This is a genomic window from Litorimonas cladophorae, from assembly GCF_014652455.1.
GTDB classification, from domain to species: Bacteria; Pseudomonadota; Alphaproteobacteria; order Caulobacterales; family Maricaulaceae; genus Litorimonas; species Litorimonas cladophorae.
Genome location: NZ_BMYV01000001.1, coordinates 980417 through 1038087, shown reverse-complemented (window position 1 = coordinate 1038087; position 57671 = coordinate 980417). Strand labels below are relative to the sequence as shown.

At 51.7% G+C, this 57671-nt stretch carries 47 protein-coding genes (2 of these 47 running past the window's edge); 26 read left to right on the top strand and 21 right to left on the bottom strand.

From position 1 onward, the window contains the following. A protein-coding gene (locus tag IE073_RS04985) for a LacI family DNA-binding transcriptional regulator (protein WP_189582093.1) crosses the window boundary here: on the bottom strand, positions 1-779 show its 5' portion. It extends 271 nt beyond the left edge of the window; the window shows 779 of its 1050 coding nt (coding positions 1-779); it begins with the start codon at positions 777-779; the stop codon falls past the left edge of the window. 195 nt (positions 780-974) lie between these two features. Here IE073_RS04985 and IE073_RS04980 point away from each other — a divergent pair, with 195 nt between their 5' ends. The 8 genes from IE073_RS04980 (at position 975) to IE073_RS04945 (ending at position 14763) form a co-directional block, all read left to right on the top strand. After that, positions 975-1769 (top strand): 2-keto-4-pentenoate hydratase, encoded by a 795-nt coding sequence (locus IE073_RS04980; RefSeq protein ID WP_189582090.1) that lies wholly within the window; start codon positions 975-977, stop codon positions 1767-1769. A gap of 32 nt (positions 1770-1801) precedes the next feature. Continuing rightward, the gene (locus IE073_RS04975) at positions 1802-3484 is read left to right on the top strand and encodes a right-handed parallel beta-helix repeat-containing protein (protein WP_189582087.1); all 1683 of its coding nucleotides are present in this window, start codon (positions 1802-1804) and stop codon (positions 3482-3484) included. Positions 3485-3661: 177 nt separating this feature from the next. After that, the gene (locus IE073_RS04970; RefSeq protein WP_233349825.1) at positions 3662-6991 is read left to right on the top strand and encodes a TonB-dependent receptor domain-containing protein; all 3330 of its coding nucleotides are present in this window, start codon (positions 3662-3664) and stop codon (positions 6989-6991) included. Positions 6992-7175: 184 nt separating this feature from the next. Next, positions 7176-7922 (top strand): FadR/GntR family transcriptional regulator, encoded by a 747-nt coding sequence (locus IE073_RS04965; protein ID WP_189582084.1) that lies wholly within the window; start codon positions 7176-7178, stop codon positions 7920-7922. 149 nt (positions 7923-8071) lie between these two features. After that, entirely contained in the window at positions 8072-10399 is a 2328-nt protein-coding gene (locus IE073_RS04960) for a polysaccharide lyase 6 family protein (RefSeq protein WP_233349824.1), read from the top strand. A 2-nt stretch (positions 10400-10401) separates the two neighbouring features. Next, positions 10402-12573 carry a heparinase II/III domain-containing protein gene (locus IE073_RS04955; RefSeq protein WP_189582082.1) on the top strand — a complete coding sequence of 724 codons (2172 nt, stop codon included), beginning with the start codon at positions 10402-10404 and terminating at the stop codon, positions 12571-12573. A gap of 79 nt (positions 12574-12652) precedes the next feature. Continuing rightward, entirely contained in the window at positions 12653-13408 is a 756-nt protein-coding gene (locus IE073_RS04950; RefSeq protein WP_189582079.1) for an SDR family NAD(P)-dependent oxidoreductase, read from the top strand. A gap of 2 nt (positions 13409-13410) precedes the next feature. Next, positions 13411-14763, top strand: a complete 1353-nt coding sequence (locus tag IE073_RS04945) for a polysaccharide lyase family 7 protein (RefSeq protein WP_189582076.1) — start codon at positions 13411-13413, stop codon at positions 14761-14763. An 11-nt stretch (positions 14764-14774) separates the two neighbouring features. Here IE073_RS04945 and IE073_RS04940 read toward each other — a convergent pair whose 3' ends face one another. Then, positions 14775-15794, bottom strand: coding sequence for a sugar kinase (locus tag IE073_RS04940; RefSeq protein WP_189582073.1), 1020 nt, complete (start codon positions 15792-15794; stop codon positions 14775-14777). A 347-nt stretch (positions 15795-16141) separates the two neighbouring features. Here IE073_RS04940 and IE073_RS04935 point away from each other — a divergent pair, with 347 nt between their 5' ends. Further along, entirely contained in the window at positions 16142-19210 is a 3069-nt protein-coding gene (locus tag IE073_RS04935) for a TonB-dependent receptor (protein ID WP_189582070.1), read from the top strand. A gap of 326 nt (positions 19211-19536) precedes the next feature. Here IE073_RS04935 and IE073_RS04930 read toward each other — a convergent pair whose 3' ends face one another. Genes IE073_RS04930 through IE073_RS04915 form a run of 4 tightly spaced genes read right to left on the bottom strand, consistent with a single transcriptional unit; the run spans position 19537 to position 23301 of the window. Further along, positions 19537-20373, bottom strand: coding sequence for a tetratricopeptide repeat protein (locus IE073_RS04930; protein ID WP_189582067.1), 837 nt, complete (start codon positions 20371-20373; stop codon positions 19537-19539). Continuing rightward, on the bottom strand, positions 20370-20816 hold the full coding sequence (locus IE073_RS04925; protein WP_189582064.1) for a cytochrome c-type biogenesis protein: 447 nt from the start codon (positions 20814-20816) through the stop codon (positions 20370-20372). The genes IE073_RS04930 and IE073_RS04925 overlap by 4 nt, the downstream gene beginning before the upstream one ends. Beyond that, a complete protein-coding gene (locus IE073_RS04920; protein ID WP_189582061.1) occupies positions 20816-21346 on the bottom strand; it encodes a DsbE family thiol:disulfide interchange protein in 531 nt (176 codons plus the stop codon). Before IE073_RS04920 ends, IE073_RS04925 begins: the two co-directional genes overlap by 1 nt. Beyond that, positions 21343-23301: a heme lyase CcmF/NrfE family subunit gene (locus tag IE073_RS04915; RefSeq protein WP_189582058.1), complete on the bottom strand. Its 1959-nt coding sequence runs from the start codon at positions 23299-23301 to the stop codon at positions 21343-21345. Before IE073_RS04915 ends, IE073_RS04920 begins: the two co-directional genes overlap by 4 nt. 169 nt (positions 23302-23470) lie before the next feature. Here IE073_RS04915 and rimK point away from each other — a divergent pair, with 169 nt between their 5' ends. From rimK to IE073_RS04900, 3 genes are read left to right on the top strand one after another with little or no spacing between them, the layout of a single operon-like run. Continuing rightward, positions 23471-24376 carry a 30S ribosomal protein S6--L-glutamate ligase gene (gene rimK, locus IE073_RS04910; protein ID WP_189582055.1) on the top strand — a complete coding sequence of 302 codons (906 nt, stop codon included), beginning with the start codon at positions 23471-23473 and terminating at the stop codon, positions 24374-24376. Further along, positions 24377-25414 (top strand): succinylglutamate desuccinylase/aspartoacylase family protein, encoded by a 1038-nt coding sequence (locus IE073_RS04905; protein WP_189582052.1) that lies wholly within the window; start codon positions 24377-24379, stop codon positions 25412-25414. A gap of 57 nt (positions 25415-25471) precedes the next feature. After that, a complete protein-coding gene (locus IE073_RS04900; protein ID WP_189582049.1) occupies positions 25472-25894 on the top strand; it encodes a hypothetical protein in 423 nt (140 codons plus the stop codon). Between the two features lie 585 nt (positions 25895-26479). On the opposite strand, the gene rplI is transcribed toward IE073_RS04900, so the two are convergent. The 4 genes from rplI to IE073_RS04880 all read right to left on the bottom strand — a co-directional run bounded on the left by rplI (position 26480) and on the right by IE073_RS04880 (position 29646). After that, positions 26480-27130 (bottom strand): 50S ribosomal protein L9, encoded by a 651-nt coding sequence (gene rplI, locus IE073_RS04895; protein WP_189582046.1) that lies wholly within the window; start codon positions 27128-27130, stop codon positions 26480-26482. 11 nt (positions 27131-27141) lie between these two features. Then, positions 27142-27405 (bottom strand): 30S ribosomal protein S18, encoded by a 264-nt coding sequence (gene rpsR, locus IE073_RS04890; RefSeq protein ID WP_189582043.1) that lies wholly within the window; start codon positions 27403-27405, stop codon positions 27142-27144. Positions 27406-27408: 3 nt separating this feature from the next. After that, on the bottom strand, positions 27409-27759 hold the full coding sequence (gene rpsF, locus IE073_RS04885; RefSeq protein WP_189582040.1) for a 30S ribosomal protein S6: 351 nt from the start codon (positions 27757-27759) through the stop codon (positions 27409-27411). A 237-nt stretch (positions 27760-27996) separates the two neighbouring features. Next, positions 27997-29646: a coiled-coil domain-containing protein gene (locus IE073_RS04880; protein ID WP_189582037.1), complete on the bottom strand. Its 1650-nt coding sequence runs from the start codon at positions 29644-29646 to the stop codon at positions 27997-27999. A gap of 196 nt (positions 29647-29842) precedes the next feature. On the opposite strand from IE073_RS04880, the gene fabD reads away from it, so the two are divergent. The 7 genes from fabD to IE073_RS04845 all read left to right on the top strand — a co-directional run bounded on the left by fabD (position 29843) and on the right by IE073_RS04845 (position 35800). Then, the gene (gene fabD / locus IE073_RS04875) at positions 29843-30790 is read left to right on the top strand and encodes an ACP S-malonyltransferase (protein ID WP_189582034.1); all 948 of its coding nucleotides are present in this window, start codon (positions 29843-29845) and stop codon (positions 30788-30790) included. Positions 30791-30793: 3 nt separating this feature from the next. Continuing rightward, positions 30794-31534, top strand: coding sequence for a 3-oxoacyl-[acyl-carrier-protein] reductase (gene fabG, locus IE073_RS04870; RefSeq protein ID WP_189582031.1), 741 nt, complete (start codon positions 30794-30796; stop codon positions 31532-31534). Between the two features lie 180 nt (positions 31535-31714). Then, the gene (locus IE073_RS04865) at positions 31715-31951 is read left to right on the top strand and encodes an acyl carrier protein (RefSeq protein ID WP_189582027.1); all 237 of its coding nucleotides are present in this window, start codon (positions 31715-31717) and stop codon (positions 31949-31951) included. Positions 31952-31963: 12 nt separating this feature from the next. Beyond that, the gene (gene fabF, locus IE073_RS04860) at positions 31964-33247 is read left to right on the top strand and encodes a beta-ketoacyl-ACP synthase II (RefSeq protein WP_189582024.1); all 1284 of its coding nucleotides are present in this window, start codon (positions 31964-31966) and stop codon (positions 33245-33247) included. Positions 33248-33254: 7 nt separating this feature from the next. Then, positions 33255-34295, top strand: a complete 1041-nt coding sequence (mltG, locus tag IE073_RS04855; RefSeq protein WP_189582021.1) for an endolytic transglycosylase MltG — start codon at positions 33255-33257, stop codon at positions 34293-34295. Positions 34296-34320: 25 nt separating this feature from the next. Further along, positions 34321-34968: a guanylate kinase gene (gene gmk, locus IE073_RS04850; RefSeq protein ID WP_233349823.1), complete on the top strand. Its 648-nt coding sequence runs from the start codon at positions 34321-34323 to the stop codon at positions 34966-34968. Between the two features lie 46 nt (positions 34969-35014). Continuing rightward, on the top strand, positions 35015-35800 hold the full coding sequence (locus tag IE073_RS04845; RefSeq protein ID WP_189582018.1) for a hypothetical protein: 786 nt from the start codon (positions 35015-35017) through the stop codon (positions 35798-35800). Here the strand turns inward: IE073_RS04845 and rsmA are convergent. The 5 genes from rsmA to IE073_RS04820 all read right to left on the bottom strand — a co-directional run bounded on the left by rsmA (position 35797) and on the right by IE073_RS04820 (position 41259). Further along, entirely contained in the window at positions 35797-36654 is an 858-nt protein-coding gene (gene rsmA / locus IE073_RS04840) for a 16S rRNA (adenine(1518)-N(6)/adenine(1519)-N(6))-dimethyltransferase RsmA (protein WP_189582014.1), read from the bottom strand. The two genes, IE073_RS04845 and rsmA, sit on opposite strands and share 4 nt — an antisense overlap. Then, positions 36654-37649, bottom strand: coding sequence for a 4-hydroxythreonine-4-phosphate dehydrogenase PdxA (gene pdxA, locus IE073_RS04835; protein WP_189582011.1), 996 nt, complete (start codon positions 37647-37649; stop codon positions 36654-36656). The genes rsmA and pdxA overlap by 1 nt, the downstream gene beginning before the upstream one ends. Before the next feature lie 28 nt (positions 37650-37677). Beyond that, entirely contained in the window at positions 37678-38919 is a 1242-nt protein-coding gene (locus IE073_RS04830) for a peptidylprolyl isomerase (protein WP_189582008.1), read from the bottom strand. A 103-nt stretch (positions 38920-39022) separates the two neighbouring features. After that, complete coding sequence (locus IE073_RS04825; RefSeq protein WP_189582005.1) at positions 39023-40114, bottom strand: LptF/LptG family permease; 1092 nt, start codon at positions 40112-40114, stop codon at positions 39023-39025. Next, the gene (locus IE073_RS04820) at positions 40111-41259 is read right to left on the bottom strand and encodes an LptF/LptG family permease (RefSeq protein WP_189582002.1); all 1149 of its coding nucleotides are present in this window, start codon (positions 41257-41259) and stop codon (positions 40111-40113) included. Before IE073_RS04820 ends, IE073_RS04825 begins: the two co-directional genes overlap by 4 nt. Positions 41260-41377: 118 nt before the next feature. On the opposite strand from IE073_RS04820, the gene IE073_RS04815 reads away from it, so the two are divergent. The 3 genes from IE073_RS04815 to IE073_RS04805 are packed head-to-tail and all read left to right on the top strand — an operon-like array spanning position 41378 to position 45156. After that, on the top strand, positions 41378-42823 hold the full coding sequence (locus tag IE073_RS04815; RefSeq protein ID WP_189581999.1) for a leucyl aminopeptidase: 1446 nt from the start codon (positions 41378-41380) through the stop codon (positions 42821-42823). A 5-nt stretch (positions 42824-42828) separates the two neighbouring features. Further along, positions 42829-43278 (top strand): DNA polymerase III subunit chi, encoded by a 450-nt coding sequence (locus IE073_RS04810; RefSeq protein WP_189581995.1) that lies wholly within the window; start codon positions 42829-42831, stop codon positions 43276-43278. Positions 43279-43335: 57 nt separating this feature from the next. Further along, positions 43336-45156, top strand: coding sequence for a DUF885 domain-containing protein (locus tag IE073_RS04805; RefSeq protein ID WP_189581992.1), 1821 nt, complete (start codon positions 43336-43338; stop codon positions 45154-45156). Positions 45157-45213: 57 nt separating this feature from the next. Here the strand turns inward: IE073_RS04805 and IE073_RS04800 are convergent, their stop codons facing one another. The 3 genes from IE073_RS04800 to IE073_RS04790 form a co-directional block, all read right to left on the bottom strand. Next, the gene (locus IE073_RS04800; protein WP_189581989.1) at positions 45214-46539 is read right to left on the bottom strand and encodes an ABC1 kinase family protein; all 1326 of its coding nucleotides are present in this window, start codon (positions 46537-46539) and stop codon (positions 45214-45216) included. 160 nt (positions 46540-46699) lie between these two features. Continuing rightward, positions 46700-49075: a 3-hydroxyacyl-CoA dehydrogenase NAD-binding domain-containing protein gene (locus IE073_RS04795; protein WP_189581986.1), complete on the bottom strand. Its 2376-nt coding sequence runs from the start codon at positions 49073-49075 to the stop codon at positions 46700-46702. A 24-nt stretch (positions 49076-49099) separates the two neighbouring features. Then, complete coding sequence (locus IE073_RS04790) at positions 49100-50308, bottom strand: acetyl-CoA C-acetyltransferase (RefSeq protein WP_189581983.1); 1209 nt, start codon at positions 50306-50308, stop codon at positions 49100-49102. 315 nt (positions 50309-50623) lie between these two features. Here IE073_RS04790 and IE073_RS04785 point away from each other — a divergent pair, with 315 nt between their 5' ends. Both IE073_RS04785 and IE073_RS04780 read left to right on the top strand, forming a co-directional pair. Continuing rightward, positions 50624-51130 (top strand): hypothetical protein, encoded by a 507-nt coding sequence (locus tag IE073_RS04785; RefSeq protein WP_189581980.1) that lies wholly within the window; start codon positions 50624-50626, stop codon positions 51128-51130. Between the two features lie 66 nt (positions 51131-51196). After that, positions 51197-52000 carry a S1/P1 nuclease gene (locus IE073_RS04780; protein WP_189581977.1) on the top strand — a complete coding sequence of 268 codons (804 nt, stop codon included), beginning with the start codon at positions 51197-51199 and terminating at the stop codon, positions 51998-52000. A 7-nt stretch (positions 52001-52007) separates the two neighbouring features. On the opposite strand, the gene IE073_RS04775 is transcribed toward IE073_RS04780, so the two are convergent. Both IE073_RS04775 and IE073_RS04770 read right to left on the bottom strand, forming a co-directional pair. Next, positions 52008-52307: a putative quinol monooxygenase gene (locus IE073_RS04775; protein ID WP_189581974.1), complete on the bottom strand. Its 300-nt coding sequence runs from the start codon at positions 52305-52307 to the stop codon at positions 52008-52010. Between the two features lie 1122 nt (positions 52308-53429). Continuing rightward, positions 53430-54173 (bottom strand): LuxR C-terminal-related transcriptional regulator, encoded by a 744-nt coding sequence (locus IE073_RS04770; RefSeq protein ID WP_189581971.1) that lies wholly within the window; start codon positions 54171-54173, stop codon positions 53430-53432. Positions 54174-54449: 276 nt separating this feature from the next. On the opposite strand from IE073_RS04770, the gene aspS reads away from it, so the two are divergent. Further along, on the top strand, positions 54450-56285 hold the full coding sequence (gene aspS, locus IE073_RS04765) for an aspartate--tRNA ligase (protein ID WP_189581968.1): 1836 nt from the start codon (positions 54450-54452) through the stop codon (positions 56283-56285). A gap of 81 nt (positions 56286-56366) precedes the next feature. Here the strand turns inward: aspS and IE073_RS04760 are convergent, their stop codons facing one another. Next, positions 56367-57212 (bottom strand): pentapeptide repeat-containing protein, encoded by an 846-nt coding sequence (locus IE073_RS04760; RefSeq protein ID WP_189581965.1) that lies wholly within the window; start codon positions 57210-57212, stop codon positions 56367-56369. A gap of 181 nt (positions 57213-57393) precedes the next feature. On the opposite strand from IE073_RS04760, the gene IE073_RS04755 reads away from it, so the two are divergent. Then, positions 57394-57671: the 5' portion of an NADH:ubiquinone oxidoreductase subunit NDUFA12 gene (locus tag IE073_RS04755; protein ID WP_189581962.1), read on the top strand. It continues 148 nt past the right edge of the window; the window shows 278 of its 426 coding nt (coding positions 1-278); it begins with the start codon at positions 57394-57396; its stop codon lies off the right edge, out of view.

Genomic DNA, 57671 nt, shown 5'->3' with positions numbered 1-57671 from the left:
ACGGCCATTTCATCATTGCCAGTGAATATGGCGGTGGGGCGCTCTTTTCCATGCAATAGCGTTGTCGCGCATTTGACGCCTGAGTCAAATGTGTAGGCGCCTTCTATCGTGAGTTCGGGGGCTAAACTTAAGCCAAATTCAGCGAGGCCAGCTTTGAATCCATCCCGACGTTCATGCGTTGATTGGAATAGTTCGGGCCCGTGGATATGCGCAACTTTAGTATGCCCAAGTTGCGCCAAATGCCGCGCAGCCAGTTTTGCACCCTCGGCGTCGGCGGTCTTAATTTGATGGGCTGGGTCCGTTAAATCCACAGATGCGATACGAACGAAGTGACAATTTCTTTCTTTGAGCTTTCGCGACAGCTCAATGTCCTCTGACATAGATGGGACAAAAATTAGGCCGAACGGATTGTGTTGCTGGACGAAGGATAGGATTTTGTCGTGGTAGTTAAGCTCTGCTCGGTCGCATGGCCGTAGGACGAGTTGAAACCTCGTGCCTTCCAAAGCCTTGAGGACCCCGCGCTGAATATTCGCAATATATTGCGGGCTTGGGTTGTCGTAGACGAGGGCAATTAAGAAGGAGCGACGAAAGGCGAGGGCTTGAGCTTGCGGGTTGGGGATGAACCCGGTTTCCTCAATAATCTTTTCAATTTGTTTGCGCGTATTTGCGCCAACCGACGGGGACTTATTTATAACGCGTGAGACGGTTTTCTTCGACACGCCGGACATACGGGCGATATCGTTGATGGTAATTGTGCCCTTGTCCCGCTGCGTCGTCATAATCTTGCATTAGGGGTTCAGCGTTGTCCTTCAAGGCTTTATTTTTTTGATGCTCTGGGGTGATTCGCCAGCGCGACCAAAGTTACGCATTGAAATCTGCGGATTAGGCTGACCGAGTATTTGCTTTATGACACCGGTTACCTATAAATTGGATTGACGCTAAACTTCGATCTAAAAATGAATGAGACTTCTACAATGACCGCCACCCTTTCAGATCTTGAGGCCGTTGCTGACGCTTTCACATCGGCGCGTCGCAATTGCCGCGGACTGACCGAATATCCTGGAAAGTTCCCTGCATCACTTCCAGAGGCTTATAGGATCCAAGATATCGCGATATCGAAATGGCCTCACAAAATTGCGGGGTGGAAAGTTGGCGGCATCGGGCCTGAGCAGGCTGCTGAAGTTGGAGCGTCTAAGCTCGCAGGACCTGTTTTCGCGCATAATGTTCATCACAGTACAGGTGAACGGATTCCCATGCCGATTTACGCCGAAGGCTTCGGCGCAGTGGAGGCGGAAATCGTGTTTGAAGTGAGCAGAGATGCGCCTGTGGACAAGTTGGACTGGACGCTTGAGGCGGCCAAAAAGTATATTGGCGACGTCCGCCTTGGGGTCGAGGTCGCCAGTAGTCCATTCCCTCATATCAACGAGATGGGAGCCTTCGCACCGATTTCGGATTTCGGAAACAATCACGGTCTCATATTGGGGGAGATACTTCCAAATTGGAACGAGTCTTCATTGGACGATTGGATCATCGAGACCGTGATTGAGGGTAAAAGCATGGGGGCTAAAGCCCCGCCCGAGCCGTATGAAGCGTTCCGTTTTATTTTAGAAAACACAGCGCGGCGAGGCATTCCGCTTAAAAAGGGCATGTTGATCACGACCGGGGCCGTGACGGGTGTCCATCGAGCCTATTCCGGGCAATCCAGCACCGTAAGTTGCACCGGTGTTGCTGATATTGATCTTATACTGACATCCCAAAAGCCTGAGTGAGGCCTTTTAAAAACGAGAGCGCTGCGAATAGCATGAAAAATACCTTCAATAATCGCATATCGATTTTAGCTGCCTTGGGTATAATTTGTGCAAGCGCATCGACCTCAGTTCAGGCCCAAGGGCCTATCAAGATTCTCAACGACGCGCAGGTTATGGGGGAAAACTACCTACCAGATTTTTCTTTTGCGGGATATAATCACGGCGTAGGCGAAATCCCAGTTTTCGATGGCCAGGTCATTGATGTTACAAAATTCGGCGTGATCGCGGATGACGTTATCGATGACTCGGCGGGATTACTTAAGGCTCTGGATGCCGCGCATAAGGTAGCGGGTCCTGTGGTCGTCCAACTTCCAAAAGGACGAGTTATTTTATCTGAAGTCCTGAAAATCCAGCGTAGCAATATTGTTCTGCGAGGCTCCGGCGCTGGGCCAGCTGGGACGAATTTGTATATACCGCGCCCGCTTCAAATGGTCGAAACGGGTGATCATTTCGATGAAATTCGTCGATATTTAAAGAAATACGACAAACGTCAACGGGAGAAAGACAAGAACATAGATGTGCTATTTTCCGAGTATTCTTGGACGGGTGGTTTCATCTGGGTTCAGAAGGAAGGTACGCGTGCGGCGTCCTACCTCGAAAGCGAGGACCCAAAAATCATTGTGTTGGCGAACGTCACAAACGGGGATGTAGGTACCCAAATTGTTAGCGTTGATAAAGGCAGTGAGCTCTCCGTTGGGGATGTCGTGGAATTGCAATGGTCCAACCGACGCGGGGAGAAGGGGCCTCTGATCCGAGAGATGTATGGTGACACAGACGTCAAAATCGGCTCTCGACATTGGACAAATAAAGATCGTCCGCTCGTACGTCAGAAAACTGAGATCTTATCGGTTGAGGGGGATCAGGTCGTCATCAGCGACCCCTTGCTTCACAACATTTCTGCTGATCTTCCAGCGCAATTTGCGAAATGGGACCACATAACGGATGTCGGCATTGAAGATTTACACATCTCCTTTCCTGACTCACCTGCGTTTGGGCACCACATGGAACGCGGCTATAACGCCATTTACCTGACTAGCGTGTTCAACGGCTGGGTCCGAGACGTTAGTGTCCACAATGGCGACACCGGGATTCTGAGTTATAACAGCGCGAATGTGACGATCTCCAACATTGAAACAACCGGAAAGCGTCGTGCGCATTATTCGGTTCACGCGGGCAATGTTCACAATATGGTCGTGAAAAACCTGACCGTGAATAATCCAAGTGTGCATTCTCTCAGTCTCAACACCCAATCGACGAAATGCGTTTTCCAAAATGCAATCGTGAATGAAACGGCTGTACTGGATCAACACGCTGGTGCTAATCATCAGAACCTTTTTGACAACATCACAGTCAAAGTGGCGGCGGATCGAGATGAGAATGGGCCATTTTACCCGATTTGGGATGGCAGTGGCGCGGGATATTGGCAGCCGGGCCATGGTCGCTTCAACACGACCTGGAATTTGAGGGTAAATGTACAAAGCGGTGCGACGCGCTCGGAGAGAGTCATGTTGAGAGGAATCGCCGAAGGACCCGATGCGCGCCTGGTCGGCATTTCGGGGAATCGGGAATTTGACGTTGATTATCGGCCGTCCCCCTACATTGAGCGCCTCAACGTACCAATGACCGATGTGCCATCTTTATATGACTATCAATTGCGTAAAAGACTGACCCCTTAACCCGCAAATTTAGGGTAAAGGTCTAATTCAGCTGTAGTTTCCTATATTGGTAGGACCAATATAGGAAAAATGGTCCTGTTAAGGGGTTGACTGTGCGTGCGGCATTGGTCCACTGGTGTAGCAAATAAGACGACTAAATAACAAACAAGACGAGCAAACGAAAAAGGGGGAGACGAGATGTCTCATGATATCACAAGCACGACCGCTAACTCGCGTTTTTACGCTGGTTTGAAAAAAGGATTGGGCGCGTCGACGTCGATTCTGATTCTCAGCCTCATGGCACAGCCTGCTATGGCACAGTCTTCCGACACGGAAGACGAGGTTATCGCGGTTGGGACACGCCAAGTTATTCAAGACACGATTGCTTTGAAGCGCAACAGCACGCAAATCGTCGACGGACTTTCGGCCGACGAAATCGGTGACATTCCAGCCCTTTCAATTGGTGAGGCGCTCGAGAATATCACGGGTGTTGCCTCACATCGTGAAAACGGTGGGGCGACTGAAGTTTCAATTCGGGGCCTCGGTCCGTATTTGTCTTCAACAGTTGTCAACGGCCGAGCCGCAACAAATGGTTCGGGCGATCGTTCTGTCAACTTCTCTCAATTCCCATCAGAGTTGGTCAATAAGCTGGCCGTTTTCAAAACGCAGGACGCCAGCCAAATCGAAGGCGGCGTTGCGGGTCAAATTCAAATCGAAACACTCAAGCCACTTGATTTCGGTAAACGCCGCATTCAGTTCGACGCAAAAGCCAATGTAAACCCCGATCAGTTGAAGCAAGATGATACTGAAGCTGGCGATTTGGGTTATCGCCTAACAGGCAGCTATGTTGATCAGTTTGAGCTTGGCAATGGCGACATTGGATTTTCCTTAGGTGTCCAAACCAGTGACATTTCCCAGCCAGAAGCTGAGGCACGTCAAACCAGCCCGCTTGGGACTTCGCGACCTGCTTGCCTCATTTCAAACGGACGTGAGCAATATACGGATCAGACAAATGGCGGAACCTTCACAGGGTTCTCCAACAACCCAGAAACTAGAGATCGCGGTGACGATGATTGTGATGATTTCAATGATCGCCGTAACTCAGAAAACTTGGACACACGTGGATCAGACACAGAGGGCTTTGATACGTCGCTCACCGACAATGGAACCAGCATAGATGGAAACACGCCATTCGCATTTGCTCCATCTCAGCGTCACTTCCGTCAAAACGATACACGTGATCAGCGCGACTCCATTTTTGGCGCGGTGCAATGGGCGCCAAATGACCGTTTAGACATTAACCTCGATGCACAATGGTCCGAACGTATTCAAACCGAGCAGCGCAGCGACCTGACCTTCAATGGTGGTCGTCGCAATGATACCAGCTTGGGTGCAGACGGCTTGCCCTTCGACACAACTTTGGATGCCCTTCGCACCACGTCCAGCGGCGCGATCTTATTCGCGGCAACCGACGGCAACATTGAAGTTCAAGGCGGTGATTTCGAACGTGAAGAAACGTATCTAGGTGGCGGTATCAACGTCGCTTATGAGGTCACGGATCGTCTATCAATCGCAGCGGACTATGGATATTCAAAGACAGAGCGGAATGAGAAAAACCGTGAGTTCCGTATTCAATCTGACCGTTCTCCCGTTATCACATATGATAATGCAAGCGGCGGCGTTCCACTCTATGGCCTCTATGGAAGCGATGCATTTGATGTAAACGATGCATCAAACTATGTAGATCGTCTCCGGGTCCGTATTGATCGCGATGTCGAACGCGAAAACACAATTAATTCAGGCCGCTTCGACGCGACTTATGAGTTAGGCGACGGGTTCTTCCAAGATTTGGAAGCCGGTATTCGTTGGTCACAACAGGATTACGTCGATCTCGGTGGCGGAGGCGGCGTTGACTCTGGCAATCCTCTGAACGCGAACCGCGGACGTTTCTCGTTCGAGATTGAAAATGATGGTGAGCTAACAGTCAATAACCGCGAAGTCCTTGATGATTCTAACGACAGCGGCGCAGCAGGTGCGCAACAGCAGGCCTTAGAAGCCGCGCTTGTTGGTATTATCGGCTCTACACGTGACGCGTGTTATAATCCGTTCGTGGAAGGTAACTCTTTCCTGAGCAGTCAGCGTAGCGGTGATCTCGTCACGATATATGATGATGATGGCAATGTTGAATCTTCCACAAATGGCTGGGCGCAATTCGACGCGGGTTGTGTTGCCGATACGGCTGTCGAGTCACTCAATTCTATTTTGGGCGACATAAATGCTTATCTCAGCAACCCCGACGCGCGTGAAAATTCATTTGGAAGCGCTCTGGATGCATTCTCTAACATTGCTCCAAATCTTTCAAAGGAAAGCCTCGACGTCATCGATGTTGAAGAAACGACGAAATCTTTCTACCTGATGACCAATTACGCAGGCAAAATTGACGGAACGCTTCCAATCTCCGGTAACATTGGTGTTCGTGTCGTGGACACGGATGTTAAGGCAACTGGCTTCAGAAGTGCCTTGAATGTGAACACCGGTGATGACGGTGAATTGACGTTGTCCTTCGGAGATTTGGAGTCCGTTTCATCCAAGCATTCCTACACTCGAATTCTGCCAAGCGCGAATTTGATCATGGATATTTCGGACACGAAAATCGTACGTCTGGGTGTATTCCGCGCGATGTCGCGTGCAGACCCAGCAGATATGGGCTTCAGCCGGACCCTGTCTTCAAACCAAGGTGATGATGAAAATCCAATCACTACAGTTGAAGAGTTGATCGGTAGCGTGAGCGCGACAGGTAACCCAAAAATCGATCCGTTGATGTCATGGAATTATGACGCCAGCTTCGAATATTATCCGAACCCAGATACAATCCTGGCCCTCGGCGGTTATTATAAGTCCTTCCAGGGCGGTTTCGAAAACATTCGCCAGAATGAATCCTTCAGTGTGAACGGTGCCGATATTACGCGTGCTGTTTCAGTCTCGCAGACAAGCGACGATCAGAGCTCACTCTTCGGGATCGAAGTTACGGCCTCACATGGCTTTACCTATCTTCCCGGTCTCTTGAGCGGTCTGGGTGCGAAAGTTAGCTATAACTACGTCACATCAAACTTTGAGTTTGAAGATAGCCGTTACGGCGATGCTTTTGAGCGTCAGTTGGACGGATCCGTTGTTCAGACGAACGAAGGCATCATTGCGCCAGCTGGATTGCCAGGTCTGTCCGAGAATACGCTTTCCGCACAGGTTTATTACGGCGTTGGTGATCTCGATCTGTCGGTGAACTACAAGTACCGCGATAACTACTTCCAGCCGTTTACATCGGACGGCACCCGTTTGCGTTATGTTGGTGAAGTTGGTGTCTGGGAGGCGCGCGCGTCTTACAACATCAACAAAAACTTCCGTGTCACAGCCGAAGCGATCAATATTCTTAGCGAGCCTAAGAACCAGTACGCCTTCGTCCAAGATGATCGTTATGAGGTCAATGATTACGGCCCGCGCATCTTCTTTGGTGTACGGGGTCGCTTCTAAACGGGCGATTTAGACTAAAATATGTGGCGGCTAGCACGTCACTTCAGAACAAAAGGTCGCCTAAATGGCGGCCTTTTTTATGTACCGATTTTAAACAGACAGCGGTGTCATTTTCAAATTGGTATGGACATATTGCTCATTGACAGCATAGTGCAAACTTGGACGGGAATATCAGGGTTGAGTAATGACTGAAAAGAGACTGTATCATACGGTGGCCAATAAGCTTTTGGAGCTGATTGACTCTGGCGTGTTTCCGCCAGGTTCGCGTTTGCCGGGTGAGCGCGACCTTGCAAAGCGTTTCGGCGTGAGTCGGGTTTCTATTCGCGAAGCCGGCATTGCGCTTCAAGCGCAGGGTCGCGTGGAGATAAAAGTAGGCTCTGGGGTCTATGTTCTGGATCGCTCAAATTTGCCGGTTTACGGTCTGCCTAAGGTCGGCCCTTTTGAGCTGACAGAGGCGCGCGCCTTATTTGAAGGCGAAGCGGCCGCCTTAGCCGCACCCATGATTACAGACGAAGATCTGGCGCGCTTAGAGCACCTTATCGATATTATGACGGGTGCCGTGGAAGACGAAATGAATCCCGAAGAGGCCGATGCGGAATTTCATCTGACCATCGCGCGGGCCACGAATAACCACGCGATCCTGTTTGTTGTCGATAGTTTATGGAAAATGCGAGAGGAAGCGTCGCAGCTTCAAGCTGTCTATGAAACGGTCTGCCATAAAGACAAAGGTCATCGGGAAGACGAACATAAGCGTATTCTTGAGGCCCTAATGCGCCGGGACTCTTCCGCTGCGCGTGTGGCAATGCGTGCCCATTTCTCGCGCATGATTGAAGCGCTGCTGGTGGAGTCGGAGGCGCAAGCGTTACGTGAAGTACAGCGCAAATCATCCGAAAGCCGGTCTCGTTACACATTATCACAACAAATCGAGTAGGTGACCTATCAGAATATACCAATTGTTTGAATTGGTCGTATTAATTGGTTGACAGGCGTTGCTTTTATTGGGCTATGCTGTTTTACATATGATCAGAAAGCCGACTCCTATGAAGGAGGTTGGCTGTCTGTGTTCTTAAGAGGCTTGGCATGAATCAGCGCGGAAATATTCAGATGTCTCACGGGCGCCTTAAGCCCATTACCCTGACAGCGATCGCCACGGTCCTCCTGATGTCTGGGGCAATCTCCGCCTGTGCGCCCGCGCCGTCTGAAAACGCCTCTCCAGCAACCTCGACGTCTGTGGAGCAGGGCGAGCGGGTTCTCGTTTCAACTCAAGACGAATATGCGGAGGCCATGAAATCTTTGCAGCCAGGGGATACCTTAGTGCTCGCGGATGGTGAGTGGGTAGATTTTGAAATTCTTTTCACTGGCGAAGGTACCGAAGACAAGCCGATCTCACTAACGGGCGAAACGCCAGGCAAAGTTATCTTGAGCGGTCAGTCTAATCTCCGACTAGCGGGCGAATGGTTGGACGTCTCAAACCTCGTCTTTAAAAATGGGTTTACGCCCACCAGGGAAGTGATTTCCTTTCGACGGAATAAACAACACCTCGCCAATCATTCGCGAGTCCATAATGTTGTAATTGACGACTACAATCCACCAGAGCGTACGTCTGGGGATTTCTGGGTCATGATGTATGGGCAAAACAATCGCTTTGATCACAACACTTTGGTGAATAAGCGTAACCGTGGCGTGACCATGGCTGTCCGTATGGATAGCGAAGCCAGCCAAAAGAACAATCATCGCATTGACCATAACTATTTTGGTCCGCGCCCTATCTTAGGTTCAAATGGGGGTGAAACGCTTCGTATTGGAACCAGTAAATACTCCCGCAGTGACAGCCTGACGCTTGTTGAAAATAACTATTTTGATCGCTGTGATGGCGAAGTTGAGATTATCTCGTCCAAATCAGGCGGGAATGTCTTCCGCAACAACACGTTTTATAAATCTCGGGGGACGCTGACACTTCGTCATGGGAATGGCAATCTTGTGGAGCGAAATGTCTTCTTGGGTGAGGGCGAAGACCACACAGGTGGCTTCCGCGTTATCAATGCACGGCAAACCGTGCGGGATAATTACATGGAGGGGCTGACAGGGTCACGCTTTGGCGGCGCATTGGTCGTGATGAACGGCGTCCCGAACGGACCGATCAACCGTTATGACCAGGTTAAATCTGCCGTCATTACAAACAACACATTGGTCGACAGCGATAATATCCAACTTGGCGCAGGTAGCGACGCCGAACGTAGCGCTGTGCCTGTCGACACCCGGATGGAAGATAATTTGATCGTCCACCGCAAAAACCGCAATAGCATGACGGTTTATGACGACATGTCGGGGATCGCTTTCAAAGGGAATGTTAGCAACGTAGCGCTTAAACCGCTTGAATCTGCATTTGAAGTTCATGATGTCAAACTCGAACGCGGTGCAAACGGATTGCTCTATCCGTCGGGTGCCGAAAAAGTTGGTGCTCCGCGTGACCTAGTCGTGACGCAGGCGTCTGACACCGGCGCGTCTTACTATCCGAAGGCCGGCTCGGCGACCGTGTTTGGATCCGGAAAAGTTCATACGGTGAAACCAGGCGAAAGCAATCTCGCGAAACTCGTGGCTCAAGCCGAAGATGGCGACACAATCCGTTTATTGGCGGGTACACATACCGCAGATCGGGTCATCCCTGTCACAAGCGCATTGAAATTTGAGGGCGAGGGCGACGTTACCCTCCTTTACGAACGTGATGCGTTGTTCGAAATACAAGACGGGGGTAGCCTTCGGGTGGAGGGCCTAACAATTTCGGGCGCTGATACACCCGATAGCGCGGGCAATGTTGTTATCCGCACCAGCCCATATTCAATGCTGGAAAATTACCGCTTAGAAATCGCGGATACGGTTTTCGAAGATCTCGACGTAAATCATTCCTTTGACGTGATTTCTACGGCCAAGGGCACGTTCGCCGACAACATTAGTTTGGAACGCGTCAAGGTTTCTGATGCCACGGGGCATGTCTTGAGACTGGATCGTGAAACCGATGACTATGGTATCTATGGCGCTGAGTACCTAACTATCTCCGATAGTGAGTTCTCAAATATTGGTGGTACCGTCGCAACAGTTTATCGTGGTGGCACAGATGAAAGCACATTTGGTCCACATGTCACTGTCACGGGATCAACCTTCGAAAAAGTAGGCGCCAATAAGCGTAATAAAACGGGCGGCAGCTTCTTAATACATGGAGCGCAAGTCACGCTTTTCGATAAAAATACATTCTCGGACGCCCGTCCGCTTCTTATTGATCACACTGTTGGGGAACCAAAGACCCAAATTTTGAACAATGATTTCGGTGGCACGGCGGCCCCGCGCATTCGTGAACTCAATAGCGATGCAGAGAATACAGCAATTCTATCTGGTAATCAGGGGCTTTGAAGATGATCAGAACGTCAACATTAGCGCTGGCGGCAATGGCGCTGGCTGCATGCGCAGCAGAAACGCCAAGAACGTCAGGGTTGGCAACCAATCAATCGGCTGATCAACTCTTCGTGCCGTCCGTCCAACCGACAGGTTTCGATAAAACGCTGAGTTCGGCTCGCGAAGCGGTTGACGCTGCAATGGCAGCGCCGATTGCTGTTCCCGTGCCAAAAGATGCTGGGGGTGGATACACCCATGAAAAGCATAAAGACAATGCGCGCCTAATTTTCAATGCTGGAGCCCTCTACCGGTTTACGGGCGAGGAAAAATACGCGAGCTTTGTTGCTGATCTTCTCGAAGAATATGCTACGGTTTACCCAAATTGGGGACAGCATCCTGCGAAAAAAGAGCAATCGCCTGGTCGTATGTTCTGGCAAAATTTGAATGAAAGCTGGTGGCTGGTTCATGCCGCCCAGGGTTATGAATCCATTCACGGGACGTTGTCCGAAGAGCAGCGAGAGCATATTGAAGCGAACCTGCTCCGGAATATGTCAGACTTCTTGTCGGAAGGCTCACCTGAAACCTTCAACAAAGTTCATAATCACGGCACCTGGGCGACTGCGGCGGTGGGTATAACGGGTTACGCCATTGGTGATGACGCCTATGTCGAAAAGGCCCTCCTGGGGCTCGATCTCTCTGGTGAGGGCGGGTTTTTGCGGCAGATGGACGTGCTGTTTTCTCCAGACGGATATTACAACGAAGGGCCGTATTATCAGCGTTACGCGTTGATGCCTTTTGTGTTGTTTGCCAAATATATTGAACAGAATGAGCCTGAGCGGGAAATTTTTGAAGTCCGCGACGGTATCTTGAAAAAAGCGATCGAGAGTACGATCCACCAAAACTACGGCGGTTTGTTTTTCCCGATTAATGACGCGCTGAAGGACAAAGGTATTGCGACGACTGAGCTCTTGCACGGTGTCGCAATTGCATATGATTTGACAGGTGACCCAGGTCTCTTGTCCATTGCCGAGGCCCAAGGAAAATTTGTACTCACCCCCGAAAGCAAGAAAGTCGCGGATGCGATTGCCGCAGGGAAGTCTAAGCCTTTCGACTATCGCTCCATGCGTCTGTTGGACGGTCAAGGCGGTACAGAAGGGGCCCTAGATATCCTTCGCGTATCAGACGATCCAGATGATCAGGCGCTTGTGATGAAGCATACAAGCCAAGGCTTGGGTCACGGTCATTTCGATAAATTGGGCATGCTGTATTATGATAATGGAAACGAAATTCTTCGGGACTATGGTGCAGCGCGTTTCTTGAATATTGAAGCAAAATATGGGGGGCATTACCTCCCGGAAAATAATCTGTATGCGAAACAAACGATTGCTCACAACACATTGGTTGTCGATGAAACGAGCCATTTCAATGGCAAAACAGCGACGGGTAATAAATTTGCGCCTGAATTAGGGCCTTTTATTACGACCACCAACCTTCAGCTTTCTTCGGCAAAGACGTCCGACGCCTATCCTGGAACCGAATTGTCACGAAAGACGGCCATCATTAGAGATGCCGCTTTTGCGCGTCCCGTCATCATCGACATTGTTCAAGCCAAGAGCAGTGGCTCGCATCAATATGATCTGCCGTTCCACTACAATGGGCAATTGATCGATACAAATTTTGAGATTTCAGCAGATAGCCAATCACGCTCTCCTTTGGGAGAAAAGAATGGATATCAGTACATCTGGAAGACGGGACAGGCTGAGCCTGTGAACGATTTGTCTCAATTGACATTCTTGCTGGATGATCGGTTTTACACGCTGTCGACAGCAACCCCTGATAACACAACAATCTTGTTGGCTGAAACCGGCGCAAACGATCCTAACTTCAACCTTCGTCGCGAACCTGCCTTAGTTTTGCGGGCTGAAAAAGTGAGCGACGCGAGCTTCGTCACTGTCATTGAAAGCCACGGCGAATATGATCCAACCTTGGAGTTCACCGTTAACAGTCATAGTAGCGTGGCATCGGTTTCCCATCGTGAAGAAACAGGCTATGACCGCGTGGATATTTTGTCCAAAGCGGGTCAAACTGTGACGCTTTTACTAGCCGATTCAAATGAAGAATTTGAAACCACTGATGCTTCTGGCAACTCAATCAAATGGCAAGGGCCAGCTCACCTCTTGAATTCTCAATAACCACCGCGGCGACAACCTCTTTCTCGCCATTAAAATCAATTGAATACGAAACTAATTTTTTAAACCGAAAGATACGAATATGACTGACTTATCAGGAAAAATTGCAATCGTCACAGGTGGCACACGTGACATTGGCCGCGCTTGCTCCATCCAACTCGCTCAAGCGGGCGCAAAAGTTGCTGTAAACTATTGCAACAATAAAGCCGCTGGCGAAGAAACAATGGCTGCAATTAAAGCCGCGGGCGGAGAAGCGATCCTCGTAAAAGGCGACATGACCAAGAAGGCCGATGTTGATGCACTTGTCGCGGCGACAACCAAAGCTTTCGGGAATGACATCCACGTCCTCGTCAACAATGTGGGTGGATTGGTAGCGCGAAAGAAATTGGCTGAAATGGACGAAGAGTTCCTAAACCATGTCGTCAGCCTCAATATGAATTCGACTTTCTTGGCCACACAAGCTGTCGTCCCGCACATGCCAAAAGGCGGCTCAATCGTGAACCTCGCTTCCCTCGCTGGACGCGACGGCGGTGGCGGCGGATCGGCAGCTTACGCGCTGTCAAAAGCTGCGGTCATGGCGTTCACGCGTGCAATGGCGAAGGAACTGGGCCCAGACGGTATTCGCAGCAATGCACTTTGCCCAGGCATGATTGATACAACGTTCCACGACACGTTCACCCCAGACCACGTGCGCACACATGTCGAAAATAGCGTTCCTTTGCGCCGTCAGGGTAAATCCGAAGATTGCGCAGATCTCGTTGTTTATCTTGCCTCCGATAAGTCCAGCTACATCACGGGCGCAAATATCGACATCAACGGCGGTATGTTCTTTAGCTAGGCATGAAGTTCCTGGCTTGGATATTTAGCGCCCTAATATTGGCGCCTGCGCTTTTGGCAAACACCGCCACTGCGCAGATATCCAATCCCGGATTTGAGTCGGGCTTTGAAGGCTGGACAACTGATGGTAAAGCAGGCGCGGTCGCATTGTCGGATGACGGCAAAACGGGCGCGCATTCTGCTAAATTGGTCAGTGAAACGGGCCTGTTGAAGCAGGTCATTCAGGTGACGCCTCAGCGTCATTACAAACTCTCCGCTCAATTACGCGGGGCGGTATTGATTGGTGTAAAAGTCGATGGACGTCTGTATTTTGACCGTATCAAGAGTAAGAAAAAGTGGACGTCGACAGCGTTAAATTTTAACTCAGGCCAATCAGCGTCGGCGACACTCTTTGTTTCTTATAATGGGAAAACGGGTCGACTGGACGACTTTGTCCTAAGGGATGTTGGCGCCCAAGGGGATCAGAAGCTAAGTCACTTTGTTCTTTCAAAAACATCTGGGGGAACAGGACTTTCCCCAACTTTGCCGCCCTCCGAAAATTTCGATTTGTCGAAATGGTATCTCTCTATTCCTATCGATGAAGATAAAAACGGGAAGTCGGACAGTATCTACGAAACCGCCTTGACCTCTGGTTTTGAAGATGAACGGTTTTTTTACACCGCCGAAGACGGCGGTATGGTTTTTCGGTCAACGATTGCGGGCGCAAAAACCTCAGAGAACACCAAATATACACGATCAGAACTGCGGGAGATGTTGAGAGCGGGAGATACTTCAATCTCGACCGCCAAACCCGGCTTGAACAATTGGGTGCTTGCCTCCGCTTCAGAGTCCGCGCGTGCCAAAGCTGGAGCTATAGGTGGGAGATTGGAGGCCACGTTGAAAGTCGACCATGTCACGACCACTGGCGCTGAAAAAGAAGTGGGTCGGGTAATTATTGGACAAATCCACGGATGGAAGAACGAGCCGATCCGTTTATATTATCGACGACTTCCAAACCACGAGAAGGGCTCGATTTATTTCGCCCATGAGCGGCAAGATGTCGGCGGCATGAAAGGCACGGACGAATATTTTGATCTGATTGGGTCCCGGGCGTCAAATGCTGAGGAGCCAGCAGATGGCATTCGCTTGGGTGAAACATTTTCCTATCGTATAGATGTCACCGGAACGACCCTGACGACCACAATTTTACAAGACGAAAATATCCGCGCCGAGAAGGCCTTAGATATCAGTCAAAGTGGATATAATATCGATCAGGAATACCTCTATTTCAAAGCAGGGGTCTATATTCAGGATAAGACTGGCAAGCCGGACGATTATGCGCAGGCTACCTTCTACAAACTAGAAACTACGCATTAAATCCCTTAGCTCTATCGTTTGACGTCGCCACCCGCCGCAAGATCGAAAGTCGCGACTTCTTCCCAAGTGGATCGTGTCGCGTCGCCGCGCCAACCATGCTTCAGTACCATTGATGCAAAAGCGTGATCTAAGATGATCTCGGGCGCGAGTTCTTTGGCAAAACTTGCAATTAAGCCCGCCGCAAAGGCGTCTCCGCCACCGACACGATCCACGACATTTTCTAATATGATTTCTTCCGTCTGCGCGCGCATGTCTCGCGTCACGAGCTCGCCGCGCAGGCGATGTTTCTCATTACGTTCAACCGTACGATAGGCCGATGCAATAGCACGTAACCGCGGGAAGGTCGCCAGGGCTGTGTCAGCCAGATGTAGGCTGCGCGTAGCGCGGGCTTTTGGCTCGTTTAGGACCTTCATCAGGTCAAAATCATTGCCCATAACAACCGTCGCTGTTTCCATCATTTGCTTGAGGAATGGCGCGGGTTCGCCGCCCCAAGCGGCCCATAGTTTTGCGCGATGATTAAAATCAAAGGAGACATCAATATCGTTTCGGGCGGCAGCTTGTGCCAGTTTTATGGCTGAATTCGCGACATCTTCGCCTAAGGCCAGCGTTACGCCAGAGATATGTAGCCAATTACAACCTTCTAAAATGTCGTCCACATCAATGGCGTTTGGTGTGATTTTCGCAAAGGCAGAGTCCGCGCGGTCATAAACGATGTTGCCCGCGCGCAGATCAGATCCAGGTTCTTGGAAATAAAGGCCTAGTCGGCCTGATGCGTGAGTTAGGTGTTGTACGTCCAACCCGCGCCCTGCGACTTCGCGTCGAGCTTCGTGTCCCAGGGCATTATCGGGAAGGACCGAAATCATCCGCGCAGGGAGACCGTAGGCAGCCAACGCAGACGCCACATTTAATTCCGCGCCACCTACATGGGTGGAAAGGGCAGGAGAGGACAGAAGGCGTTCGCCCGCAGGCGCCGAGAGACGGATAAGAACCTCACCAAAACAAGCGATTTTGGGGGAAGTGAATATGGTCACGGCGGCAGTCCTCAAGAAATTTATCTAGTCCAATTTGTCCTACCGCATATGGATAGCGGAGGCGACCAAAACTATTATATTCGGCGAGAAATCGATACATGGCACCAAAAGCAGGCTTATAGAATAGGCTTTATGGCGATTGAAAAGAACGTTCTCGCTGAATTACTCTTCAGAAAATGGGGCGTTATTGTCCAGATGTGTGGTAATCTGGCAACATATTCTCATAAAACTTAATTGGTCATACCAATTAAGTTTAATTGGTTGGAGTATAGGCTTGACAGTTTCCCCAGTTTTGGTGCCTAACGGATTCGGAATAATAACAAGTGCAACTCAGGGGAAAGCCTACAATGTCACAACCAACCATGAAAACACGCGCGAAGACGCCCACCTCGGGCTCTTGGCTTAAATCGTCACTCCTCTTCGGTGTCGGCCTATCTACAATGATGCTCGCAACCGCGGCATCTGCGCAAGACGCCGATTCAGAAGGTGATGTCGTTATCGCAACAGGTATTCGTGCGTCTCTAGAAAACGCTCTGGTCGAAAAGCGTGAGGCAGATAGCCTCGTCGAGGTGATTTTCGCCGAAGACATCGGTAAGCTCCCAGACCAAAACCTGGCTGAGGTATTGGAAAACATCACGGGTATCCAAATCACGCGTACAGAAGGCGTCGGTACAGGCGTTCAGATTCGTGGTTCCGATCAGAACCTGATTCAGTTCAACGGCGTGACCACGGTCGGCGCTGGTAATGGTCGCGGCGGCATCAACTTCACAGACGTTAACCCAGCCATCATCGCCGGTCTTGAGGTTATTAAAGCCCCTGAAGCTCAGCATATTGAAGGCGCCGTTGGCGGTACAATCAACCTGAGAACAATCCGCCCGCTTGATCTGAAAGGCCCTCTGGCCTCTGTCCGTATTCAGGGTGAAGATAGCAGTCTGACATCTGGCATCTCGCCAAGAGTTTCAGGCGCTCTCGGTAACAACTGGGAAAACGCTAAAGGCCAAGAGATTGGCTTCGTCATGAGCGGCAGTTACACTGAATCAGAAAACACCGCATTCCGTCCGCGTCTTGATCGCGATAATCTGACCGATTGTACGGTGGCGGTTCCTTCCACAGCCTGTCCATCAGGCGTAGATCGCTTCTTGGGCGTTCAATTCTTGAACCAAGTTCAAAGAACGCAGGAATTTGAAACCTTAAACTTAGCTGGGTCTTTCGAAGCCAAACCGACCGATGATTTGAGAATTTTTGCGGATATCGTATATAACGATCAGCAGCAAAGCCTGTCGGGTTCTCGAGTTCAGGCCTCCAACGTTAGCCGTCTTAACGGCTCTGGTGATCGCGCGGTCGTTCCGGGTGGTAACATCAACTTTACAGGGTTCGAAACCGTAAATATCGGTTCTGCCATTGGTGAAAATGGCACGCAGAACTTTGGCGATATTGCCATTGTTACGCAGGGTACGTTCACACCACTACAAGCTGACGCGCAAGTAAATGATGGGCGTGGCGCTCCATTCTTCCGGGTTGGTTCGGATGCGGGTTCCCGCTTCACTGAGACAACAACTGTTAGACTTGGTGGTGAATGGGAAGCGACAGAAGCTTTAACGGTCAATGCTGAATTCGCTAGATCAAGTTCTGATACAGTCAATCCAAACCTATCCGTCAACTTGAACTTCATAAACCCGAATTCATTTATTGCGCCAAGTGGTGATGGCCTCAGAGATGAAAACGGTACGCCGATCATTTTTGATCTGAGCAACGGTTTTGGGTTTGATGTCAATTTTGCGGACCCATTTGCTCCATCAGAAGCGGATCTTTTGGACCCGAACAACTATGTATTCGATGGTACTCCGACCTACAGTGGTGACATCCGTGAAAATGCTGATCGGGCCTTCCGTCTAGACGGTAGCTATGACTTTTCAGAAACAGGTCTTTCTGACTTCCTAACTTCCGTCGAAGTTGGTGTTCGCTTTGGTGAGCGGTCTAGCCTTAGAGATGACCGGGACGCGCAGCGCAGTGGCAGCAGCAGACTTGAAGGCAGCTTGAACGCGGGCGGGATTTCTCAGCTACTTAGTGAAATTCCTGATAATTTCGCTTCAGGGACCGGAAACGCTTTGGCCGTCGACGGGGTCTTGCAAGTAGATCCGAATTTAACAAGAAATACGAGAGAAGCCGTCGCGACAATCAATGCGGCCGCTGCAGCTCAAGGTCTTGGACCGATTTTCCGAAGCGATCTAATTTCGGATGATGCCGCTTTCTTTGATATCACAGAAGATACGCTTGCAATTTACGGTCAGGCGAATTTCGACCTGGGTCGTATTCGGGGTAATGCGGGTCTGCGTTATATTGACACTCAACTTGAGTCGACGGCGAACCAGTTCACAAATGGCGTCGCAACATTGGTCACGGTTGACAGCAGCTACGATCACTTCTTGCCGCGCGTAAACGTTGCAATTGATGTCACTGAAGATGTCGTCCTTCGTGGATCTTATACAGAAGATATTCGCCGGCCAGACTTCACAGCGATCACAGCCGCAAGAACATTCCCGGACTTTGGTGGTGTTAACGGTAACTCTGTAGGTGGTAACCCATTCTTGGTGCCAGAAGAGGTTCAGAACCTTGATGCATCTTTGGATTGGTATTTCGCACCAGAGGCCGTGTTTAGTGTCGGTGTTTTCCGTAAAGAACGTGATGGTCTATTTGGAGCCGTCGTAGATACACCAGATGAAACTGGCGGTGTACGTGACACGACTGCGCCTTGTGAAAATGGCGGTATCTTCTCTCCAGGTACAGAGGCCGGTATTTTCGGTAACGGCGAAGTCGGTGTTTGCGTTGGCAACCAGTCGACCTTCAACTCCGATAATTCCACCACGCAAGAGGGTATTGAGGTTGCAGTTCAGTACAACCTTTCAGCTTGGGAAGATCAGCTTGGGTTTGCATCTGGTTTTGGTATGACTGCTAACTACACGTACCAAGATGAGAAAAATAACACGGGCTTTGTACCAGTTTCGGGTAACCGAAATAACGTTATCTTCGGGGCGCAAGGTTTCCCTAATGCAACGCGTGAAGCGGCTACTTTACTGAACTTGTCCAATCACGCTTATAACTTGACAGGCTACTACGAGAAGTATGGCCTATCGGCCCGACTTCGGTATACGTGGAGAGACTCCTTCGCGACCAGCAATCTGCCAGGAACAGGTAGTGTCTTCACGCCGTTTGGTTTCAGAGGCATTCAAGAATCTCGTGGTCAGCTAAACGGTAGCGTAAGCTATGAAGTTCTTGACGGTCTTACTCTGCAAGTAGACGCAATCAATCTGACCGAGGCATCTTCCGATGTTTATTGTCTCAGCGATGGCGGACTGAAGTGTTACCAAGGTATCACGGACCGTCGTGTCGTCTTCGGTGCCAGCTACACATTCTAAAGCTAAAACCGCAGATCGACTGCGGTTCCAATGAAAACGAAAACGCCTCACTCTGTGGGGCGTTTTTTTTTGGTCTGATTTCATTCTGAATCTGATCACAGCTTTTGAGACCAGTTCACTCGCTTAAATACCTCTAAAGGCAGGCGAAATCGCTGGCGGTGGCGGAGGCGTTTGGTGGAGTGTTGCACGCACTTGCATGTGCCAAAATGCAAGTTGGTTGAGACCCGATAACCAAAGATAGACGATAGATCGGCAGCTAAGGTGCGAGATCCCAACAGCGTTCTTTATCGGCCAATCAGCACGAGAGCGAAATGCGAAAGTCTCGCCTACTCAGCCCATCCTGTGCGAGCGATGATCGCTTCTGCCTGCTCTGGCAGGGCTTTGCGCAATTCAATCAAATCATCGCGCGCAAGGTCGTCTTGGCCCAAAACTTTACGTGATCGGAGCAATTGCTCCCATCCTGCCGGATCGTTAGGGGCTTCGCGCAAGCGAGCGCTTAAGGACGCGACCATGCCTTTTATCGCATCCTGGCGCTCTGCTTCCGAGAGGCTTTGCATAGCGGCGATATCTTCGGCGCTTGGGCCGCGCTGTCTTTGCTCGGCATAAGTCTTCGCAGCTTCATATTCTTTGCGTATTTCAGGCGTGTCCGATAGCTCTAAAGCGCGTTCATAAGCTCTCAATCCGGCGGTGGGTTGACCCGAAAGCATGAGGGCGCGCCCATAAAGATACCAGCCTGTGACGTCCTCTGGGTTTTCCGCGAGTTGGGTTTCAAACCGAGGGAGAAGTGTGCTGAAATCAGGGCCTTGGGATGCGCCTGCCATTTCTGGAGGTTGCTGTCGGATCATAGGCTCAAAATCAGGCGAGCCTAATTTAGCGTAGAGGCCCAAGCCACTGCTGACCAGCAACAGGCTAACCGCCACTGGCAGTGCCGCAGAACGCCCACCCGCGCGCGGTGCATCGGCCTTGGCCGCTTTCAAAAGACGAGCTTGCAGGATTGCAATCTCGGCCTCAGCGCCGTCTTCACGAGACTGAAGTGCCCGCAGTTCTTCACGATAAGCCGTAATTTCATCTGTTTCAAATATGTCGACATCGCGGGCTAAAAATGGCGCGATGAGATAGAGGCTGACCACCAGAGCCAGGCCGAGGCCAAGGAACCAGATCATGTATCTTCCCGCATCAAATCATCCAATATAGCCTGATCTTCGGCTGAAAGTGCGGCCTGTGTTTCCACAAATTGCGATTTGCGTTTTGAGCGCAGGCCAAACCACAACAAGCCAAACAGGGCGAGGGCAAAAGGAAGGAACCACAACACATAAGTGTTGGCTTGCACGGGCGGCTTTAGCAGCACGTAGTCGCCGTAATTATTGCGCATATAGGCAATGACGGCTTCATTGCTGGCGCCCGCTTCAACTTGTTCTCTGACAACTAAACGCATGTCCTCAGCGAGTTGGGCATCCGACTCTTCGATCGACTGGTTTTGGCAGACGACGCACCGCAATTGCGCGCCGATCTCTCGGGCGCGATATTCTTCGGGCGTAGTTTGTGCGTAAGCTGGGTCGACGCAGAAAAATACGGATGCGAAGATTATGAAAAGATATCGCGCCATCACTGGACCGCCTGCAAGCTCTCGACGAGCGGTCGCAACGTATCGTCCCAGATTTCGGGGGTGATGACACCGATATGTTTGTACCGGATTTGCCCAGAACGATCGACGACGAAAGTCTCAGGGGCGCCCGTGATACCCAGTGGCACGATCAATTTCGAATGTGGGTCAAACACCACGACATCATAAGGGTTCCCGTGACGGACAAGCCAGCGGTTCGCGTTCTCGCGCGTGTCGCGCCAATCAACGCCAACGAGCTGCAAATCTGTCTCGTCTTTTAAAGCCATAAGCTGTGGGTGCTCGACAGTGCAGGCCACACACCAAGATCCAAAAACATTGACTAGACTAACTTTGCCTTCAAGCAATGACGCGTCGAGTGTGTCTGTTTCCGCTAGATTGGCGAGCTCGAATTCAGGGAAGGGCTTGTCGATGAGTTCTGAGGGTAAGATGCTAGGATCGCGAGTTAAGCTAAACGCGAGAAAACCCACCAGCACGAAAAAGCCCGCTAAGGGTATTAAGCCCCGCAGGTTCATTCTGCGGCCCCCACTTTAGCCGTCAGATTTACTTCCTTGGCACGGGTCGGCAGTCTCAAACGGCGATCGGCCAGCGAAACAAAGCCTGAGAGGGCCATCAGAACCGCGCTCAGCCATATCCAGACGACAAATGGATGCCGATAAACTTGCACGACAAATCCGCCTTCCGGGTCGCCCTCGCCAATACTCGCAAACAGAGTTTGCCCGAAGGACAAATGCAATCCAGCTTCTGTGGTCAATTGGTTGCGCACGGGGAAGAACCGACGTTCCGTGGCCAGTGTTGCAATGTGTCGGCCACCTTTCGCCACCAAGACGTCACCGCCGTAATAGTCGTAGTTAAACCGTTTTCCGCCTGACACGTCTTGCAGGGTGTATGTGTAAGCCCCCAAGTCCAAAGACTCACCAGGTTTCAATGTTCCGATTTCTGTATCCGCCCAAACGCTCATTGACGTGACGGCTGCGGTGAAAATCGCCATTCCCAGATGCGCGCCGACAAACCCCCATGTCGCGGCGGGTTGAGCGCGGAGACCTTTGAGGCTCCAATTTGCTTTTCGGCCCAAGGCGATGAGTGTGCCGACCGCCAACCAAGCGGCTAACCCCAATGCAATCCCGCCGAGGACAGATTTCCCAAAGAGGGCCGTCAGGAGGAAGACGACGCCGAAAGCTTTCAGAGCAATCATGATGGGGCCGCGCACGCGCTTCAAACTATCCTGACGCCATTTGAACATCGGCCCTATACCCATGAAGAGGATGAGAAGGCACATGATTGGCGCAAAGGTCAGATTGAAATAGGGCGCACCCACACTAATTTTCGACCCGTTGATAGCGTCGATAAAGAGAGGGTAAAACGTGCCAAGAAAAACTGTCGCGAGTGCCGTAATCAACAAGATATTGTTTAGCACCAACGCCCCATCTCGGGAGGTTGCGTTTAAGGGTTTAATGTCTCGCAGACTATGACTGCGCATGGCGTAGAGCGTCAGCGCACCGCCGGTGGCGAGACCCAGCAGGGCGAGCAGATATACGCCACGCTCTGGGTCCACGGCAAAAGCATGGACGCTCACCAGAACGCCAGAGCGCACGACAAATGTCCCGACCAGCGACAAAGCAAAGGTCGTGATCGCCAAGAGAACCGTCCAGCTCGCCATACTGTGACGTGTGCCTAAGACCATGATCGAATGGAGCAAGGCCGTGCCCGCAAGCCACGGCATGAAGCTGACATTTTCAACGGGGTCCCACATCCACCAGCCACCCCAACCGAGCTCATAATAGGCCCAGAAGCTGCCAAGTGCGATCCCAATCGTCAGGAAGCTCCAGGCGATCAAAACCCACGGGCGTAGCCATTTGGCCCAAACCGCGTCGACGCGACCTTCCAAGAGGGCGGCAATCGCGAAACTAAAAGGGAGGGAAAAACCGACGTACCCGAGATATAAAAAAGGCGGATGAAAGGCGAGGCCGGGGTCTTGCAGGATTGGGTTTAATCCACTGCCATCCAAGGGCACAGGGTTAAGCCGCTCAAACGGGTTTGACGTGAACAGGATGAATCCCAAGAACCCCACACCGAGCATGGCTTGAACGGCGATAGCGCGGGCTTTCAACCCTTTTGGCAGACCTTTGCCTAGAACCGGCACGAACGCGCCGTAACCCGCCATCATAACAACCCAAAGCAGGATAGAGCCCTCATGGTTGCCCCAGACACCGCTGATTTTGTAAAGCAGAGGTTTGTCGGAATGGCTGTGATTTGCCGCGAGTTTCACGGAGAAATCCGACACGACAAATGTGATCGTCAGGCAAATAAAGGCGAAAGCTAAAAGCAGAAATTGTCCGACCGCGGCGCGGTCACCAAATTCCATCAGACGCGCGTTATTTTTCTGTGCGCCGACAAGTGGAATAACGGACTGAAACAGCGCCACACAAAAGGCGAGAATCAGGGCGATATGTCCAATTTCTACGGTCATTAGCGGTGCTGTTAACGAAAGCCGTCGACCGCCTCAATGGTAGAGGTCATTGCAGGCGGGATTTGCCGCACTTTGGCTTCTCGCTGTGAGCAAAGATAACTGATGACCGCGCGATTTAGGATGCAAGATAAAAAAAATAGCGTGATATTATGTAGAGATGGAGACCCCTATGAAACTTGCTTTACTCTGCCGTAACCCACGGCTCTACTCGCATAAACGCCTTGTGGAGGCGGCCGAAAAACGCGGCCACACGATGGATGTGATCGATCATTTGAAATGTTTGATTGATGTCGCATCGGGCGAACCAAATGTCGTTTATAATGGCAAACCTTTGCCGCATTATGATGCCGTCATTCCGCGTATTGGCGCGTCGGTCACATTTTACGGTACGGCGGTATTGCGTCAGTTCGAAGTCATGGGCGCCTATCCCGTCAATGAATCGGTTGCCATCACGCGCTCTCGGGACAAGCTGCGCAGCCTGCAATTGCTCAGCAAGCGCGGCATCGGCCTGCCGCGTACAATTTTCGCGCATAAAATTAACAAGCCGCGCCAGATTGTTGAGCGCTTGGGCGGCGCACCGGTCGTCATCAAATTGATCGAAGGCACGCAAGGCATCGGTGTCATGTTGAGCGACACAGACCGCGCAGCGGAGAGCATCATCGAAGCCTTTGGCGGCGTGGGCAGCAACATTCTCGTGCAGGAATTCATCAAGGAAGCGGGCGGCGAAGATGTCCGCTGCTTGGTGATCGGCGGTAAAGTCGTCGCGGCGATGCTGCGTAAGGGTGAGGAAGGCGAATTCCGCTCTAACCTCCATCGCGGGGGTTCCGCCAAATCGATCAAGATCACACCAAAAGAGCGCGAAACGGCCGTCATGTCAGCCAAAGCCATGGGGCTAAATGTCTGCGGTGTGGATTTACTTCGCTCCGCCCGCGGTCCTGTGGTGATGGAAGTCAATTCTTCGCCCGGCTTGGAGGGGATCGAGAAAGCGACCAATATCGATGTTGCTGACCAGATCATCGAATTCATTGAGAAAAACGCCAAACCCGGCAAGACAAATACGCGAGGAAAAGGCTAAATGCGTCCTGCCTTTGAGATTGGCAATTCGTCCGTAAAGCCGGGGACACGCGAAACCGTTCTGATCCCAATCAGTCGCTTGGCCGATCACACGGACATGATGCTTAAGGCTTTGGTTGTGCATGGCAAAGGCGAGGGGCCGACGCTCTTTGTCAGTGCTGCTATCCACGGTGATGAAATCATTGGCGTAGAAATCATCCGCCGCATTTCCCGCATGAAAATGTTGTCGAAACTCAAAGGCACGCTCATCCTTATTCCCGTTGTCAATAGTTACGGGTTTCTGGGCATGTCGCGTTATCTGCCTGATCGCCGTGACCTAAACCGCGTGTTTCCGGGCTTTGAGACAGGCTCGCCGGCCTCTCAGCTCGCCTATACGTTCATGCAGGAAATCGTCTCGAAATGCGATTTCGGCGTCGACCTTCACTCTGGCGCAATTCATCGCGAAAACTTACCGCAAATTCGCGCCAACCTTGATGACCCAATCGTCAAAGACATGGCGACCGCCTTTGGCGCGTCTGTGATGTTAAACTCAAACCTTCGCGATGGGTCTTTGCGCGAAGCGGCGCAAGGCGTCGGCTGTAACATGTTGCTCTATGAAGCGGGCGAGGCGCTACGGTTCAACGAGACCGCCATTCGTATCGGCGTAAAGGGTGTCTTGGGCGTCATGCGAAACATTGCGATGCTGCCGAAACTCAAGCCCAAGAAATCCGCCATCGATCCGATCCAGCCCGACTCCAGCCATTGGCTCCGCGCGCCCATGTCGGGCCTTATGCGCGCGGCCTATAGTTTGGGCGATGGTGTCAAAAAAGGCGCAGTTATTGCCAGTATTTCCGGGCCATTAGGAGAGATCGAAGAAGACGTGATCGCCAAATATTCTGGCGTCATCATCGGTCGAACAAATTTGCCCATCGTCAATCGCGGCGACGCCCTATTTCACATTGCCCGCGTCGATGATCTAGAAGACGCAGAAACCACAATCGAAAACCGCGTAGACAACGCCGAACGCGACCCACTTTTTGACGGGATTGAAATTGTTTAGGGTTTCTCGCAATGAGGTGCACAATAACAAGATTTTCTATTGGATCAAAACTTACCGATGAGACTACCCGCAACCGTGTTGATTTTATCATTACCGCTTTTTGGAGCTGCCGCTCATGCAAAGCCTGATCAAGAGTGCGCGGGAACTTGGTCTATCGAAATGCTGAAGGACGAAAATTATACGCCTTGGCATGCTTACACCCAAAACCCACCCTATCCTGTAAAACTAATCTTCAAAATCGATAGACCTAGAGCTGCGATATTTACGGACAACAAAGGTCGTGATTGTTCGATTGGGTATTTAAATGATGTCGACAATGATGTGGTGGTGTTCAGGCATTGTTTAAAACCTAAATATCCTGAAATTATCCCAATTCATTACAAAGTCAGCTGTAAGGGCGATCAACTGGTCGGGAAAATAGTCTCATACAAAGATCTGTTTGAGATTAACGGAGTAAGAATCGATATTGGCGAACCTTAGAGCCTCTCCGCAGTTTGCCGAAGAATAAGGTGTTCCGTTTCAGTCTCTTAACGTCACCTTTAATAGACTGCTCCCCGCTCTCCATTTTACCCCTATGTTTAAATGGTTCTTTCGGACACGGGACAGGTAGGAGCTCACCTTCTGGTTCGGAGGACGGTGGGGTTGAGCAATTTGGCTGTGTAAATCGCGTTTGCGAAATGCACAATGAGAGCCAAATCTGTGCCGGGCCTTTTGAAGCGAGCGCACGACATTGCGTGTCTGGGTCTGGAAGGCAGGCTCCGACGTGTAACTATGATCAGCCGTTACCGTTTCACCAAAAACCGCTGCCGCGTTGCTGATCTTCGCGTAAAACACTTTTTTCTAACTCGGTACTCCGTCGCGAGTATCGGCCACGCGGACGTCCCATTCTATTGAGGCATCGCATAATTCGGTAGTTCCTCTTGTTGAAACCAAAGTTTCAACGGGGGCTATGAGCGATGACGCTTGCCTGCACCCTATTGGGTCACATCCAGATACAAAAAACCCTGCCTCGTGAGAACACAAGGCAGGGTTAAATTTAGGGTCGGTGTTAACCGAGCGGTGCGATTAAGCGTCCGCAGCAGGAGCTGCAGGGGCGTCTTCGGCAGGCGCGTCAGCCATAGGCTGGTCGCTACCGAAATCTTCACCGGGGCCGTCGCCTTCAAACATAGACACAGCGTTGGCAGACCGCTCGCGGTTTGCTTCTTCGATGTCAGCTTTTTCTTCAGCGAGTGCGACAGCAACAACGTCTTCGCCTTTGGCTTGACGTTCGGCTTCGTCTTCTGAACGGGCCACGTTGACTTGGACGGAAACGATAACTTCAGGGTGAAGTTTGACGTTTACGTCATGTAGGCCAAGCGTCTTGATCGGGTTTTCCAATACGATCATGTTGCGCTTAACGCCTTTGTCTTCGAGGTGCTCAGCGATGTCGCGTGCAGAAACAGAGCCGTAAAGGTTGCCTGTATCGCCAGCTTTGCGGATCAACGTTACGGAGGTTCCGTTCAGTTTTTCACCATCTGTCATCGCCGCAGCGCGGTTTTCTGCGTTGCGTTGCTCAAGATACTCACGCTCAGCTTCAAAGCGGGCGAGGTTAGCTTTTGTTGCACGAAGGGCTTTTTCTTGCGGAAGCAAGAAGTTGCGGCCGAAACCAGGTTTGACGTTAACAACGTCGCCCATGTTTCCGAGCTTTTCGATACGTTCGAGTAGGATCACTTCCATGGTCGTTCTCCTTACTTCACTTCATAGGGCAGAAGGCCCAAGAAGCGTGCGCGTTTGATGGCTTTTGCCAGCTCACGCTGTTTCTTATGTGTGACAGCCGTAATACGAGCTGGCGCGATTTTGCCTTTTTCGGACATGTAGCGCTGCAACATCTTAGGATCTTTATAATCGATCTTGATGCCATTGTCGCCAGAGAACGGACAGACCTTACGACGACGGCGGAAGCCGGAGCGGGAAGGGAGGTTCTCAATTTTGATGGAGTCTTTTGCGGCCATGATCTAGTTCCGATCTCTACGCTTGCGCTCTTCGCGCTTCTTCAGGATTGGGGATGGGTCTTCGTTGAACTCGTCAACGCGGATCGACATATAGCGAAGAATATCTTCGTTGATGCGGTGCGTGCGCTCGATTTCGTGGATGACGTCGGAATGCGCGTTCACTTTCAACAGTGAATAATGCGCCTTACGGTTCTTATTCATGCGGTAAGCAAGGTTGCGGAGACCCCAATATTCAGCGCCTTCGACAGTGCCGCCCATATTTTCGATTTTGGTGGCTAGGTTTTGGACGAATTCTTCGACGGCGCTCGAAGATACGTCTGGTCGTGTGATCACGACATGCTCATAAAGAGACATTCAATAGTCCTTCAGACTTGGGATAACGGCAGATGTGCCCGAGAAGGTGGGGCATTCATCTGATGGATGGAGCGATCTGGATCATTCCAGACTCCACCGTTATCCAGTGAAGCCGCGCGAATAGAGAAAGGCGGGACGGATCGCAAGCAGAAACTTCCGCTGGATTGAGAGTTTATGCGGCGTCTTGGCGATAGCTCATGCGCTCGTTGACGCCGCCATATCTGCAGGGGTTGCGGATTATGTGATTTCGTTACGTAGGCCTAAGCGAAAGTCCATAATGCGGTCTTCGATATCTTCGGTCGAAAGATCGTCGAACTCGTCTGGCACATGCGGCTGGATGTCCGGCTGAGCGGCGGGCTCATTCGACATACGGCGCGCCTGGGAAACGGATAGGGCTGTGGCAACATCGCGATAGCGTCGGTCAAAATCGGTCACATCCTGTTTGGTCTGCAGCAGATCCGAACTGGCCTGCTCAAGCTGGTAAGCCTGTGTCTGGATGTGGGCTTCAAGGCGTTCGCGCTCAAGATCTTGCGCCGTTCTGATTTTTCGGAGCTCTTGAACATCGCGCGCGGCGTTGCGGACGATTTCATCTTTAATCTGTAGTTGCTTGGAAAGTTGATCGACCTGCTGTTGCAAGGCGGTCATTTCGTCTTCACGGCTAATAATTGTGAATTCGGACTGGGTTTTGAACGCACGAATGTCTTCATGCATACCCATCATCTCAGCTTTCATTGCATTGTTTTGCGTTTGCGCCGTGGCGAGCGCTTTGCGCAATGCGTCTGCGTCTTTTTCTGCTGTTTCAGATTGATGGCGGAAATCTGCGCAATCTTGCGCGAGGCTATCGGCGATTTTTTTAGCTTCAATATAAGCTGTCTGCTTGCTGTCCATTTCTCCGACAACGGTAGAAAGGCGGTCGCGAAGCACTTCGTTCTCGCGTCGTTCAACGTCTAAAGAGGTTTGGAGGCGTTCAGCGTTCAGCGAGTTACGGTCTGAACTTTCGCGGCTCGTTTTGAGGGCGCGCTCATATTCCTGCAAAGACTTTTGCACGACAGCCAGCCTACCAGCCGCAGTTTCGTAAACGCGGGACTTTTCGGCTAGTCGATTTTCCTGATCCTTCAGGTCTGCGCGGAGAACCTCGATCTTCTGCGCATTAGCATCGATTTCGCGCTCTAATGTGCGATTGCGGGCTTTTAAACGGCGGTTTTCAGGCTCCAGCCGATTAAGCATGGAAAAGTCAACTTCCGCGCGTTCGACAAAACTGGTGAGGTTTTCGATCCGCTGCTGCGCACGACGATAGAGTTCTTCGCCGCTTTGGATATCCGCAGAGATGCGCGCAACGTCTAAACGCATGGCACCAATGTCGGCACGCTCAGGGCGGCGCACCGGCGGTGGTGGCGGCGTAAAGCTTTCAGATGCATCCGTTGATGGTTCTGATATCGATTCTGCTCTGGCTTGGATGTTTTCCACTGAAGCGGTGCGGGCTTCAGTCGTCGGCGCTTTAAATGCCTCAGACGGCATCATCGCTTCAAAAGATGGGCGCGCATATTGTGTGGGTTCCGGAATTGATACGTCTGGCGTGACGTCCAAATATGTGGAGTCGGCAGGCATATCGACTTTCAGATCTGAAGCAAAAACAGAAGTGTCTGTTTCACGCAGGTCATGTCCGCCAAATTTAGGGCTCGGGGTTGAAGCGGTCTCACTGCGATAGGATAAATCGTCTTGTGGTGTCGTTGCGATCGCAGATGGCTCAGCTTCGGGTCGTTCAGACTTGGCGCTGACGAGGCGCTCCAGTTCGTCCCATTTCGCTTGATTGTCAGCGTCTAGCGCCTTTGCGCGTCGATCTGAACTTGTTTCCATGTTCTGCTGTTTCTTGCGAAAAAACGCCATACCCGCCACTCTCGAATCAATTTCCAACCCTCTGCGTGGCTAATTAATCATAGTTAACGAGAATTTAAAATGCGTGATTAAACAACGGGTTTAACTTGAGTTTTCAACTACCAAATTCGGATAGACCTTCAATCGTGATTGACCTTGCGAAAAGAAGGCCTAGCTTGCGCGGCGAAACGGTAAAAAAGGACGCATCATGTCGTTTGCATTTATTTTCCCCGGTCAGGGCAGCCAATACATTGGAATGGGGCAGGCTTTGGCGGACGCCTTTCCCTCGGCAAAAGCTGTTTTCGACGAAGTCGATTCGGCACTAGATCAAAAATTGTCGACGCTAATGTGGGCCGGTACGGCAGATGAGCTAACGCTCACTGCCAACACTCAGCCTGCCTTGATGGCCTGCTCACTGGCGGCCATGAAAGCGCTAGAGACTGAGTTTGGCGTGAAAGTTACCGACGCCGCCTTCGTCGCGGGACACAGTCTGGGAGAATATTCCGCACTGGCAGCCGCACAGTCGATCTCGACCTCCGACACAGCCAAGCTGTTGCGTATACGCGGCGAAGCAATGCAATCTTCCGTACCCGTCGGGGCTGGCGCTATGGCCGCGCTTCTTGGTGCTAGTGTTGAAGATGCGGAAGCGGCCTGTGTTGAGGGATCCAAGCTGGGTATCGTCCAGATCGCAAATGATAATGCGACGGGGCAAATCGTGATTTCAGGAGAGAAAGCTGCTGTGGAAGCCGCCGCTCAAGCCGCGCGGGATGCGGGCGTCAAAAAAGCGATGATGCTTAATGTCTCCGCACCCTTTCATTGCGATATGATGAAACATGCTGCGGACGCGATGGACACCGCATTGGGGAATTATACTGTGCTGCCGCCATTGGTGCCTGTCGTTAATAACATCCAAGCGCGCCCCGTCACCGACCCCGATGATCTACGACAAGATTTGGTCAAGCAAGTCACAGGTCGTGTGCGTTGGCGCGAAAGTGTTGAATGGATGGCGAGCGAGGGGAATATTGACACATTCGCCGAGCCAGGTTGTGGTAAAGTCCTTACCGTCATGCTGCGCCGAATTGTTAAAGGTCTAAATGGCCATCAACTGGACACACCAGAGGCGCTGGAAGCCTTTGCAAAGCTGATTAAAGGGTAAATCATGTTCGATCTGACAGGAAAACGTGCGCTGGTGACTGGTGCGACGGGTGGTTTGGGCGGCGAAATCGCTCGCTTGCTACACAAACAGGGGGCGCATGTCGCGCTCTCGGGCACGCGCGCCGAAAAGTTAGAGGGTTTAGCTGCCGAGCTGGGCGAGCGGGTCGCTGTCACCCCCTGTAACTTGTCTGATGGCGAGGCTGTTGATGCCTTGCCTGCGCAAGCGGCCGAGGCTTTAGGTGGCCCGTTGGACATTCTTGTAGCAAATGCGGGTATCACGCGCGACGGTTTGTTGATGCGGATGAAACAGGCCGATTTTGATGATGTTATCAGGATTAATCTCGAAAGCTATTTTCGTCTGACCAAAGCGTGTTTGCGTCCCATGATGAAGGCCCGTTCAGGGCGTATCATCGGAATCACCTCAATCGTTGGCGTGACAGGTAATCCTGGCCAAACCAATTACGCAGCGTCCAAAGCTGGCATGATCGGTTTTTCAAAATCCCTAGCCCAAGAAGTCGCCTCGCGCGGCATCACCGTGAACTGTATTGCACCTGGATTTATCCGGTCGCCGATGACTGACGCCCTAAATGACGCGCAAAAAGAGGCGACATTGTCCCGAATCCCGGCCGCCAAATTAGGTGAGGGTGCCGATATCGCGGCGGGCGCACTTTATTTAGCGTCGGATGAAGCCGCCTATGTGACAGGGCAGACCCTGCACATCAACGGCGGTATGGCTATGATTTAAAAGCGTTTTTGCGAGGGTAACGGGCTCTGCGGCTGAGGTTTTAAATCTCTAGGCACGTCCCTTTCCCTATGCTAGATCGCCTATCAACAGGGCATAGGGGTTGAATTCGGGGCAGATTGTCCCATCTCGTGCCAGTAACCGCCGGAAACTGATTATCCGGCAATGACTAAAGGAATACATATGTCAGACGTACTCGAGCGCGTGAAGAAGATGGTTGTTGAGCATCTAGACGCTGAAGAAGCCAAAGTAACAAACAACGCTCACTTCATTGATGACCTAGGCGCTGACTCACTTGACACTGTCGAGCTAGTTATGGCCTTTGAAGAAGAATTCGATATCGAAATTCCAGATGACGCGGCAGAGCATATCCAAACTGTCGGCGACGCTGTGAAATTCATTTCCGAAAAAGTCGGCTAGGTTTCGCCTAGGATGAGACGGGTTGTTGTTACAGGTCTAGGCCTCGTTACACCCGTCGGCTGCGGCGTGTCCGCAGCGTGGGATAATTTACGCTCTGGCAAGTCTGGAGCCTCCCGCATTGAACATTTCGACGTCAACGACCTTGCATGTAAGGTCGCTGCCGTCATTCCTCGGGTTGATGGTCGCGCAGGTGGCTCCCCCGAAATGTCAGGCGTCTTTGACCCTGATACCGTCATGAGCGCGCGAGACCGCAAGCGCATTGACGATTTTATTCTCTACACAATTGCTGCCGCCGACGAAGCGATCGCTCATTCGGGTTGGGAAGCGCAGTCGACAGAACAAGCTGAGCGTGCTGGCGTTGTGCTAGGTTCCGGCATTGGTGGCCTGCAAAGTACTTATGACGCCTCAATTCTTTTGAAGGAACGCGGGCCGCGTCGTTTATCTCCATTTGTTGTCCCAGCTATGTTGATCAACCTCTCTTCTGGGCAAGTCTCAATGCGTCACGGCCTGAAAGGGCCAAACAGCGCTGTGGCGACGGCCTGCGCGACAGGTGCGCATGCAATTGGGGATGCGGCTCGCATTATCGCCTGTGGTGATGCCGATATGATGGTCGCGGGCGGGGGCGAAGCTTCCATTACCCGCCTCGGTATTGCGGGTTTCGTAGCCTGCCGCGCGATGACAACGGCATATAATGATATGCCAGAGAAAGCTTCTCGTCCCTATGACGAAGGCCGAGATGGATTTCTGATGGGTGAGGGCGCGGGCGTCGTGGTCTTGGAAGATTATGACAGCGCAAAAGCGCGCGGTGCGAATATTTTGGCGGAACTTGTCGGCTACGGCATGTCGGGGGACGCCTATCATATCACAAGCCCCGCACCTGAGGGCGAAGGCGGCTATCGTGCTATGAAAATGGCGTTGAAAAAGTCCGGCCTAAAACCGTCCGATATAGGGTATGTAAATGCACATGGAACGTCCACACCAATGGGCGACGAGTTAGAAGTTCGCGCCGTAGAGCGTTTACTCGGTGATCATGCGCCGAATGTAAAAATGTCGTCGACAAAATCTTCAACTGGGCATTTGCTTGGTGCGGCGGGCGCTATCGAAGCTATTTTCTCAATTCTGGCTTTGCGCGATAAGATTGCGCCGCCGACTCTCAATTTGGAAAATTCCAACGTAGAGACAGAGATTGATTTGGTGCCATTAAAAGCGAAAGCATTTGAAGGTAAGGCTGTTCTATCCAACTCCTTTGGGTTTGGTGGAACGAATGCAGCTTTGATTTTCACCGAAGCGGAATAGCCGGGCCGTGGCCCGTTCTGATAAAAACTCGGATCAACCGAAGCTGCGTAAGCGTGACAAGCGTGCTCTAACGTTGATCGCATTAACGGCGTTTATTACCTTTTTTGGTGGCTTGGCGCTCGCGGGTTACGCGGCGATAAATTATAAATATGAACGCGCATTAGATGGCTCTTCTGATCAAATAGCCTTTGTTGTTCCCAAAGGCGCTGGCTTAAGCTCAATCGCCAAGCGCCTTGAAAAAGAACAGTTTATTGACAGTGAATTTGTATTTAAGGTCGTGACTAAACTCCGTGGCAATGAAGCAAATTTTAAAGCAGGTGAGTTTTACTTATCAAAGAATATGTCGATGTCAGCGGTCTATGAAGGTTTGGCAAATGGCAAAGCTGTTCTGTACCCGTTTACGGCAGCAGAGGGCCTGACCTCGTCAATGATTGTCCGCGCTTTGGATGATATCGAAACCTTAATTGACGATGATCCTCCCGTTCCTGCGGAAGGCACGCTCCTACCTGAAACCTACCTCACACCGCGAGGGATGACCCAATCACAACTACTGCAAAAGATGATGTTGGCGCAAAAACAGCTGTTGGATGGCGCGTGGGAAAAACGTGACCCGACGATCCCCGTAAAGACGAAAGCAGAGGCCATCATTTTAGCCTCGGTGGTCGAGAAAGAAACGGGCATTGGGATGGAACGCGGCATGGTCGCGGGTGTGTTCACCAACCGATTGCGCAAGGGCATGAAGTTGCAATCCGACCCAACTATCATTTACGGGATCACCCAAGGCGAACCTTTGGGCCGGCGCATCCGTCGGTCTGAAATTGATCGGCGGACAGATTGGAATACTTATCAAATTCCTGCTTTGCCAAAGACACCAATTTGCAATCCTGGCGCTGATGCGATTTTGGCGGTTTTAAACCCGGCCGAGACAGATGCGTTGTTTTTTGTAGCGGACGGCACAGGCGGACACGCCTTTGCTAAAACGCTAGCTGAGCATGAGCGCAATGTTGCAAAATGGCGTAAAATACAGCGCCAGAGGGGGCTTCGCTAAGCTATGACGCTACGAGAGAATTCACATGAGTAACTTGGACGAGCTGAAAAATGACCGTCGTGGGTTGATGGTTGTTCTTTCGTCACCCAGTGGCGCAGGGAAAACCACGCTCACACGTCGATTGTTGGCCGATAATCCAAATATGGCCATGAGCGTCTCCGCAACCACGCGCTCACCACGCTCGGGTGAGCGCGACGGGATCGACTATTTTTTTGTGACGAAAGAGCGCTTTGCCGAGCTTGAAACTCAAGGTGAATTTCTCGAGCACGCCAAGGTCTTCGACAATTTCTACGCAACGCCCCGCGGGCCGGTGGAAGAGGCTCTATCGCGCGCACAAGACGTTGTATTTGATATTGATTGGCAGGGCGCCCAACAATTGACCCAAGCTGCGGCAGACGATTTGGTGAAAATATTTATCCTTCCCCCAAATATGAGAGAGCTAGAACAACGTTTGCGCACACGCGCCCAAGACAGCGACGCAGTGATCGCGAAACGCATGAGTAAGTCCGAAAATGAAATCAGTCATTGGGCGGAATATGACTATGTGATCGTGAATGAAGACGTCGAAACTGCGCTTGCGGAGCTCCAAACAATTGTGGCGGCCGAACGCATGCGCCGACGCCGTCAAATGTGGCTTGGCGGCTTTGTCAAAACTTTGGTGAATGGCGGGTAAACTCCTGCTTAATTAGACGCAAACCCTTTTCATCTAAGGCCAGTCCATGATTGAGATTGGATTCGCCATTATTCTGGGGTTTGCGGTTACCTCAACCCTATCTGGGTTGTTGGCCGATGGCTCTCGTGGCGACATGATGACCATCCGAACATTGGTTTATCTGGCCGCACTGGCGACACTTATTGCGCTATATCAAGGCGATGCCGCTCGGCTAGATCGTGTGATCGTTTTTCTCGCTGTCTCGAGCGTCGCTACACATCTGTTTTGGTTTGTATTAGGGTCGACCGCGGCTTTATTGGCGCAGCTTCTCGTTGAAGGTGTCGCTAAAAGCCTCTGGATCAGACTTCATCCGCAGTCAGCGCCGACGCCAGAGGCCAAAATGGGGCAGCGCTGTCAGAATAGCACCGGACAAAAGAAAGCTGTTCCCGCGGCCTTGGTGGGCGTTTCGACAGAATACCTCACATCAGATTTGGACTTGCGCACGGAGACCCTGATCCGGCTTTCCTATTTTGCCTTTGAAGATCGCGGCGCGCTCATGATGTCACGGCTAGAATCCAGCCTACGCTTGGGTACTGGCCGTCGACAACGCGCGTTTCACAAATTGGCCGCTGGTATGCGGGGGCGACCAAAGTTAAAACCAACGGTTCATCGGTATTGGCGAAGTGTGAACGGGTCGTCTCGTATGGGGCAATCCTTATTTGCGGACCTCTGCAGTTTAGCGAGTGATACCGGCAACCAAGACCGAGCCACACTTAAACGTCTGTCTGATGTGGGTGTGGCGTTAGGTTTAAATGCCGACGAAATGCAACGCGCGCTCCGAAGCGGACATTAAGTTGTTGATTTGAGCGTTTGTGCTAGTTTTTGAAACGCTGACACAGGTAATATCTCAGGACGGGCTTGGGGGTTGACACCCGCACCTTCCAGCCAATCTTCCAAAACAACATCATGTTGTTCAGCCAGGCTTCTTAGGCTTCTCCGCAGCATTTTACGTCGCTGGCCAAAAGCGGATTGCGTCACGCGTCCGAGTGTTTTCAGATCAGAAAACGGGGTTTCAAGCGGCTCTAAAACGACAACAGCGCTGTCCACCTTGGGCGGTGGAGTGAAAGCCCGCGCCGGGACCTCAAATGCCAGACGACAAGACGCGACAGACTGGCAAAGGACAGCCAGTCGGCCATAATGCGGCGTGCTGGGCTGAGCGACGACACGTTCGGCAACTTCGAGCTGGAACATCAGGACCAGTTGATCCCAGAAAATGGGCGATGCCGTGACCCAATCGATCAACATCTTTGTTCCGACGTTATATGGCAAATTCGCGACGATCTTACGCGGCGCTGCCAAATTTTCTGCGATGTTGTAGCACAAGGCGTCTCCTTGCGCGATTTCTAAACGTCCATCCGCTCTGTCGCCAATTTCCGCTAATGCGGGGATAAACCGCTCGTCCATTTCAATGGCGACGACCTTCTCGGCCCCGCGCAATAAAAGCGCGCGTGTCAGCCCCCCCGGCCCAGGTCCGATTTCTGCGACAGAGTACCCACTGAGCGGATCCGCCAGACGGGCGATCTTATCTGTTAGATTCATGTCCAGTAAAAAGTGCTGACCCAGCTTTTTATTTGCGCCCAGGTCATGAGCTTTCACCGTCTCAGAGAGGCTAGGGAGGTCCCGAATGTCGTCTATGGTCTTATCCATTATGGTCGGTGTCCATGGCGATTTGTGGCGATGTCATGGGCTTTTCGAATGGCTGCAATCAGGCTGTCTGGGCGTGCGATGCCGCGACCCGCTATATTAAAGGCTGTGCCGTGATCGGGGCTCGTTCGGATAAATGGTAAGCCAAGGGTGATGTTCACACCACCATGAAAATCTAACGTTTTCACCGGAATGAGACCTTGATCATGGTACATGGCGAGTACTGCGTCATAGCCCTCTCTGGCTTTCGCATGAAACAAGGTGTCTGCAGGTTGGGCATCCGTTACGTCATGGCCTTCCGCGCGCAGGATTTCTGCCGCGGGGTTAATAAACTCAATTTCTTCATGGCCCAGCGCTCCATCTTCGCCTGCATGAGGATTTAGACCCGTCAGTGCTAATCTAGGCGCTTTAACGCCAAAGTCAGTTTGAAGCGCGCCCAGCATTACGCGAGCCGTGCGGAGAATAGAATCTGTGGAAAGCTCAGCGGCAGCCGTCTTGAGTGGCAAGTGAACCGTGACCAATCCGACGCGCAAATTTTGGGCGGCTAACATCATCACGGGGCCCTCAGCATAGGGGGCGTCATGGCCTTGCGCCAAATGTCCCAAAAATTCAGTGTGGCCCGGAAATTTGAATCCCGCGTCATAGAGAACATGTTTCGCGATAGGGTTCGTCACGACAGCGGAAGATGCACCTGTAAGGCTCAGCTCAACCGCCTTTTCGATACTTGCAAGGATTGCTGGCGCATGCGCCGCGTTGGGGTGTCCGGCCACGGCTTTGCCGCCTTCGATGGGAAGGATGGGTAAAGCGTCTTTGAATATGCCCGCGGCTTGGCCGATATGATCCAATTGCTGGTGGGGCACGCCGGCAAAATGGATTGGCGGTGCGATAACGGCAAAGGCAAACTCAGGATGCTCTCTAAGAGCTTCCCACGCTTTAATCGTGATCTCTGGGCCAATTCCGGCGGGGTCGCCCATTGTTATCGCAAATGGGGGCCGCACGGATGTTTCTGGCCTTTGCGCCGTGGGTTTATCTGACAACGAGTGTGGCTTGGCGTCTAAGATCGCGGAGCGCACGTTTGGACGCTTGCGCGAGTTGCTGATCTAACAACCGATCTTCGATTTGGTCGCGTGTCGGAATATCAGTGCCAGTTGTTTCACGTTTACAAACCATGATTGATGTTGCGCCAGTCGGGCGTTCGATCGGGTCCGATAGGCTGCCGACATCTGTTTTTTCGAGTGCGGTTACGATGCTTTCATTCAAATCGGACGATTTCAACTCGCCCATATCCGTTGAGGAGACATCATCAAGTGAAGAGACATCGGCTTCAAGCGTTTCACATCCAGAAAGCTCGCCGCGTAACGCAATGAGACGGGCCTTAGCGACATCTGTTTCCGCTTCGACGGTGACCTGCTTGAGTTTGTATAATGTGTCGGCCTCGGAGATTTTCTTATCGACCAAAGCAACCACGTAAACACCGCCCGGAACTTGGATGGGCTGAGACACACTACCTGGATCCATCTGACGGATTACGGTATCGATTTCAGGACGGAGTTCACCTTCGCGGACCCAGCCAACATCTCCACCTTTGGCAGAGGAAGCTGCCGATGAAAATTGCTGCGCCAATAGCGGGAAGGGCGCGCCGCTTTTTACTTGAGCGATCATGGCGTTGGCGCCTTCCATCGCGCCGTCCATGCCGCCGATGTCAGCAGTGGCTTCGATGTAGATTTCTGCAACGCGATAGTTGGGTTTGGAGGCATTGGCCGTGATTTGGTTCAGTGTTTCATCAATCTGTGCATCTGAAATACGAATCCGCGACCCGTAAAGTCCATTCACGATACGTTGCCAGGCGATTTCTGAGCGAACTTGATCGCGAAGAGTTTCGATGGAGACACCTGCTGCAGCCAAACTTGAAACGAGTTCATTCGGGTCTGCGCCATTGCGAGAGAGAAGGCGCCCGACATTGCCGTTAACTTCTTCATCCGAAATCGATTGCTCGTATTTTTCGGCTTCTTGCATCTGCAAATGTTCGTCGACCAGATTGCGTAGGGCCTGACGTTGCAAACGTTGAATGCTGGCCTCATCCGCTTCTGCGCCTGTCGTAGCCATCATGAAAAGGACACGTTGACGCAAATCGTGAATTGTAACGATGTCAGAATTCACGACAGCGGCAATGCCATGCGGAGCCGATTGGGAATAGGCGGGTGTGGACACAAAAAGTGTCGTGGCCAGCAAAGCCGCAGAGATAGCCGTCGTTTTCAAAAGGCGCATAGGAGTCGTCTTCTTCTCAGTTCGGGGCGTTTATAACCCAACATTTCAATGTCGCAAGTTTAGGACGCTGTAGACCGCTTTAGGATTAAACTACGTTCAGACTTCAGCCGTCTTCGATACGGGCCAAATGGCTGATCGCAAGAAATAAAACAAGCGCTGGGACTGTCCACGCCGCGAGTGCCACGGGCAGAATGGAAACCTCACCAAAAGCCGTGATCACGCTATCGGCGAAAAACACGGCAAAGCCGAGGACAGCGCCTGTCACGAGCAAACGGAGCGTGCCGCCTGAACGAACGGACCGCATGGAGACGCCCGCCGCAATAAACGTCATCGCGACCAGCAGGAAAGGGAGAGCCAGGAGCTTGTGCAATTGCAGACGCAGCTCTCTCGCGGAAAATCCAGCTTGTTCATTGGCGGCGATTTCGCTTCTAATTTCCCAAAAAGGAGGGCTCACACGCTGTCCAGACTGTTCCCGTAAATCTTCAATCGCAATATTTGTGGGAAGCGTGATCAGCTCTGTTCGCTTTGTTGGTTCCCCCGGAGCATTCTCGATTACATCGACCAAGGTCCAGTATCCTGGTGTTAGGAGGACTGCAGTTGTTGCATCAAAACGACGTTCAAACGTGGTCGTCCCGTCGATTTCTACCCGCATTTCGTAGAAGGTTGGCGCGTTGAGCTTTTTGCCTAGGATGTCGAGGCTACCCGCCTGAATTACGCGCTGCGCCGTATCTGAACCTTCACGCAACCAAATCTCATCGGTTTGCACGTTGCCGGTGATTTGGGACGAGCGTGTCTCATATTCGCCAATCATGCGCGATGCGACAGGGTTCACGACGGTGGACCATAATATACCAATCAACGCCGCGACGATTAAGGCAGGGCGTAAAAACCGCCATGCGGATAAGCCAGCTGCGCGCATAACTGTTAATTCTGACCGTCGATTCATACCTGATAGGGCGCCCATCACGCCGAATAAGACAACAAAAGGCACAGTCTGTTCGATCAGTTTGGGTACCTTAAGGGCAGTTAGCCCCAACATTTGCAGCGGGGAGAGTGCCGCGTCTGCGCCGAGGTTGCGGGAACCTTCCACATAGTCAACCAGCGTAATAATGGCCGTTACAATCAGGAAAGCTAAGCCGATTCCCCGTAAAGAACGGCCCGCAATATAGCGTCCCAATGTTGCGCGCGTGATCATGCCGACTCCGCCAATGTCTGAGCATTTCGATAAGTCTTCTCACGTCGTTTCCGTCCGAAGCGAATACGCTTGCGCGTAATGATATAGCTGGCACAGACAATGATCACGAGGATGGGTACGAGATATTGAACAGGATTCAGGGCCGCGTCGCTTTCTGCGGAGGAGGCGAGCGCGAAACCAATCAGTCGAACGGTGAAACCTGTAACGGCACAGACAGCGATCTTACGACCATTGCCTAGTTTTGAATGTTGGCCTCTTAAAATAAAAGCCAATGCAATCAAGACCAGGGCAAGGTTCCAAAGTGGGGCGGCCAATCGCGCATGTCCCTCTGCCGCCATCTCGCGCCGTGATTTTGGCGTGATGTAATCCCGCGGGTCGGGGCGGAGCAGTTCATGGAGAAATTTGTCCGACGATTTCAGACGCAAAACATTGTCCAAAGCTACCACATCGGAGAGGTCGAGCTGATAGGTTTCGAAATCAATGACATCCAATCCACCGTTTGACAGCGGCGTCTGAACCGAGCCATTATACAATATGAGGGAGGTGGAGTTTGTGGAACGCTGCAACCGCCCCGTTTTGGCAGTGTGTGTCGACTTTGACTCTGGGTCGCGTCCATCATGAATCAAAACGTCGCGCAATTCGCCTTCTGGCAAAATCTCTCGCGCATAAACGGTGAGGTCCGGTGCAGGCGTCACAAACCGCCCCGCCTGAACCATTTGGCTCGCGATATCCGTTTTCACCATCAAAATTTGCGACCGCATTTGCCGGAAAGACAGGGGCTGAAGCACGAGATTGATGATCATATGCAGGATCAACGCATAGACGCCCAAACGAATAATGGGCGTTCCCATGGACCATGGCGATACGCCTGTGGCTTTTGCGACAACCAGTTCCGAATCATTCGTCATGCGGTTGAGCGCGTAAATTGCCGCCATAAAGACAGCGAAGGGAAGGATGATCCCAATAAGTTGGGGTAGGGCGAGAACTGTAATGTAAAAGAACGTCGTCGCGCTTTGCCGATTTTCAACGATGAGGTCGAGCGTTTGCAAGGACTGCGTTAAAAGTGCCAGCAAAGCGAGCGCAGATAGTGACAAAACGGCAGGCGAAAGTGCTTGCGAGAAAATGTAACGCTGAAGCAGTTTCATCAGTGGTTGCGCCGACCTGTTCTCTGCGACGCAAAATTACGTCCATCGTGAGTTTGTCCCCTTCTAATACGCTGACCCTTGCTTTACCAGTGCGGGAAACAAAGGTTGAGGCATTTTTATGAAAGTTAGTTTTTCTAAGTCGGGAGCCGCTAAATCTGGTTCAGCGCTCGTGATTTCCGCCAGTGGCGTTGATCACGCCTATGAGGAGGCCGTAACAACGGCCGCCGCCAAAAGCGCAGGTTTCCATGGGAAGGCCAACGATGGCTTTTCCACATATGTCGAATCAGGTGTACGCGTTATTATGCGTGGCCGGGGCGATAAAGACATTTTCGACTATGAGATGGCTGCTGCAAAAGTCGCGAAATCTTTGCGCGGTACGGGTGAAACAGAGCTGACAATCCATCTGACTGGAACGGATGCCACGGCGGATGATGCGGCAAGGGCTGCGCTGGGCGCACGTCTGGCCAGTTACATCTGGAACAAACATAAATCCAAGGCGACCAAGTCCAAGAAACCTGACCTGAATTCTATCACAGTAGTTTGCGATAATGCCGACGCGGCAAAATCCGCTTATGAGAATTTTTACGGTCCCGCTGGTGACGGTGTCGTGCTCGCTCGTGACCTCGTCAACGCACCGCCAAATGAAATTTATCCCGTTGCTTATGCAGAGCGGATCAAAGGCCTAGAGACGCTCGGCCTTGAGATCGAGATCCTCGGCGAGGCCGAAATGAATAGGCTGGGTATGCACGCTCTTTTGGGTGTCGGTCTTGGCTCCGAGCGTGAAAGCCAATTGGTTGTCATGAAATGGAATGGCGGCAAAGACGGTGACGCGCCTGCGTGTCTGGTCGGGAAAGGTGTCACTTTTGATACGGGTGGCATCAGCCTGAAGCCTGGTGCGAATATGTGGGATATGAAAGGCGATATGGGCGGTTCCGCTGCGGTCGTCGGCACAATGTGCGCTTTGGCGACACGCAAAGCGAAAGCTAACGTCATCGGTATTGTTGGCCTCGTTGAAAATATGCCAGATGGTAAAGCCCAACTTCCAGGCGATATCGTTGTCTCGATGTCGGGTCAGACAATTGAAGTGCAAAATACGGACGCCGAAGGCCGCTTGGTCCTTGCCGATGCGCTGCATTACGCCGTGACGAAATATAAGCCAGCGGCGATGATTGATCTTGCGACGCTCACAGGCGCCATCATTGTGTCATTGGGTGACAAATATTGCGGCTTGTTTACGCCTGATGATGATTTGGCGAAACAGATTTCCAACGCGGGCGAAACCTCGACGGATTTGGCGTGGCGTCTGCCGCTCGACGATCATTATGACAAAATGCTCAACAGCCCGAATGCCGATATGAAAAATATTGGCGGACGTGCGGCGGGATCGATCACCGCGGCGCAATTCCTCAAACGTTTTGTCGGTAAAGATACGCCTTGGGCGCATTTGGATATCGCGGGCACAGGCATGGTCAATGGCAGCAAAGACCCGCGCCAGCCCACCTTTGGAACAGGTTTTGGCGTGCGATTGCTCAATCGATGGATCGCCGATAATCACGAAGGTTAGCGGCTTTGCCAACCGACTATTGGTTTTATCACTTAGAGGCCTCGACGCTGGAAGGCGTCTTGCCAGGCTTGTTGGAGAAAACCTTACAAAAAGGCTGGCGGGCGCTTGTGAAATTGCCCGCTGCCAAGCTAGAGCAGATGGATAAATTGCTCTGGACGTTTCGCGACGACTCCTTCTTGCCTCATGGCCGCGAAGACGAACCGCAGTCCGACCTCCAGCCCATCCTTCTAACGGCAACGCTGGACAGCGCAGCTGGATTTGACGCTGTGTTCCTGATCGATGGCGCGGAAATGAGAGAACTGGCAGACGCTTCCCGCGCCATGGTTATGATCAACGGACGATCGCAAGACGACATTGCGCGCGAACGTGAACGGTGGAAGCGATTGAAAAGTGAAGGGGCGAGTTTGGCCTATTACCAACAAGATGATCGTGGGCGCTGGACGAAGAAGGCCTAGCGAAAGCCTTGCGTCTCTCAAACTTATCGATTATCGATAAGTCAAAGGGAGAGTGCTATGGGATGGATTAGAAAAACAGCTTTGGGAACTGCGGGCCTAATCGGACTTGGCGCGTTTGGGGGATATCTCTGGTTCTGGGGTGCGCCAGTCGGCGTCAATAATTACATCAATAAAGCCTCTCTACAGATGGTCGCCGATAGCCCAGAAATGCTGAGCTATATGGGGATGATTGATAACACCGTTCTCGATTTTCACTCCGATAAGCTCGGGAGTTATACCAAAGAGCAAGACGAAATCTCGCTTGAAAAGCTCAAAGAGGCCCGTGCTGGCATGGACAAATACGGTCCAGACGGATTGGAGGGGCAAGAGCTTCTATCTTGGAAAATTACGGCGTGGTTTTTCGATGATTTAATTGCGGGCGAGGAATTTGAATATAGCGGCTACCCAATGAGCCAGCTGAGCGGCCCGATGGTCGACATGCCGCAATTCCTGACTGACACCCACGTTATCAAGAGTAAGAGAAGTGCAGAGCGCTATGTGTCCCGCGTCGCTGAATTTGGCCGTGTGATTGGAGAGATGGAAGTCCGTGTCCGTGAATATGCCGATAATGGTGTGATCGCGCCTGACTTCGTGCTCGAGAAATCCATCACGGGCATGCGCAGCTTTATAGACGGCGGTGCCAGTGAAAACCCGCTGGTGACGACACTTCCGGCGCGCCTCAAGAAAGTCGATGGGCTTTCGGATGATTTCAAAAATCAGATGATCGCCGAAGTCAAAGCGCTTGTGGAGAGCGACATAATTCCCGGCTATGAAAGCATGATCGCCCTGCATGAAGACCTCTTAAAGTCCGCTACCCATGACGCGGGAATTTGGCGGATTCCAAATGGTGAGAAAATCTACAAAACCGCGCTGCGTTCCAACACGACAACCGACATGACGGCCGACGAAATTCACAACATCGGCCTGTCCGAAGTCGCACGTATTGAAAAAGAAATGGACGCAATTCTTCAAGGTGAAGGTCTTACGGACGGTCCGCTGTCCGAACGTGTCGCCGCGATGATGAGCCGCGCAGACCAAATTTATCCTGATAATGATGCGGGCCGAGCCGCCATGATCGCGGAGCTTGAACGCTTGAACGAAGAAGTCATGGCAAAGGCTGGTGATTATTTCGTCACTTTGCCACCACAACCGCTCGAGATTAAACGAATTCCTGAATACTCCCAAGACGGTGCGCCCGGTGGCTACTATAGCGGCCCTGCACTCGACGGGTCTCGTCCGGGGCAATTCTACATCAACCTTAAGGATCCCGTTGATAATCCTAAATGGACCCTTCCAACGCTGCTTTATCACGAAGCTGCGCCAGGGCATCACTTCCAAATTTCGCGATCGCAAATGATCGAGGACGTTCCAATACTTCGCAAGATGAGTCCCTTCACGGCCTATACGGAAGGTTGGGCGCTCTATGCTGAATATCTCGCAGCAAATGATATGGGCATGTATGACGATAACCCCCTGGGAGACTTAGGCCGTTTGCAGGCCGAAATGTTTCGCGCTGTGCGCCTTGTTGTCGATACGGGGTTACATCACAAACGCTGGACCCGTGAAGAAGCGATTGACTATATGGCCGAGAAAACGGGCAATTCGGCGGGCGATGTTGAACGCGAAATCGAGCGATACGCCGTTTGGCCAGGGCAGGCGACAGCCTATAAGACAGGACAGCTCGCCATTCTCCGTTTGCGTAAACATGCAGAGGATGAACTGGGTGAGGACTTCAACTTGCGTGATTTTAATGAGCTGATCTTGGCGAATGGCGCCATGCCGCTCGGTATTCTCGATGAGGTCGTGAAAGCTTGGGTGGTCGACGAGAAACAGAAATAGTTCGGTCTTTACTGGAGGCAGTGATGATCTTGCCTTCAGTCAACAAAATCACCAATTTCAGACAACATATTTCTTGATTGCTGCATGGATATTGACCGAGGCGCGCAGACGCGTCGCCAACATATGAATACCGCCAAATTTGCGCTGCACGAAGATCATCTCGGCGGGCGGTACGTGCCAAAGATCGCGATTACCTGCCAATTCCATGCCTTTATCTCGCATCTCGATCGCGATTTGATTGTTACCAAAGTCAAATGGCGCGTCTTGGCTCAACGGTTCTATCGCGAGGCGCAGAATGTCCATGATCGCATGTTTGGTTTTAGGGGGCATATTTAAAGGTAGAAGTCCCATTTGCTCCGCGACGTCAAAACTATCCTGAGTGTTTCCCGTCAGAGCGGCGCTCATGATTTCCCCATAGGACGCAGATAATGCATCGCTGATATCGCGGCTTGCGCCGAAATCGAGCAGGACAAGCTTATCTGATTTTATATTATAGCGATAATTGGCAAAATTTGGATCGGTCTGCATGACCTTAAATTCAAATAATTCGCGTAGGGTGAGATCAATCAAAAGACTGATGACGCGGTCACGGGTTTGTTGTGACGCAATTATCAACTCCTCAATAGGCTTGCTCTCAATATAAGACATAGCAAGAATTTTATCGGTTGAGAATTCAGGGTAAAATACGGGGACTTCAAAGTTATCGTCGTCTGCTAAGAGGTCCCCGAAGCGAGTAAGGTATTCGGCCTCTCGCGTATAATCTGCCTCTTGGTGGAGTTGTTGCCGGCCCTCCTCAATGATGGGTTTGACGTCCAGTGTCGCGGGTACGAGACCTGTCATGGACAGCAGTGCAGCGACGTTTTTCACGTCACTGTCGATGCTCTCCCTTACGCCAGGATATTGCACTTTAATCGCGAGGGTTTCACCATTTTCCAAATGAGCGCGCTGGACTTGCCCGATAGAGGCAGCAGCGATGGGACGATATTCGAAGGATAGGAATTGGTTTTCCCAATTTTCTCCCCATTCTGACCTCAGGACCTTACTCAACTGTGCGCGGGGCATGTGCTGCGCGTCAGAGCGCAATTTTGCGAGAATATCAGCGAGTTCCTTGGGCAGAAAGTCGCCACTATCCATGGAAATCATCTGACCAATTTTCATGGCCGCGCCGCGCATATTCGAGAGTTGTTTCGTCAATTTCAGCGCATTTGACGGCGTGAGAATCAGATCAGAAACCCGTGGCCGTTTCCCCGATGCGAGTTGCTTTGCGCCATTCATTGCAATCCCTCCCGCAATATTCGCTGCCATACCACCAAGTCCCGCCAAACGAGACAGCCGCCGAGAGGGAACCGCGCGTCCGTCTTTGTCTTGGGGAGATTGGGGCATAAGGGACGTCTTTCGCAATTTGGGCGCGTTACCCGTGAGCGCTAAATACGTCGCGAATATGATTTAAGTTGGGTCTGTTTTTGAATGCGTCGGCTTACAAATGAGAAAGCCCCGCCAACTCTCGCTGGCGCGGCTTTCGTATTCTTGATGTCAGTTTGGCTTAAGCGGCTTTTTTACCTGCCTGCGCCGTCAGGATTTTGCTGACTGTATCTGCCTTCAAATCATCAACGCTAGCGGCGATGCCCATAGCGTTTGCGATTTTAACGACTTCAACTTCGAGCATCCGGCTCAAAGCACTGCGTGTGTAAACACGTTGCGATGACGGTGTGCTGTCAGGGTAAAGTGTCTGTCCTTTCGCCGCCATGTCACGAAATATTTGCGGTGGCGAGAAACGTGCGCCGTGGCGCTGGGCCAGCATGTCAGATGTCGCGACATAGGCATCGAGACCAATCGTGTCGATATAGGAAAGTGGACCGCCCGTATAAGGGGGGAAGCCTAATCCGAAGATCGCGCCGAGGTCTGCACTTTGCGGATCAGGCACAACGCCTTCCGCAAATGTGCGGGCTGATGGCGCGACGAGAGAGTAAAGCAAACGCTGCATCACTTCTTCCGGGGCAGGTTGCTCTTCTAGCAATGGATAGTGATCCGTCATGCCTTTCCAAAGGTCCAAACGCTTTCCGTTTTCATCATAGTTGTAGAAGCCCGCGCCAAGGCGACGACCGCCACGGTCCCATTTGGTGACCATGTTAGTGATGAACTCTTCTGCGCCGGTTGGCACATATTTGTCGCCCATTTCCTCTTGGGTTGACGTCATGATGTCATAGCCAAGTTTCAATGTTGTATCGTCGGAAACAGCCAATGGTCCGATTGGCAAACCAAGGTTGGCGGCACAGTTTTCGATCAACGCCATTGAGACACCTTCGACAACCATCAATGCCGCTTCGTTGATATAAGGCGGGAAGACTTGGTTCGTGAAGAAGCCGCGTACATCTTTGACAATGATCGGCGTCTTGCGGATTTTCTTGTTGTAATCCAACGCAACGGCGAGGGCGAGATCGCCTGTGCCTTCGTGCGGGATGATTTCGAGAAGTGGCATTTTGTCGACAGGCGAGAAGAAATGCATGCCGATATATTGCTCTGGACGGGACGAATGTTTCGCCAATCCACCAATTGGAAGTGTCGACGTGTTGGTCGCAAACACAACGTCTTTGCCGATAACAGCTTCAGTTTTCTTGATAACGTCGGCTTTGACATCTGGACGCTCAAATACGGCCTCAATGATGAGGTCGACATCCTTGAGCATGTTGTAATCATCGGTTGGTGTGATGAGCGCGAGGAAAGCATCCGCTTTCTCTTGCGTCATGCGGCCGCGTTTGACTTTTTTCTCGAGGATTTTCTGCGAGTAAGCGATGGCCTTCTGCGCTTCTTCCATATTGCGGTCTAGCGAGATGACTTCCATGCCAGCTTTCGCCGTGACGTGCGCGATACCGGCGCCCATCAAACCACATCCTAGGACGCCGACTTTTTTGATGTCTTGTTTTGGAATACCTTCTGGACGACCTGCGCCTTTATCGGCGGCATTCTTGTTCAGGAACAAGGTGCGGATCATGTTCTTGGACGTCGCACCCATGAGCAATTTCGTGATGTACTTACTCTCGATGACAAGAGCCGTGTCCATTGGAACGATAGAGCCTTCATAGAGGCAGGAGAGAATCGCTTCGACGGCTGGGTAATTGCCCTTGGTCTGCTTGAGCGCCATTGCGCCGGAAGCCATGAAGAATTGAACCGATTTCGGGTTCATGGCGCCACCGCCGCCAGGAATTTTGAAGCCTTTCACATCCCAAGGCGCAACGACGCCTTTTTCGATGTTGGCTTTGACCCAAGCTTTTGCGGCGTCGGCTGTTGTGCCAGCTGGGACAACGTCATGGACGAGGCCTTGAGCTTTGGCTTTCTGTGGGTTCAGGTTAGACCCTTGCGTACACATCATGGCCGCAGGTTGCAGACCCATCAGACGCATTGTCCGCTGCGTTCCACCCGCACCGGGCAGAAGACCGACAAGGACTTCTGGGAGGCCGAGTTTGATCTTTGGATTGTCAGCCACAACGCGGTGATGCGAGGCCAGGCAGATTTCCAGACCACCGCCAAGGGCGAGGCCTTCGATAGCGGCCGCAACAGGTTTGGCTTTTTTGCCTTCGCGTTGGATTTGACGTGTCGTCCAGCCGCCGTTCTCCATCTTGCGGAGGGCGAGTGTGAGCTTCATGCTCTCTTGGAACGCTTCTTTCGTTAGCGTTTTACCCGCAGCGTTGTTTTCGCTCATCATGTTCAAATCTGCGCCCGCGAGGAATGCGTTTGCTTTGCCAGATGTCAGCACGAGACCTTTGAGGTCGTCATTCGTGTTGAAGTCCGTGATGAAGGCGTCGAATTCATTGATGAAGTCTGGCGTCCAAACGTTCATTGTTTGGTTTGGGACGTCGATTGTCATCGTGACGATGCCGTCAGAATCCGTGTCGAGTTTAAAGTTGTTATATTTAGTCATGTTCTTTTCCGTGCCTTATCTATCTTAGACGCGTTCAATGATTGTAGCTGTGCCCATGCCACCGCCGATACAGAGCGTCACGAGGGACGTCTCTTTATCTGCGCGCTCAAGCTCATCGACCATCGTGCCAAGGATCATCGCACCTGTCGCACCCAGAGGGTGACCCATCGCAATGGCGCCGCCATTGACGTTGATGTCGCCGTGATCGATGTCGAGGGCCTGCATGAAGCGGAGAACAACAGCTGCGAAAGCCTCGTTCAGCTCGTAAATGTCGATGTCGTTGACGTTCATGCCAGCGCGTTTCAGCGCCTTTTGTGCCGCAAATTCTGGACCTGTTAGCATGATAGTCGGCTCGGAGCCGATGGAGGCCATAGAGCGGATGCGGGCGCGTGGTTTCAAACCAAGACGCTCGCCTGTTTCTTTGTTACCGATCAGGATCGCCGCAGCGCCATCAACGATACCCGATGAGTTACCCGCATGATGACGATGTTCGATTTTTTCGACGCCTGGGTATTTTTGCTGAGCGACATTATCAAAACCGAAGTTCTCGCCCATCATGGCAAAAGCTGGGTTCAGCGCGCCAAGGGACTGCATGTTTGTATTAGGACGGATGGTTTCGTCATGGTCCAAAATCGTCAGACCCAAGATGTCCTTCACTGGGACGATGGATTTCGCGAAGCGGCCCTCTTTCCAAGCTTGTGCGGCGCGTTTGTGCGACTCCACAGCATAGGCATCCAGATCGTCGCGGGAGAAACCGTATTTCGTTGCGATCAAATCAGCGGAGATGCCTTGTGGTACGAAGTAATTTGCGAGCGCCACTGCTGGGTCCGTTGCCATTGCGCCGCCATCGCTGCCCATCGGGACGCGAGACATATGCTCGACACCGCCGCCGATGGCCATGTCACATTCGCCAGCCATAACTTTGGCCGCTGCGATGTTGGAGGCTTCCAGACCTGAACCACAGAAACGGTTGACCTGAATGCCAGATGTTGTTTGCGCGTAACCCGCTTGCAGGATTGCAGAGCGCGTGATGACCGCGCCTTGTTCGCCGACGGGGGAGACGCAACCAAAAGCAATGTCTTCGATCTCAGCTGAATCAATGTTGTTGCGGTCGCGAACGGCCGACAGGACTTGAGCTGCAAGATCGACAGGTGTGACCTCATGCAGGCTGCCGTCGGATTTTCCTTTGCCGCGCGGTGTGCGCACCGCGTCGTAAATATAAGCTTCGGTCATGTGGGTTCCTCTTGCGTTAGCGCGCCAAGTGTTCGGTGTCTTGAATACGGTTCTAACGCGTAAGGGGAGTCCCCGAACGCGCACGTTCCCTATTCAGCTATGGGGTGCAGTTAACGTTCACGTTAACGTAATGCAAGGGGAGACGCGTCAATTGGCTGTGATTGTTCTTTAAATCCTGTGCGGATCGCCGAGTTGCACAAAGCAAATATTTTGAAAATTTTCTCCTGTTTTCAGGTCTGGTTCAGGCCTGATAGCGAATAGGGGTTGGATAAGTGGCGGGCGCACTGTCCTCCACAACCTAAAAAGGGGACGCATATGACATTTCATTTTCTTAAAGCGGGTAAAACTTTGGTATCTGGCGCGACGCTGGCGCTTATCATGTCTTCGACCGCATTCGCGATAGGCGGAGACGACCCGATTGACGGCATTGATATTATCGTCAAGAAAAATCCGGCCAGCCGAAAGGTCCAGCCCGGACAGTTCGGTGCAGAACAAGTCGGCCTGACCTATAACGCCGATGTGGAAAAGCTGAACGCGCGCCTGCAAGACTTTGTCGGGCAAACGTTAAAGATGAATGATTTCGCCGAAGACCGAAATGCCCGCGCCTTTATGAAAGGCGATGCGATTGCCAGCATGTCAAAAGACCTGTCCGCCCAAATCTCCGAAGGACATGCGGGGCAATCCAGCTTTACCTTTCCATCCGCAGACGGCGAAAGTAAAATGACTGTGACGATATCTATTCGGGGCGATGCGGGGACGGGCGAAGCACATCCTGAAAAAGCCATTTCTTATGGCTCAACGCGCTCCAACACTAAGGAGTAAAGAGAGTCACCAGCTCTTTTTTCACCAGTGTTGGACAAGGCTTCAGCACGGTGATAACCCTTCGCCATGCGCAAATTTCTTCTTTTGGCCGCTGCGGCCCTCTCTTTAACGGCAACGTCGGCCAACGCATGGGGGCCAACGGGTCATCGTGTCACGGCTAAGATCGCCCAGACCTATCTGACGCCTCAAGCCCAAGCTGGAATTTCTGAAATCCTTGGCGTTGAAACATTGGCGGAAGCGTCCAATTGGCCAGACTTCATGCGGTCTGCGGATGATAGTTTCTGGCAGAAGGGCTCGCCGCCCTATCACTATATCACCGTTCCGCCGGGAACGACCTATTCAACGGGGATGGCGCCGCCCGAAGGTGACGCGGTTACAGCGCTGGCGCAATTCACGCAACAAATCCGCGATGAAAGCCTGCCGATGGCGGATCGCCAACTCGCGTTGCGCTTTGCCGCCCATATCATCCAAGATCTGCATCAGCCCCTACATAATGGCAAAGGCGACGATCGCGGCGGAAACTCCGTGCGTGTCCTCTTTATGGACGAACCGCAAAATTTGCATTGGGTGTGGGATGAAGGCCTGATCGACAATCAAAAGTTGTCCTACACTGAAAAAGCCCATTGGCTGCAGCGCCGCATCACCACAGCGCAACAAGTGGAATGGACCGAAACGAACCCGCAAGTTTGGATCGAAGAGAGCATTGTCATGCGCGATAAAATCTACGCGGGCCTGGGTCCGATGGCGCCGAATACAATTCCGAACCTGCGCTATGATTATATCTATCAGCACACGGGCGATATTGACCTACGCTTGCAGCAAGGCGGCATCCGTTTGGCGGCCTACATGAATGAATTGTTCGCGGAGTAGGGCCGAACTATCCCGCTGAGATTTCAGCGGATTCATATAGCTTCATATCGGGCTTTGCTGCGAGAAGCGGAGTAAGCTCCGCGACAAATCTCTGCGACGCTTCGAGAGAGAAATGCACCTGTACTGCGGTCATGTCCGACCATTTTTCGACAAACACAAACCTTCGCGAATTCTCACAATCGACGGACACCGTGTGGCTTATACACCCAGGTTCGAGTTGCGATCTTTGGACATGTTCCAAACTGAGCGCCAGAACCGCCGACGCATTGTCCGCTTTCGCAATGATGCTGCCTAATATGATGATCATCTGAATGAGCCTTTCCATTCCATAGAAGACTTGAAATCCATTTGTTTCAACCCTTTACGTAAACGAGCATGCGCAAGGGAGTGTAGACGGCTATCCATGGATGACCGTCTACACCGCCGTAATGCGCTAGCCTAGACGATCGCTTCGACTGGCATCTGGTGCGCGTGGCGTTGGTCCCAAGCGCGCAATAAAATATCGCAATTGGTCGCCATATTTCTCATCCTCTCGCCAAAATCTGCTTTTGTGTTTTAATTTCCGAAGTGACAAAATCGTCTCCTTTTCGACATTTAATTTCCGGTGAAACGGCACTTTCACCACGAGGTTACAGCGCAAGGAAACAGCGGGGCCTTATGCCCCGTATGGGGGATATCACCTTGCGCAACCTCTGTAGGCCCCTGGATTCTCAGTCTCAAATGACGAAACGGATAACGACAATTTTGTAACCTCGTCTTGAGTCTCACGTAATGAAACGTCCAAATCGGGATCATTTTGTCATTTCTAAAAGTCTTTCCCGTTTTAAAATGAACCTTCGCGACGGAATACCCATTGAAATCAACGCGTTGAATTTTCTTTTAGGAGTTGCGTCCCCGCTCTGGGATTTCGTGTCATTTTAAAGCTGTCTTCTCACAACGGGCGACCAAGCGTACGTTGGCTTGTTCGGTGGGAAGCGGCGTTTGTCATTGGAGTTTTGCGGGTAACGTTGTGAAACTTGGGTGGCCTGCCGCGAGCTGATTCAGACGAGACTTCTGTGTTCGGCCGATTCGTGCATTTCTGTTTTCACAAAAAATAGAACCATCGAAAAATGGGCAGCCTTGGCCCAATTTTCGATTCCGAATAAACAGAATTGCACCAGGAAAAAGGCGTCGTCGCGTGGGTCCCTTCGGGGCCGAAAACATTTTTACTAACTCCGGTTCCGCCGGGCCCTTTGAATACCCACGCGAACATCCCGACTTTTCGGGAAAATTTTCCAACGCAGATTAAGAGATACAAAAGGCCAGATGAGTGATTAGGGCCTTTGAGGATAAAGAACGCGTCTGAACTAGACGGGCGTGACACCCCTTATTTGGAACCAAATTCCAAAGGGGCAGGGCAAATGTTTGAATAAGCAGTCGGCCGACGGGCTTATGTCTTCAGTTGGAGTGTCTGCGCGCGCATGGCTGCGCTGACGCGGTCCGTTGTTTCGAGTTTCAGGAAAATGTTTTTCACATAACCATCCACCGTACTTTTTGAAATTTTCAAAACAGTGGCGATCTCTGCATTTGTCTTTCCGAAGCTCATGAGCTCCAAAACCTCCGTTTCTCTTCGCGTAAACTTAATCTGCCTCTGCAAGCTCTTGATCATCTTACAATATCTGACATGCATCAGTTGGACCAAAGTTTGAATCTGGTACGGCATAATAGGCGCAAATTCTGTCTTGTCTCGGCCAAAGCCAACGAAAGCGTAGCCTCTGCGGTTGTCTGGGCCGTAAAGGGGACAGCATAATCCGTCTCCAACCTTTTTAAGCGTCCAGTTGATCATAGCCTCATGTTTGACTTCTTTCACATAGGGTTCATTGATGGTGTCCGAGAGCCAAATAGATCGTCCCTTGGCAAAGGCTGCGACGATAACTGGGTCTCGATCATATTTATTGTCCTGAGAATAGAACTCTAAAATTTCTTCAGGAACTTTATAGGGGTGGAAGTTTCCGTAGGTATTGAAGTCGAATGCACCGACAGCCGTGAAGTGTTGATAAAGGCTAACTTTGACACCGAGCGCTTTGGCTGCCCCCGTTAGCAGGTCACCGACCGTGGTCGCTGATTCAAGTGTTTTGATGACACCCAAAACCTCATCGGGCGACAGGGCCGTCTTTTTTTCGTTTCCGAGCATTAATACCCCCCTCCCGAGGGTGACGTGAATATTATATAGAGTGCATTAAATTTTTCTAGCCACCCAAGATTGAAAAAACTGTGATAGGACAACGTAGTATCAACTGACCCAATATTTACGGTGGAAGATGGCTGGGGTGATTCGCCGTAAGGGACAGCCCCATAGGCTTGACACTTTCGGCCTATCGGCTAATCCGCGCGGACATTAACCTGACGCTGCGGACCGTTTATCCGTTGGCGTCTCAAGAGCCCTGAACGCGGGCTAAAGGACTATATCATGCACGCCTTTCGCACACACACTTGCGGCGAACTTCGCCAATCCGATGTTGGGTCAACCGTCAAATTATCAGGTTGGGTCCATCGTAAACGCGAACATGCCAATGCGCTGTTCATCGATTTGCGTGACCATTATGGCATCAGCCAAGTCGTCGTTTATCCTGACGCGGAATTTTACGAAGCCGCTAAGCGCTGCCCGTCCGAGTCTGTCATCACTGTCACCGGTGAAGTCTTGGCCCGCGATTCTGAGGCCGTGAACAAGGATTTGGACACTGGCGATGTGGAATTGCGCGCCGCGACATTCCTGATCGAGAGCCAAGCTGACCCGCTGCCGTTGCCTGTGTTTGGTGAGCAAGAATATCCAGAAGATATCCGTTTGAAGCATCGCTATCTCGATCTTCGTCGCGACACATTGCACAAGAACATCATCATGCGCGGGCAGGTGATCAACTCCTTGCGTAGTCGTATGATCGCGCAAGGTTTCACGGAATTTCAAACGCCAATCCTGACAGCGTCCTCGCCAGAAGGTGCGCGCGATTTCCTCGTGCCGTCTCGTCAGAACCCCGGTAAATTCTACGCGCTTCCGCAAGCCCCGCAGCAGTTCAAACAGCTTCTGATGGTTGCTGGCTTTGACCGCTATTTCCAAATCGCCCCATGTTTCCGTGACGAAGATGCGCGCGCGGATCGCTCACCAGGTGAGTTCTATCAGCTCGATATGGAAATGAGCTTTGTCACCCAAGAAGACGTCTTCAACACGATTGAGCCTGTTATGGCGGGCGTTTTCGAAGAATTTGGCGGCGGCAAAGCCGTCACCGCACCGTTCCCGCGTATTCCGTACAAAGAGTCGATGGAGAAATATGGCTCGGACAAACCTGATCTGCGTATTCCATTCGAACTCACGGATGTTTCAGAGTTTTTCTTGGACGAAACCAAAACAGGTTTTGGTATCTTTGCGAAAATCACCAAGGGCGGCGGTAAAGTTATCGCGATTCCAGCTCCTGGCGCGACAGACAGCCAGTCTCGCAAATTCTTCGACTCCATGGATAAGTGGGCGAAGAAAGAAATGCAGGCTCCGGGGCTCGGCTATGCGCGTTTGAAAGAAGAAGATGGCGTTGTGTCATCCCAAGATCCAGCGTTGAAGAACTTTGATCCCGAATTACTGAAATCGCTTCTCGATGCGATGGGCCTCAAAGCGGGTGACGGCGTCTTCTTCTCTGCGGGCAAAAAGGCAGCGGCCTACAAGCTTGCGGGTGCAGCGCGGAACAAAATTGCGGCTGATCTGGGTCTGATCGACGAGGACGCAGGTTTCAAATTCTGCTGGGTTGTCGATTATCCGATGTATGAATGGGATGAGGACAACAACAAAGTTGATTTCTCGCATAACCCCTTTTCAATGCCGCAGGCCCCAGAAGGCAAGACGGCAATGGACGTGTTGCTTGAAGCCGACACGGATGAGAAGAAACTCGACATTCTCGCCTATCAATATGACATCGTATGTAATGGCATCGAGCTGTCTTCGGGCGCCATTCGGAATCATAAAGCCGACGTCATGTATAAGGCGTTCGAGATCGCAGGTTATGGTCCAGAGGTCGTAGACGACAAGTTTGCGGGCATGATTAACGCGTTCAAATTCGGCGCGCCGCCGCATGGTGGCATCGCACCGGGTGTCGATCGCATGGTGATGTTGCTCGCGGGTACTGACACCATTCGTGACGTGATCTTGTTCCCAATGAACGGCCAAGCGCAAGATTTGATGATGAACGCGCCAGCCGAAGTGGAGCCAGCCGCGTTGAAAGAGCTGAACATCAAGACAGTTCCCGTCGCGCCGAAAGACTAATCGGCTTAATTGGCTGTGAATTTTGAGATCTCATCCCCGTGAGAGCGGGTATGGCAAAAAACTGGGTCTTCTGCCGTGTCGCTAATGCGCCATCGCGGCTTTGGTTTGGACTAAGTCGCTATGGATGCGTTGCAGACGTGTGCGTAATGCACGGTCTCTTGGCCCTGATGCGGCGAGTAGATTCTCGACATCGGATATCGCGCGGTCGAGCCGTTCGGCGGCGTGGGTCATTTGCTCGCTCATGCCATCATGCCCGTGTTCAGCCATTTCGACGGTGACGCCTTCGCAATAAGGCAGGGACAAACCAACAGGCAGCCGCGTCTTCTCATCACCGCAGGCGACATCAAGTTGAACTTGTTTGAGGCCTTGGCTGGTCGAAAGGTCAGCGCCAGAGAAATTGGCACCATCAAATTTTGAATCAGACAATATGGCGCCTGGGAAATATGCGCCTTGAAATTGGCCGCCTTGGAACTCGCCTGCCGTCAAATTAGCCGAGTCGAAACGGACGCGCGCGAAATCAGTATTCGTGAAAGTCGCGCGGGACAGGTCCGCGCGGGAGAGGTTCGCGTCAGCCATTTTGGAATTCGGCAAACGGGCTTCTGTCAGCGTCGCATCCTCAAATACCGTGCGTGGCATGATCACGCCATTGCCTTCGACGCGATACATTAGGGCGCTTCTGAAATGCGCGCCAGTCAAGTCTGATCCGTCAAGTGAACCACCTGAAAGGTTTGAGTTATTGAAGATGCTATTTGTGAAGTTTGCATTGTTCAAACGCACACCATTCATGGCCTTTTCAGAGAGATCGCAGCCTGAACACGACCCTGCATTCATCTGAATACGGGCGTCCACGCGAATTTGCGCAGAAGCGTGTCCAGCGATTGCGACAGCTGGCAAGAGGGTGAGGATAAAGGTGCGGATATGGGTCACGGGCATCTTGTACGATAGTCGGTGGACTGAACTCTATTAAATTGATCGTAAGGTTCTGCTTCTTTACAGTGGGTGTGGTAATTTTGCCGCGCCTCTATCCTGACCATTTCTGGTCATGATTGGCACACATTGGCGCTTTACGCTGACGCAGTGCAGGCCTAGAACGCCAATGCACTCGCACATGAACCGCTTATCCGGAGTCGGACCCTTGGACTTTATAAAACGCTTATTCACATGGTGGAATGGCTCGACATTGGGCACATTGCTACAAATCCGCAGTAAAGCCGTTCAGGTGGGCGAAGACGAATATGGTAATCGCTACTTCGAAAGCGAGAAGCTGCGTTATGATGGCCGGAACCGCCGCTATGTCCTCTATTCCGATTATGCCGAAGCGTCCAAAGTGCCGCCCGTATGGAATGGTTGGCTGCATCATACCTATGATGAGCTACCGTCAGAAAT

Bases quoted from the DNA above. Each gene is read 5' to 3' on its own strand.
- IE073_RS04780 (WP_189581977.1), top strand. From the start codon at position 51,197: ATGCGCAAATTTCTTCTTTTGGCCGCTGCGGCCCTCTCTTTAACGGCA.
- IE073_RS04960 (WP_233349824.1), top strand. From the start codon at position 8,072: ATGAATCAGCGCGGAAATATTCAGATGTCTCACGGGCGCCTTAAGCCC.
- rpsR (WP_189582043.1), bottom strand. From the start codon at position 27,405: ATGGCCGCAAAAGACTCCATCAAAATTGAGAACCTCCCTTCCCGCTCC.
- IE073_RS04845 (WP_189582018.1), top strand. From the start codon at position 35,015: ATGATTGAGATTGGATTCGCCATTATTCTGGGGTTTGCGGTTACCTCA.
- rplI (WP_189582046.1), bottom strand. From the start codon at position 27,130: ATGGAAGTGATCCTACTCGAACGTATCGAAAAGCTCGGAAACATGGGC.
- IE073_RS04975 (WP_189582087.1), top strand. From the start codon at position 1,802: ATGAAAAATACCTTCAATAATCGCATATCGATTTTAGCTGCCTTGGGT.
- IE073_RS04915 (WP_189582058.1), bottom strand. From the start codon at position 23,301: ATGACCGTAGAAATTGGACATATCGCCCTGATTCTCGCCTTTTGTGTG.
- IE073_RS04955 (WP_189582082.1), top strand. From the start codon at position 10,402: ATGATCAGAACGTCAACATTAGCGCTGGCGGCAATGGCGCTGGCTGCA.
- IE073_RS04795 (WP_189581986.1), bottom strand. From the start codon at position 49,075: ATGACTAAATATAACAACTTTAAACTCGACACGGATTCTGACGGCATC.
- IE073_RS04770 (WP_189581971.1), bottom strand. From the start codon at position 54,173: ATGCTCGGAAACGAAAAAAAGACGGCCCTGTCGCCCGATGAGGTTTTG.
- IE073_RS04945 (WP_189582076.1), top strand. From the start codon at position 13,411: ATGAAGTTCCTGGCTTGGATATTTAGCGCCCTAATATTGGCGCCTGCG.
- rpsF (WP_189582040.1), bottom strand. From the start codon at position 27,759: ATGTCTCTTTATGAGCATGTCGTGATCACACGACCAGACGTATCTTCG.
- rsmA (WP_189582014.1), bottom strand. From the start codon at position 36,654: ATGGATAAGACCATAGACGACATTCGGGACCTCCCTAGCCTCTCTGAG.
- IE073_RS04775 (WP_189581974.1), bottom strand. From the start codon at position 52,307: ATGATCATCATATTAGGCAGCATCATTGCGAAAGCGGACAATGCGTCG.
- IE073_RS04970 (WP_233349825.1), top strand. From the start codon at position 3,662: ATGTCTCATGATATCACAAGCACGACCGCTAACTCGCGTTTTTACGCT.
- gmk (WP_233349823.1), top strand. From the start codon at position 34,321: ATGAGTAACTTGGACGAGCTGAAAAATGACCGTCGTGGGTTGATGGTT.
- IE073_RS04925 (WP_189582064.1), bottom strand. From the start codon at position 20,816: ATGGCGCGATATCTTTTCATAATCTTCGCATCCGTATTTTTCTGCGTC.
- IE073_RS04965 (WP_189582084.1), top strand. From the start codon at position 7,176: ATGACTGAAAAGAGACTGTATCATACGGTGGCCAATAAGCTTTTGGAG.
- fabF (WP_189582024.1), top strand. From the start codon at position 31,964: ATGAGACGGGTTGTTGTTACAGGTCTAGGCCTCGTTACACCCGTCGGC.
- fabD (WP_189582034.1), top strand. From the start codon at position 29,843: ATGTCGTTTGCATTTATTTTCCCCGGTCAGGGCAGCCAATACATTGGA.
- IE073_RS04930 (WP_189582067.1), bottom strand. From the start codon at position 20,373: ATGATCTGGTTCCTTGGCCTCGGCCTGGCTCTGGTGGTCAGCCTCTAT.
- IE073_RS04815 (WP_189581999.1), top strand. From the start codon at position 41,378: ATGAAAGTTAGTTTTTCTAAGTCGGGAGCCGCTAAATCTGGTTCAGCG.
- IE073_RS04800 (WP_189581989.1), bottom strand. From the start codon at position 46,539: ATGCCCCAATCTCCCCAAGACAAAGACGGACGCGCGGTTCCCTCTCGG.
- IE073_RS04820 (WP_189582002.1), bottom strand. From the start codon at position 41,259: ATGAAACTGCTTCAGCGTTACATTTTCTCGCAAGCACTTTCGCCTGCC.
- IE073_RS04830 (WP_189582008.1), bottom strand. From the start codon at position 38,919: ATGCGCCTTTTGAAAACGACGGCTATCTCTGCGGCTTTGCTGGCCACG.
- IE073_RS04790 (WP_189581983.1), bottom strand. From the start codon at position 50,308: ATGACCGAAGCTTATATTTACGACGCGGTGCGCACACCGCGCGGCAAA.
- IE073_RS04950 (WP_189582079.1), top strand. From the start codon at position 12,653: ATGACTGACTTATCAGGAAAAATTGCAATCGTCACAGGTGGCACACGT.
- aspS (WP_189581968.1), top strand. From the start codon at position 54,450: ATGCACGCCTTTCGCACACACACTTGCGGCGAACTTCGCCAATCCGAT.
- fabG (WP_189582031.1), top strand. From the start codon at position 30,794: ATGTTCGATCTGACAGGAAAACGTGCGCTGGTGACTGGTGCGACGGGT.
- IE073_RS04935 (WP_189582070.1), top strand. From the start codon at position 16,142: ATGTCACAACCAACCATGAAAACACGCGCGAAGACGCCCACCTCGGGC.
- IE073_RS04785 (WP_189581980.1), top strand. From the start codon at position 50,624: ATGACATTTCATTTTCTTAAAGCGGGTAAAACTTTGGTATCTGGCGCG.
- rimK (WP_189582055.1), top strand. From the start codon at position 23,471: ATGAAACTTGCTTTACTCTGCCGTAACCCACGGCTCTACTCGCATAAA.
- IE073_RS04980 (WP_189582090.1), top strand. From the start codon at position 975: ATGACCGCCACCCTTTCAGATCTTGAGGCCGTTGCTGACGCTTTCACA.
- IE073_RS04880 (WP_189582037.1), bottom strand. From the start codon at position 29,646: ATGGCGTTTTTTCGCAAGAAACAGCAGAACATGGAAACAAGTTCAGAT.
- IE073_RS04920 (WP_189582061.1), bottom strand. From the start codon at position 21,346: ATGAACCTGCGGGGCTTAATACCCTTAGCGGGCTTTTTCGTGCTGGTG.
- IE073_RS04805 (WP_189581992.1), top strand. From the start codon at position 43,336: ATGGGATGGATTAGAAAAACAGCTTTGGGAACTGCGGGCCTAATCGGA.
- IE073_RS04900 (WP_189582049.1), top strand. From the start codon at position 25,472: ATGAGACTACCCGCAACCGTGTTGATTTTATCATTACCGCTTTTTGGA.
- IE073_RS04865 (WP_189582027.1), top strand. From the start codon at position 31,715: ATGTCAGACGTACTCGAGCGCGTGAAGAAGATGGTTGTTGAGCATCTA.
- IE073_RS04905 (WP_189582052.1), top strand. From the start codon at position 24,377: ATGCGTCCTGCCTTTGAGATTGGCAATTCGTCCGTAAAGCCGGGGACA.
- IE073_RS04825 (WP_189582005.1), bottom strand. From the start codon at position 40,114: ATGATCACGCGCGCAACATTGGGACGCTATATTGCGGGCCGTTCTTTA.